At 44.5% G+C, this 53,991-nt stretch carries 50 protein-coding genes and 1 other annotated feature (1 of these 51 only partly in view); of the genes, 7 read left to right on the top strand and 43 right to left on the bottom strand.

Going from position 1 to position 53,991, the window contains the following annotated elements:
* Positions 1-226 precede the first annotated feature (226 nt).
* From AC58QG_RS24270 to lspA, 3 genes are read right to left on the bottom strand one after another with little or no spacing between them, the layout of a single operon-like run.
* A complete protein-coding gene (locus AC58QG_RS24270) occupies positions 227-1,381 on the bottom strand; it encodes an aminotransferase A (protein ID WP_497364686.1) in 1,155 nt (384 codons plus the stop codon).
* 34 nt (positions 1,382-1,415) lie between these two features.
* Positions 1,416-2,369, bottom strand: coding sequence for an RluA family pseudouridine synthase (locus AC58QG_RS24265; RefSeq protein ID WP_497364671.1), 954 nt, complete (start codon positions 2,367-2,369; stop codon positions 1,416-1,418).
* Positions 2,344-2,862 carry a signal peptidase II gene (gene lspA / locus AC58QG_RS24260; protein WP_497364685.1) on the bottom strand — a complete coding sequence of 173 codons (519 nt, stop codon included), beginning with the start codon at positions 2,860-2,862 and terminating at the stop codon, positions 2,344-2,346. The genes AC58QG_RS24265 and lspA overlap by 26 nt, the downstream gene beginning before the upstream one ends.
* Before the next feature lie 139 nt (positions 2,863-3,001).
* On the opposite strand from lspA, the gene AC58QG_RS24255 reads away from it, so the two are divergent.
* The gene (locus tag AC58QG_RS24255; protein WP_497364670.1) at positions 3,002-3,739 is read left to right on the top strand and encodes a TraR/DksA C4-type zinc finger protein; all 738 of its coding nucleotides are present in this window, start codon (positions 3,002-3,004) and stop codon (positions 3,737-3,739) included.
* Between the two features lie 61 nt (positions 3,740-3,800).
* Here the strand turns inward: AC58QG_RS24255 and ileS are convergent, their stop codons facing one another.
* From ileS to AC58QG_RS24115, 28 genes are all read right to left on the bottom strand, one after another.
* Positions 3,801-6,569, bottom strand: a complete 2,769-nt coding sequence (ileS, locus tag AC58QG_RS24250; RefSeq protein ID WP_497364669.1) for an isoleucine--tRNA ligase — start codon at positions 6,567-6,569, stop codon at positions 3,801-3,803.
* A 57-nt stretch (positions 6,570-6,626) separates the two neighbouring features.
* Positions 6,627-6,875: a binding site (T-box leader), on the bottom strand.
* A 72-nt stretch (positions 6,876-6,947) separates the two neighbouring features.
* Positions 6,948-7,424, bottom strand: a complete 477-nt coding sequence (locus AC58QG_RS24245; RefSeq protein WP_497364668.1) for a DivIVA domain-containing protein — start codon at positions 7,422-7,424, stop codon at positions 6,948-6,950.
* Between the two features lie 151 nt (positions 7,425-7,575).
* Positions 7,576-8,358: a YlmH family RNA-binding protein gene (locus AC58QG_RS24240; RefSeq protein WP_497364667.1), complete on the bottom strand. Its 783-nt coding sequence runs from the start codon at positions 8,356-8,358 to the stop codon at positions 7,576-7,578.
* A 2-nt stretch (positions 8,359-8,360) separates the two neighbouring features.
* A complete protein-coding gene (locus AC58QG_RS24235; RefSeq protein ID WP_157256863.1) occupies positions 8,361-8,633 on the bottom strand; it encodes a YggT family protein in 273 nt (90 codons plus the stop codon).
* Positions 8,634-8,673: 40 nt separating this feature from the next.
* Positions 8,674-9,096, bottom strand: a complete 423-nt coding sequence (locus tag AC58QG_RS24230) for a cell division protein SepF (protein ID WP_056612633.1) — start codon at positions 9,094-9,096, stop codon at positions 8,674-8,676.
* Between the two features lie 48 nt (positions 9,097-9,144).
* Entirely contained in the window at positions 9,145-9,831 is a 687-nt protein-coding gene (locus AC58QG_RS24225) for a YggS family pyridoxal phosphate-dependent enzyme (protein ID WP_497364666.1), read from the bottom strand.
* Positions 9,832-9,873: 42 nt separating this feature from the next.
* Positions 9,874-10,737, bottom strand: a complete 864-nt coding sequence (gene pgeF / locus AC58QG_RS24220; protein ID WP_497364665.1) for a peptidoglycan editing factor PgeF — start codon at positions 10,735-10,737, stop codon at positions 9,874-9,876.
* A 111-nt stretch (positions 10,738-10,848) separates the two neighbouring features.
* Positions 10,849-11,148, bottom strand: a complete 300-nt coding sequence (locus AC58QG_RS24215; protein WP_497364664.1) for a YlmC/YmxH family sporulation protein — start codon at positions 11,146-11,148, stop codon at positions 10,849-10,851.
* Between the two features lie 143 nt (positions 11,149-11,291).
* Complete coding sequence (sigG, locus tag AC58QG_RS24210; RefSeq protein WP_056612640.1) at positions 11,292-12,074, bottom strand: RNA polymerase sporulation sigma factor SigG; 783 nt, start codon at positions 12,072-12,074, stop codon at positions 11,292-11,294.
* A gap of 160 nt (positions 12,075-12,234) precedes the next feature.
* Entirely contained in the window at positions 12,235-12,957 is a 723-nt protein-coding gene (sigE, locus tag AC58QG_RS24205) for an RNA polymerase sporulation sigma factor SigE (protein WP_028558083.1), read from the bottom strand.
* Between the two features lie 139 nt (positions 12,958-13,096).
* Positions 13,097-14,020, bottom strand: a complete 924-nt coding sequence (spoIIGA, locus tag AC58QG_RS24200) for a sigma-E processing peptidase SpoIIGA (protein WP_497364663.1) — start codon at positions 14,018-14,020, stop codon at positions 13,097-13,099.
* A 233-nt stretch (positions 14,021-14,253) separates the two neighbouring features.
* Entirely contained in the window at positions 14,254-15,378 is a 1,125-nt protein-coding gene (gene ftsZ / locus AC58QG_RS24195) for a cell division protein FtsZ (RefSeq protein ID WP_497364662.1), read from the bottom strand.
* 30 nt (positions 15,379-15,408) lie between these two features.
* Positions 15,409-16,653: a cell division protein FtsA gene (ftsA, locus tag AC58QG_RS24190; protein WP_497364661.1), complete on the bottom strand. Its 1,245-nt coding sequence runs from the start codon at positions 16,651-16,653 to the stop codon at positions 15,409-15,411.
* Positions 16,654-16,951: 298 nt separating this feature from the next.
* Positions 16,952-17,788, bottom strand: coding sequence for a cell division protein FtsQ/DivIB (locus AC58QG_RS24185; RefSeq protein ID WP_497364660.1), 837 nt, complete (start codon positions 17,786-17,788; stop codon positions 16,952-16,954).
* A 95-nt stretch (positions 17,789-17,883) separates the two neighbouring features.
* Complete coding sequence (gene murA / locus AC58QG_RS24180; RefSeq protein ID WP_497364659.1) at positions 17,884-19,152, bottom strand: UDP-N-acetylglucosamine 1-carboxyvinyltransferase; 1,269 nt, start codon at positions 19,150-19,152, stop codon at positions 17,884-17,886.
* A 15-nt stretch (positions 19,153-19,167) separates the two neighbouring features.
* Entirely contained in the window at positions 19,168-20,073 is a 906-nt protein-coding gene (murB, locus tag AC58QG_RS24175; RefSeq protein WP_497364658.1) for a UDP-N-acetylmuramate dehydrogenase, read from the bottom strand.
* 203 nt (positions 20,074-20,276) lie between these two features.
* Positions 20,277-21,347 (bottom strand): undecaprenyldiphospho-muramoylpentapeptide beta-N-acetylglucosaminyltransferase, encoded by a 1,071-nt coding sequence (gene murG / locus AC58QG_RS24170; RefSeq protein WP_497364657.1) that lies wholly within the window; start codon positions 21,345-21,347, stop codon positions 20,277-20,279.
* 7 nt (positions 21,348-21,354) lie between these two features.
* Positions 21,355-22,452 (bottom strand): stage V sporulation protein E, encoded by a 1,098-nt coding sequence (spoVE, locus tag AC58QG_RS24165; protein ID WP_497364656.1) that lies wholly within the window; start codon positions 22,450-22,452, stop codon positions 21,355-21,357.
* Positions 22,453-22,551: 99 nt separating this feature from the next.
* The gene (murD, locus tag AC58QG_RS24160) at positions 22,552-23,946 is read right to left on the bottom strand and encodes a UDP-N-acetylmuramoyl-L-alanine--D-glutamate ligase (protein WP_497364655.1); all 1,395 of its coding nucleotides are present in this window, start codon (positions 23,944-23,946) and stop codon (positions 22,552-22,554) included.
* Between the two features lie 3 nt (positions 23,947-23,949).
* The gene (mraY, locus tag AC58QG_RS24155; protein ID WP_497364684.1) at positions 23,950-24,885 is read right to left on the bottom strand and encodes a phospho-N-acetylmuramoyl-pentapeptide-transferase; all 936 of its coding nucleotides are present in this window, start codon (positions 24,883-24,885) and stop codon (positions 23,950-23,952) included.
* Positions 24,886-24,969: 84 nt separating this feature from the next.
* A complete protein-coding gene (locus AC58QG_RS24150) occupies positions 24,970-26,352 on the bottom strand; it encodes a UDP-N-acetylmuramoyl-tripeptide--D-alanyl-D-alanine ligase (protein WP_497364654.1) in 1,383 nt (460 codons plus the stop codon).
* Positions 26,349-27,839, bottom strand: a complete 1,491-nt coding sequence (locus AC58QG_RS24145; protein ID WP_497364653.1) for a UDP-N-acetylmuramoyl-L-alanyl-D-glutamate--2,6-diaminopimelate ligase — start codon at positions 27,837-27,839, stop codon at positions 26,349-26,351. The genes AC58QG_RS24150 and AC58QG_RS24145 overlap by 4 nt, the downstream gene beginning before the upstream one ends.
* A gap of 109 nt (positions 27,840-27,948) precedes the next feature.
* A complete protein-coding gene (locus tag AC58QG_RS24140) occupies positions 27,949-29,877 on the bottom strand; it encodes a stage V sporulation protein D (RefSeq protein WP_497364652.1) in 1,929 nt (642 codons plus the stop codon).
* Between the two features lie 86 nt (positions 29,878-29,963).
* Positions 29,964-32,267 (bottom strand): penicillin-binding transpeptidase domain-containing protein, encoded by a 2,304-nt coding sequence (locus tag AC58QG_RS24135; RefSeq protein ID WP_497364651.1) that lies wholly within the window; start codon positions 32,265-32,267, stop codon positions 29,964-29,966.
* Positions 32,268-32,282: 15 nt separating this feature from the next.
* Positions 32,283-32,738 carry a cell division protein FtsL gene (ftsL, locus tag AC58QG_RS24130; RefSeq protein WP_497364650.1) on the bottom strand — a complete coding sequence of 152 codons (456 nt, stop codon included), beginning with the start codon at positions 32,736-32,738 and terminating at the stop codon, positions 32,283-32,285.
* Positions 32,739-32,756: 18 nt separating this feature from the next.
* Positions 32,757-33,707, bottom strand: coding sequence for a 16S rRNA (cytosine(1402)-N(4))-methyltransferase RsmH (rsmH, locus tag AC58QG_RS24125; RefSeq protein WP_497364649.1), 951 nt, complete (start codon positions 33,705-33,707; stop codon positions 32,757-32,759).
* Positions 33,708-33,796: 89 nt separating this feature from the next.
* Positions 33,797-34,234 (bottom strand): division/cell wall cluster transcriptional repressor MraZ, encoded by a 438-nt coding sequence (mraZ, locus tag AC58QG_RS24120; protein ID WP_056612672.1) that lies wholly within the window; start codon positions 34,232-34,234, stop codon positions 33,797-33,799.
* A gap of 125 nt (positions 34,235-34,359) precedes the next feature.
* Positions 34,360-35,457: a DUF4349 domain-containing protein gene (locus AC58QG_RS24115; RefSeq protein ID WP_497364648.1), complete on the bottom strand. Its 1,098-nt coding sequence runs from the start codon at positions 35,455-35,457 to the stop codon at positions 34,360-34,362.
* A gap of 247 nt (positions 35,458-35,704) precedes the next feature.
* On the opposite strand from AC58QG_RS24115, the gene AC58QG_RS24110 reads away from it, so the two are divergent.
* Entirely contained in the window at positions 35,705-35,923 is a 219-nt protein-coding gene (locus AC58QG_RS24110) for a hypothetical protein (protein WP_497364647.1), read from the top strand.
* A 233-nt stretch (positions 35,924-36,156) separates the two neighbouring features.
* Here AC58QG_RS24110 and AC58QG_RS24105 read toward each other — a convergent pair whose 3' ends face one another.
* From AC58QG_RS24105 to AC58QG_RS24060, 10 genes are all read right to left on the bottom strand, one after another.
* Complete coding sequence (locus tag AC58QG_RS24105; protein ID WP_497364646.1) at positions 36,157-37,419, bottom strand: adenosylhomocysteinase; 1,263 nt, start codon at positions 37,417-37,419, stop codon at positions 36,157-36,159.
* 11 nt (positions 37,420-37,430) lie between these two features.
* Positions 37,431-39,065 carry a bacillithiol biosynthesis cysteine-adding enzyme BshC gene (bshC, locus tag AC58QG_RS24100; RefSeq protein ID WP_497364645.1) on the bottom strand — a complete coding sequence of 545 codons (1,635 nt, stop codon included), beginning with the start codon at positions 39,063-39,065 and terminating at the stop codon, positions 37,431-37,433.
* A 158-nt stretch (positions 39,066-39,223) separates the two neighbouring features.
* Positions 39,224-40,198: an ABC transporter ATP-binding protein gene (locus AC58QG_RS24095; RefSeq protein WP_497364644.1), complete on the bottom strand. Its 975-nt coding sequence runs from the start codon at positions 40,196-40,198 to the stop codon at positions 39,224-39,226.
* Complete coding sequence (locus tag AC58QG_RS24090) at positions 40,191-41,228, bottom strand: ABC transporter ATP-binding protein (protein ID WP_497364643.1); 1,038 nt, start codon at positions 41,226-41,228, stop codon at positions 40,191-40,193. The genes AC58QG_RS24095 and AC58QG_RS24090 overlap by 8 nt, the downstream gene beginning before the upstream one ends.
* A 13-nt stretch (positions 41,229-41,241) precedes the next feature.
* Positions 41,242-42,174, bottom strand: coding sequence for an ABC transporter permease (locus AC58QG_RS24085; protein WP_497364642.1), 933 nt, complete (start codon positions 42,172-42,174; stop codon positions 41,242-41,244).
* 3 nt (positions 42,175-42,177) lie between these two features.
* Positions 42,178-43,110 carry an ABC transporter permease gene (locus tag AC58QG_RS24080; protein WP_497364641.1) on the bottom strand — a complete coding sequence of 311 codons (933 nt, stop codon included), beginning with the start codon at positions 43,108-43,110 and terminating at the stop codon, positions 42,178-42,180.
* Positions 43,111-43,206: 96 nt separating this feature from the next.
* The gene (locus AC58QG_RS24075) at positions 43,207-44,892 is read right to left on the bottom strand and encodes a peptide ABC transporter substrate-binding protein (RefSeq protein ID WP_497364640.1); all 1,686 of its coding nucleotides are present in this window, start codon (positions 44,890-44,892) and stop codon (positions 43,207-43,209) included.
* Positions 44,893-45,281: 389 nt separating this feature from the next.
* Entirely contained in the window at positions 45,282-45,683 is a 402-nt protein-coding gene (locus AC58QG_RS24070; RefSeq protein WP_497364639.1) for a DUF3397 domain-containing protein, read from the bottom strand.
* 13 nt (positions 45,684-45,696) lie between these two features.
* Positions 45,697-46,650 carry a ketopantoate reductase family protein gene (locus tag AC58QG_RS24065; RefSeq protein ID WP_497364638.1) on the bottom strand — a complete coding sequence of 318 codons (954 nt, stop codon included), beginning with the start codon at positions 46,648-46,650 and terminating at the stop codon, positions 45,697-45,699.
* A 109-nt stretch (positions 46,651-46,759) separates the two neighbouring features.
* Positions 46,760-47,413, bottom strand: a complete 654-nt coding sequence (locus AC58QG_RS24060) for an RsfA family transcriptional regulator (RefSeq protein WP_310226983.1) — start codon at positions 47,411-47,413, stop codon at positions 46,760-46,762.
* A gap of 388 nt (positions 47,414-47,801) precedes the next feature.
* On the opposite strand from AC58QG_RS24060, the gene AC58QG_RS24055 reads away from it, so the two are divergent.
* Entirely contained in the window at positions 47,802-48,032 is a 231-nt protein-coding gene (locus tag AC58QG_RS24055) for a DUF2626 domain-containing protein (protein ID WP_028558057.1), read from the top strand.
* Between the two features lie 32 nt (positions 48,033-48,064).
* Here AC58QG_RS24055 and AC58QG_RS24050 read toward each other — a convergent pair whose 3' ends face one another.
* Positions 48,065-49,195: a class I SAM-dependent methyltransferase gene (locus tag AC58QG_RS24050; protein ID WP_497364637.1), complete on the bottom strand. Its 1,131-nt coding sequence runs from the start codon at positions 49,193-49,195 to the stop codon at positions 48,065-48,067.
* Positions 49,196-49,285: 90 nt separating this feature from the next.
* Here AC58QG_RS24050 and AC58QG_RS24045 point away from each other — a divergent pair, with 90 nt between their 5' ends.
* The 3 genes from AC58QG_RS24045 (at position 49,286) to AC58QG_RS24035 (ending at position 51,977) form a co-directional block, all read left to right on the top strand.
* Positions 49,286-50,254: a hypothetical protein gene (locus AC58QG_RS24045; protein WP_497364636.1), complete on the top strand. Its 969-nt coding sequence runs from the start codon at positions 49,286-49,288 to the stop codon at positions 50,252-50,254.
* A gap of 100 nt (positions 50,255-50,354) precedes the next feature.
* Positions 50,355-51,449 carry a hypothetical protein gene (locus tag AC58QG_RS24040; protein WP_497364635.1) on the top strand — a complete coding sequence of 365 codons (1,095 nt, stop codon included), beginning with the start codon at positions 50,355-50,357 and terminating at the stop codon, positions 51,447-51,449.
* A gap of 39 nt (positions 51,450-51,488) precedes the next feature.
* A complete protein-coding gene (locus AC58QG_RS24035) occupies positions 51,489-51,977 on the top strand; it encodes a hypothetical protein (protein ID WP_497364634.1) in 489 nt (162 codons plus the stop codon).
* 43 nt (positions 51,978-52,020) lie between these two features.
* Here the strand turns inward: AC58QG_RS24035 and AC58QG_RS24030 are convergent, their stop codons facing one another.
* Positions 52,021-53,352 (bottom strand): PhoH family protein, encoded by a 1,332-nt coding sequence (locus AC58QG_RS24030; protein WP_056609685.1) that lies wholly within the window; start codon positions 53,350-53,352, stop codon positions 52,021-52,023.
* Positions 53,353-53,465: 113 nt separating this feature from the next.
* Between AC58QG_RS24030 and AC58QG_RS24025 the strand changes: the two genes are divergently transcribed.
* Positions 53,466-53,991, top strand: partial view of a YhcN/YlaJ family sporulation lipoprotein gene (locus AC58QG_RS24025; RefSeq protein ID WP_497364633.1) — the 5' portion only. Its footprint extends 23 nt past the window's final position; only the first 526 of its 549 coding nucleotides appear in the window; its start codon is at positions 53,466-53,468; its stop codon lies off the right edge, out of view.

The raw sequence follows: 53,991 nt of genomic DNA, 5'->3' as shown, positions 1-53,991 counted from the left end.
GTTCGGGTTCGGGTTCGGGTTCGGGTTCGGGTTCGGGTTCGGGTTCGGGTTCGGGTTCGGGTTCGGGTTCGGGTTCGGGTTCGGGTTCGGGTTCGGGTTCGGGTTCGGGTTGCTGGTGCGAGTGCGGGTGCCGATGCCGGGCGGTTTGTGGTTGTTCAGAGAGCATTGTCCTCCAATTTCCAGAAAAAAGAGACCATCGCTAATACCAGCGATGGTCCCTATTCCTTTAAAGCTTGCCTACAAACCGCTGAAGACGATCCAAGGATTGCTCCAGCACTTCCTGTGCATAGGCATATGAAATTCGTATATAGCCTTCGCCATAGGAAGTAAAGGCATCTCCCGGCACGACCGCGACATGCTCTTCCTGCAGCAGCCTCATCGCGAACTCTTGCGAGGATAAGCCGAACTTCGCGATGGATGGGAACAGGTAGAATGCGCCATCCGGCTTTTCTAGTTCAATACCCATTGCGATTAAGCGATCATAGACATAATCCCTACGGGCTACATAAGCTTCACGCATCGGAAGCGCATCATCAATGCCTGCCGTCAACGCTTCCAATGCCGCATATTGGCTTACTGAGCTCGCGCAGGTCACATTATACTGGTGAACCTTCACCATGTGCGCTGTGAGGTACGCAGGAGCCATCGTAAAGCCAATACGCCAACCTGTCATTGCATGGGATTTGGACAAGCCGTTAATGACGATTGTATTTTCTCTCAACTTGCCAACTGTAGCAATCGAATGATGACGAACCCCATAAACCAACTCACTATAGATTTCATCGGATAAAATAAATAACTCCCGGTCTGCCAATAATTCAGCCAAATCAGCAATTTCCTGCTCCGTAAGCACCTGACCTGTCGGATTCGAAGGGTAGCATAGAATCACGCAGCGCGTCTTTTCGGTTAGGTACGGCGCCAACAACTCAGCTGTCAGTTTCAATCCGTTTTCTCTCGTGTCCACATAGACAGGAACACCACCAGCTAGGCGAATTAATGGCTCATATCCAGGATAAATCGGAGCAGGAATGATGACCTCAGCGCCTGGCGTCAAGATCGTTCGCAGTGTGATATCCACAGCTTGACTAGCACCAGCTGTGACGATAATTTCATCCGCTGCGCGATAATCCTGGCCATACTTGACCTTCACGAAGTTAGAAACAGCTTCTCTAAGCTCTATTAAACCAGGGTTTTGCGTATAAACAGTTTTGTTCTGATCCAAAGCCCTTTGTCCTGCCTCGATAATATGCCGCGGCGTCGGGAAGTCAGGCTGCCCAATCGTTAATGTCAACGCACCAGGAATCGTGCTGACAAGGTTCGAAATTTTGCGAATACCGGAAATTTGAATGTCTTTTACTTGCGGGTTAATCAAATGCTCCAACATAAGTAGCTCTCCCCTCTCCATTGAACAAGAACTATGTTGTCCGTATCGTTGATATCAGGTTTTCCATATCAGGTGGAATCGGCGCCTCAAACTGCATCCATTCTCCTGTTCGTGGATGCTTAAAGCCTAGAATCGCTGCATGCAATGCCTGACCGTCCATTAACATGCCTTTGCTTTTGCCATACATCGGATCTCCAACTAGCGGATGCCCGATGAACTTCATGTGCACGCGGATTTGATGCGTGCGGCCCGTTTCCAGCTTTAACTCGACCAATGTAAAGTCACCAAACCGTTCGATAACGACGAAATGCGTTACCGCGGTCTTGCTATTTTTCTCCGTAACGGTGTACATCTTACGATCATGAGAGTCACGACCAATTGGCGCATCAATCGTCCCTTGATCATGTTGAATATGACCGTGTACCAAAGCAATATACTTACGGTTTACGGTATGCGCCTTCAGTTGCTCGGCAAGGCTTGCGTGTGCCTTATCATTTTTGGCTGACATAATGAGGCCTGACGTGTCCTTGTCAATTCGATGCACAATACCAGGGCGAAGCTCGCCATTAATTCCGGATAAGTCTTTGCAGTGGTACATCAACGCATTCACCAAAGTGCCCGAGTAATGCCCAGGTGCAGGATGAACAACGAGTCCTCGTTTCTTGTTAATGACGATCACATCGCTGTCCTCATACACGACATTCAATGGAATGTTTTCAGCCAGCAGTTCCACTCCTTGAGGCTCTGGAATCACTAACGCAATCACATCTTGAACCGATAACTTATAATTGGGCTTTACCGCTTTCCCATTCACCTTAACGTGACCGTCTTTGACCCATTGTTGGACAAGTGTTCGCGAAATATCTTCTTCCAACGCTTCAGTAATAAATTTATCGATCCGTTCGTTAGCAAATTGATTTTCAACTGTCCATTCAATCGGTTCTTGGGACACGGACTCCTCAGGTGAGGTCTGGTTTGTGTTCATGTGTTGCTCCTTTTTTCTCTTTTCGTGATGCAAGCAGCGACTCGATAAATATAAGGATAACCCCGACAACAATACAGGAATCCGCTACATTGAAAATTGGGAATATATAATCGACTTCCTTGCCGAAAAAGTTAAAATCAAATGTAAATTGAAAGAAATCGACAACCTCTGCGAATAAGGCACGATCAACGAAATTACCAAGTGCTCCTCCAAAAAGCAAACATAAAGCGAAGGGTAACAGCACCTTACCTTCACGAATCGTGCGCTGCATGTACCAAATAATTCCGCAAAGCACGATAAGCGTAACGACAATGAAAAACCAACGTTGGTTTTGCAAAATGCCGAAGGCCGCTCCTCGATTACGATGCGATGTAATCATGAAAAAATCCCCAATAACGGGGCGTTCTTCGCCAAGTGGAACTCTTTTCACAATAATCCATTTCGTAACTTGATCTAGAATGAATGCAAGAAGCGCATACAAGTAATATTTCAAATATTTCATCTAAGTGTACCTCCTACAGTGTGAAAAGCTTGTACATTCCTTATTTTCAAGGAATTACCTCACTAAAAAAAGCGGTCTATCGGCATCCTAAACGGTATGAATGAGCTGTTAGAAGGGAGCTATATGACCTATGAGCCATTTAACCGAGGAGCAATTAAACACATTATACGTACAACTATTGGAGGAAAAGGTTGCACTTGAAAAGCATTTTGCCAGTAATGATCAATTTGGACTCGCTAATTCATTCTCTGATTCCATAGGCGAGCTCTCCATGTATGATAATCATCCCGGTGATATCGGTTCCGAAGTATTTGAACGAGCGAAAGATATTTCCCTCAATGAACACGCAGAGATGCATTTGCAGCAAGTCAACGAAGCTTTAGCACGTATGGAAAGTGGAGAATATGGCATCTGTGTTTTTAGCCACCAACCCATTCCATATGAACGTCTGCAAGCCATTCCCACAACGTTATACAGCATAGAACATGTGCCTGATCCAGATCAATCCTTTCGCCGGCCTGTTGAAGAGCAAGTATTATACCCACCATTTGGACGCACGAGCTTCGATGAAAAAAACAACGAAACGGAATTCGATGGCGAGGATGCTTGGCAAATCGTTGAAAGCTGGGGAACCTCAAACACGCCAGCTTTCGCTGAAAGCAACCAAGTAGAAAGCTACGACGACATGTACATCGAAGCTGATGAGCTAGTAGGCTATGTAGAGTCTTTCGAAAGCTTTGTGGCCACTGATCTCTATGGTGAACATGTTACCATTGTACGAAGTAAAGCTTACGACGAGTATATGCACAGTGATGAAGGAGATCCTTTTCTTGAACCCGAAAGATCTGTCGACTTAGATGATAAGTAAATACCCTGATTAAAAACAGGACAAACGAGCTTCGCATTTAGCGTAAGCTCGTTTGGTTCCTCTACTCGTGATAATGAGCAGTCACAACATCATTACATCTGACACAGAGTGTTGGATGCTCTTTACTGTGCCCAACTTCTGGTGTCACTATCCAGCAACGTTCACATTTCTCACCGTCTGCAACAGCGATTGAGATTGCAACATCTTTGGACTGAAGAGCACCTTCTGGTACGGGAGTACCTACTGGGTGTAGGTTAACAGCGGACACGATGAACAACTGATCCAATTGCTCGAATTGTGTTAACAAAGCAAACATCGCTTCATTTGGATACAAATTCACTGCTGCCCCTAAGGAATTACCAATGACTTTTTCCTTACGCGCTTCTTCTAAAGCCTTAAGTACGTCATCTCGCACTTCCAAGAAGGAATTCCATTTATTTTCCAATTCCTCGTTATATACATTTGTATCTACTTCTGGCAACTCCGCAAGCTGAACACTACTTAGCTCAACTCCTGGAATGTACTTCCAAACTTCATCCGCTGTATGTGGAAGAATCGGTGAGATCAGTTTCGTAATTGCCGTTAATGCAGCGTAAAGCACAGTTTGTGACGCTTTACGAGCTGGGTCCTCGGCTGCATTTGCATAAAGACGATCTTTGATGATATCCAAATAGAAGGAGCTCATCTCTACAGCACAGAAATGATGAATCGTTTGATACACAACATGGAACTCATACGCTTCATAAGCTTTGATAACCTTCTCAACCATACGGTTCAAACGAATCAACGCATATCGATCAAGTTCAGATAAACTCGTATAAGCAACACGATCAGTAGCTGGATTAAACTGACTCAAATTCCCAAGTAGGAAGCGCATGGTGTTACGAATTTTACGATATACCTCAGTCGTTTGGTTCAAAATATTATCCGAAATCCGGTGATCCGATTGGTAATCAACCGAAGATACCCAAAGACGAAGAATGTCAGCGCCTAATTTACCGCAAACCACATTCGGGTCAATCGTGTTACCGATGGATTTGGACATTTTGCGCCCTTCACCATCTAGTGTAAAGCCATGACTCAGAATACCTTTATACGGTGATTTCTCTCTCGTTGCCACACCCGTGATCAAGGAAGAGTTGAACCAACCACGGTACTGGTCAGAACCTTCTAGATACAGATCAGCTGGCCACTGAAGCTCTGGACGAGATTCAAGCACAGCCACATGACTGGAACCGGAATCAAACCATACATCCATAATGTCCGTTTCTTTACGGAATTCACCGTGACCACATTTCGTACAGCTAGTTCCATGTGGAAGCAGATCCTTCTCTTCTTTGATGAACCAAGCATTAGAGCCTTCTTGCTCAAATAATTGAGCAACATGTTCGATTGTTTGTTCATTTACAAGCGGCTCATTACAGCTGCGGCAATAGAAAATCGGGATCGGTACGCCCCATGCCCGCTGCCTAGAAATACACCAATCTCCGCGATCAGCGATCATGTTGTGAAGGCGAACTTCGCCCCACTCTGGCGTCCATTTCACTTGCTTGATTTCATCAAGCATCTCTTGTCTGAACTTATCGATCGACGCGAACCATTGCTCCGTAGCACGATAGATGACAGGTTTCTTTGTACGCCAATCGTGCGCGTATTGATGCTGAATATCCGCAGCTTTGAGTAAAAGACCGGACTCTTGCAGTTTTTCAATGATCAGCTTGCCGCCTTTTTCGTAGAACAAACCTTCGTAGCCAGGCGCTTCAGCCGTAAAATGTCCTTGGTCGTCCACAGGACACAACACGCCAAGGTTATAACGTTGACCGATTGCGAAGTCGTCTTCCCCATGTCCAGGAGCTGTGTGAACACACCCAGTACCCGCCTCTAATGTCACGTGCTCGCCAACCATAACGAGGGATTCGCGATCGTAGAAAGGATGTTGGCAGGTAACATACTCCAACTCACTGCCTTTTACCGTTGATAATACTTCGTATTCGCTCCAGCCGATTTCTTTAGCCGCTGTTGCAAGAAGTCCTTGTGCAAGCACATATTTCTTCCCATTTGCTTGAACAACCGCATACTCAAATTCAGGGTGTAAGGAAATACCCAAGTTCGCAGGTAAGGTCCAAGCTGTCGTTGTCCAAATGACGATGGCAGCATCTTCTGGAAGCTTACCTATGCCATCCTTCACAGGGAAAGCCACGTAGATGGACGTTGATGTTTTTTCTTTGTACTCAATCTCCGCTTCAGCCAAGGCACTTTCTGAAGATGGGGACCAGTAGACCGGCTTTAATCCTTTATACACAAGGCCCTTATGAACCATTGAACCAAAAACACGAATTTGCTGTGCTTCGTAACCAGGCTGTAGTGTGATATACGGGTTTTTCCAATCTCCGCGAATACCTAGGCGTTGGAATTGACTCTTCTGCTTCTCAACGGATTGCAGTGCATACTCCTTGCAATATTCACGGAACTCAGGGACAGTCATCTTCTTACGATCGACTTTTCCGCTGTTCGTAATCACTTGCTCGATCGGTAAGCCATGCGTATCCCAACCAGGTACGTAAGGCGCATCGAAGCCTTGCAGTGTTTTGAAACGCACGATAATATCCTTCAGCACTTTGTTTAGTGCATGACCGATATGAATATCTCCATTCGCATAGGGCGGCCCATCATGTAAAATGAACTTCGTTCTGCCCTTACGGCTTTCTTGTACTTTGAGATAAATGTCTTCTGCTTCCCAATGTTCTTGCATTTTCGGTTCCGCTTGAGGCAAATTACCTCTCATCGGAAATTCTGTTTGTAATAGATTTAATGTTTTGCCATAATCCATCCTTACCACTCCATCCCTACTTCAATCTGAAAAAACAAAAAAAGCCTCTCATCCCCAAAAAGGGACGAGAAACTCAACTCGCGGTACCACCCTCGTTAAAAAGCAACATGAACCAACCACCTAAAGGTGAGTCGATCAGCGCTTCTTCACTCGATCATGTGTAACGGCATGACCCGTTTCTCCCTACTTCATTCAAGAGACGCTCCTGGGGGATATTCGGTACGCTGCAGAGATTAGGCTCACACCAAAACCCTAATTCGCTGACACTGCTCATAACGTCCTACTCGTTCCAGTCATAGCTTTATTGCGATACATTTAACAGGAGTATAACCAATCTGGCAGTCATAGTCAATATGAGAACTGCCTATTGCCCTCGGTCTATTCTTCCTTATGTTCAAACTGCATACTTTGCCAGCCTTCTGTGTTCAATAATTCAAGTTGAGCTTCAAGCAACGTCCGGAAGCGTGTGCGATAAATGGAAGCTTGTTTCTTGAGTTCTTCAATCTCAAGTGCCACTTTACGAGAGCGCGTCAACGATTCGTTAATAATCCGATCCGCATTTTTCTCCGCTTCTTTCAGGATTAACTGAGCTTCCTTCTTCGAATTGCTTCTGACTTCATCTGCAGCTTCTTGCGCCACGATGATGGTCTTACTCAGCGATTCCTCGATATGCGTGAAATGATCCAAACGCTCTTGTAAGGCCAGCGTTTGATTCTGCATATCCTTATTTTCACGAATGAGCGCTTCATAATCCTTGATGACTTGATCTAGGAATTCATTGACTTGATCTTCATCATAACCACGAAACGAACGTGAAAACTCCTTATTATGTATATCTAGCGGTGTTAATGGCATCAGTGCCCCTCCTTAGCGTTTTGCGCAGCAAAACTGACTTCGTAAGTATAAGCTGAGCTTGTCTGAAAGCTAGCCTACACCCATGTCTATACAGTTCAGTTCGACAGAAAATTAGCAATTCCTGCATAGTTCGTGGATAATTTATCCACGATCATGCAAACTTGCCAATCTTCACACGAATTCGACCTTTTTTCGATACGCCTTCCACTTCAAGCACTTTAAATCTACCAAACCCCTGCAAGGAGATCATATCCCCTTCTTTCAGTGGCTTACTTGGATCTTCTTCCAGCTTCCAATTCACGCGGCAACGGCCAGCTTGGATTGGTACTAACACCTTCGCCCGGCTAAGCCGAAATACATCGCTTACAATACCGTCCATTCGCATGGAGGCAACAGACAGATGAAGCTCATCCAGTTGCACTTGCGCTAGCTCTAGCTTATCTAAAGAGAGCAATTCCGTTTGCACATGCACTCTATGTACTTGGGATAAATTCAAATGCAAATAGTCAGCTGCATCCTGGGTTACCAAGCAATGGCAGCCGCCCTCTATAACATGAATATCGCCAACCTTGTCCCGCTTCATGCCGAGTCCAAGAATGGCGCCCATGTAATCTCCATGTTCTAATGTAAGAAACTTGCCGTCACCTGAGGATACGGCTAACACGGCCATAGCCATGTCTTCACTATCCAAGCTTCGATAGTCAGGCGCAATGACAGCTCGTCTACGTTCTGCTGCTTCATAGCCGCCATCCAGTCGGCAATGCACATCCGGATGTCGGTTGACGAGTGAATTCAAGATGAAAGCTTGTCTGGGATCGAGGAAATCGGTTAACTTGACGGCATGCTGCTCTGCAGCTCGCTCCACCCAATCCCAGGCTTTATCGACAAAATGATGTTCGTCGGGGTGAAAATGGCCATAAATATCTTTCGCCAAGACTAGAAAATCCCCACGATGAAATCAAGAACTGCAAAGATACCCATGACGACGAATTTCAATGCAATCAACGCCACGATTGGCGAGAGGTCAATGAAACCGATGCTTGGGATGATTTTGCGGAATGGAGCCAAATACGGTTCTACCAGCTTCGAGAGCAGTCCACCGACAAAACTGCCTCGCGCATTTGGAAACCAAGATAAGATCAAATAACCAATAATCATAAAATAATAAATTTCTGTCAATACGCTTAAAAAAGAGTAAACGTTATCCACGTAGTTTTCCACCTCTGTCTATGTGTTTGGGGATTTGCGTCTATTCCTCGCCCATCATCTCAGAGATGTGGCCATGAATATCTACTGAATCTGGTGTACAGAGAAAGATATTCGGTCCAAGCTTAGAGATAGACCCATTCAATGCGTAAACCGTACCACTCAAGAAATCCACGATTCGGATGGCTTGATCGCCACGAACACGTTGCAAATTAACAACAACGGCTCTACGAGCACGTAGATGGTCCGCAATGTCCTGTGTTTCCTCATAAGTGCGAGGTTCACTGAGGACAACGCGTGAATTTTTCTGTGAATGTATGCTAACGACATTCGCCTTATTTTTATTACGTAATTCATAAGGATTGGTTTCAGGTTCTTCAGTTGCTTCTACAATCCGTTCACGCTCTACAATTTCTTCCTCTTCTTGGAGTCCCAGAAAATTCATAAATCGGTTATACACACCCATTGTGGTTCCCTCCTGACGAATCATAAATCGGAATCAAGTCCCTACTGTCTAGCCCTCTTTGCCTACCAAAACTGTTCCTAATCGCACCCAAGTTGCGCCCTCTTCAATCGCCACATCATAGTCGCCTGACATGCCCATCGATAACTCTGTCACGTCATAAGGGAACGTATTCCGTTCATTCAGCTGATCCCTCAACACACGTAAGCCTCGAAAAACAGGTCTTGTTTCTTCAGACTCTAATTCATAAGGTGCCATGGTCATCAGTCCGCAAACACGAATATGTGAAAGCTTACTTACTTCCTCAGCAAATTGGAAGAAATCTTGGGGTGAAACGCCATACTTGGTTTCTTCACCTGAAATATTTACTTGCAAGAAACAATTGACATCGATCCCTAATGCGGCAGCCTGCTTGTCCAGCTCCTTGGCAAGTGACATCCGATCCAGGGAGTGAATATAAGCGAATTTGCCGATGACATCTTTCACCTTATTGGTTTGCAGATGGCCTAGAAAATGCCATGTTCCACGTTCATGCAGGGCTTCCCACTTCGGCTTCACATCTTGCCAACGATTTTCACCAATATGCAGCAGACCTGTGTTCAAAACTTGTTCAGTCGTTTCTAAAGATACATATTTGGTTACTGCGATGATCTTAATTTCATTTTCTTGACGGCCTGACTGCCGACATACCTCAGCTATACGAGCTTCAACTTCCAGTTTGCGTTCTAGTACGCTCATTTTTCTCTACACCTCAATTCAACAACACCTTGCCAGTTCCTATTAACGAAGACCGATCCAAGCGATCATTCGGCCAGTGGAACCCCCTTCTTTTCGATGAGAAAAGAAAAGATCTGTGCGGCAACTCGTACATAACTGAGTTACTTCGATATGGGACGACAAAATTCCTGCTTGCTCGATTAATTTTCGATTCAATTGTTGCAGATTCAACATATACTTATCATTGCCCTTATCGGTCATTATGGCATCTTGTTTCTCATGCGATAGTTGCGTTTCCTCAAAAACGTGCCTTACGCGTGTTGCAACCGTTGCATCAACCTCATAACAACAAGCACCAATCGAAGGACCGATCGCTGCATAAATTTCAGAGGGCTGACTACCAAAAGTATGTGTCATTAAGGATATTGTAGCCATGGAAATGTTTAACACAGTTCCTTTCCATCCGGCATGCGCAAGACCTACCACACGGTGTACAGGATCATAGAAATACAGCGGTACACAATCCGCAAATTGCGCGCAGAGAACAATTCCCTTCTCCTTCGTAATAAAACCATCCTTCGCTTGCAGGGCTGTTTCTCGGCTATCTCGCCCCTTACCTTGCTCGTCTAGACTGACGATAGCGATGTCTTTCCCGTGTACCTGCTCTGCATATGTGAATGACGTAAATGACTGCCCTAGGGCGACAGCAATGCGTTCACGATTACATACGACATCATCTTGGTTATCATTAACATGTAAGCCGAGATTTAGTGTAGAAAAGGGGGCCCGACTGACTCCCCCTAAGCGAGAGCTGAAGCCAGCTGTAATCTCAGGAAACGATGACATCCAAGGTGCTATAGGTAAAAGGACCGGCTGATCCTCATTTGAATTTAGTGATGGTTGTACGACAAATGGTTCCAATGCCATTCTCCTCCATTCTGTCTTATATATCTCTACTTTAGCACACAAAATAAAAAGACACACGATGGATGCTTAGCCGCTATTAATGCTGAGCAGCTTCCCCTCGTGTGCCTGCCGTCAATTACGGAACTGACGATTAAACTCATATACCCCTTCGGTGTCTTCCGTTTGACGATATGGCCGAACATCTTCTAGCTTCACGAGCACAACGTCAGCACCAATTTTCACGATATGCTTCCAAGGAATGATAACATCGGTCCCTGATCCGAACAGTCCAAAGAATCGGCTCTGATTCGGAACCACGATAGATTCGATTCGTCCTTGGCGCAGGTCCAGCTCCAAATCACTGATTTGTCCAAGCTTTTTACCGTCCACAATGTTAATTACGTCCTTCGTCTGGAAATCAGATATTTTCATGAGGCCTATCACCACATATCTCATTAGAATTTGTACTGATTTTTTTATTAGTATATGTGCCTACTGGGCAAAATGTCCTGATACACGAAAAAAGACCTTCACGGCTTGTCTACCAAGGCCGTTCCAGTCTTTATTAATTGCTCTTAGGATTTCACATGTTTCTGCATCTGACAAATAGCTGATTTCTCTAACCTTGAAACCTGCGCTTGAGAAATGCCAATCTCATCCGCCACTTCCATCTGGGTCTTCCCTTCAAAGAAACGCATCGAAAGGATCATCTTCTCTCTGGCATTCAACTTATGCATCGCTTCACGCAATGCAATTCCCTCGATCCATGACATGTCCTTATTGCGCTCATCACTTATTTGATCCATGACATAAATGGGATCGCCCCCATCATGATAAATGGGCTCAAATAAGGATACGGGATCTTGAATCGCATCAAGCGCGAACACAACATCTTCTTTAGGTACATTCAAGGCTTCAGAAATTTCATAAATAGATGGTTCGCGTGAGTTTTGATTCGTTAGACTGTCTCTAACTTGTAATGCTTTGTAAGCAATATCTCTCAAGGAACGAGAAACGCGAATCGGGTTATTATCTCGTAAGTAGCGGCGTATCTCACCTATAATCATCGGTACAGCATAGGTCGAGAATTTGACATTTTGACTTAAATCAAAGTTATCAATGGCTTTCATCAAACCAATACAGCCAACTTGGAAGAGATCGTCCACATACTCTCCACGATTGTTGAACCGTTGAATCACACTCAGTACCAACCTTAAGTTGCCATTGACCAATTTCTCTCTTGCAGTTCGTTCTTGTTTAGTTTGCAGGTCAGTGAACAACTCACGCATCTCTGCATTGGTCAGCACAGGCAGTTTGGCGGTGTCAACTCCACATATCTCAACTTTATTTCGGGTCACCGTGATTACCTCCCAAGGAGAAACATTACTGTTAATTATCCCCGTGAGCGGTCGATTTATTCCTACCCTATCCCCTACTCAGCCACTTGACAAAAGGGTACTGACTCGCTCCCTCCCGTGACTCCTGAACAATTTCGACATTTACTGCCAAAAAAAAATTTTAGACCATCTTGTTAAACTCTTTGCGAAGCCGCTTAATAATCCGTTTTTCCAATCTAGAGATATAAGATTGCGAAATGCCGAGCAGATCTGCAACGTCTTTTTGCGTCTTTTCTTCGCCATCCTGTAACCCAAAACGAAGCTCCATAATAATTCGCTCACGTTCACTTAGCTTATCGAGAGCTTTATGCAGCAATTTCCGATCGACTTGCTCTTCAATGTTCCGGTAAATCGTATCATTCTCTGTACCTAGCACATCAGACAGAAGAAGTTCATTACCGTCCCAATCAATATTCAACGGTTCATCAAACGAAACTTCCGTTCGAATTTTGCTATTCCTGCGCAAGTACATCAGAATTTCATTCTCGATACAACGTGATGCGTAGGTAGCCAGTTTAATTTTCTTCTCAGGATCAAATGTATTGACTGCTTTAATGAGACCGATAGCGCCAATCGAAACCAGATCCTCGATGTTAATGCCCGTGTTTTCGAATTTCCTCGCTATATAGACAACCAATCTCAGGTTGCGCTCAATCAACATAGCTCGAATAGCCGCATCCCCGGATGGTAATTTTTCCAATAAGTATTCTTCTTCTTCTCGAGTAAGCGGCGGTGGCAATGCTTCACTACCACCTATGTAATAGATTTCCTCACCTTTGAGTCCTAGCAGCATCAAAATGCGATAGTACGTTAGTTGAAAAAGCAGTTTCCACTTCAAGAACATGTTAGTTTCCTCCTAAGAGTTTTGCCATGGCAAAACTTTCATCGTAAGCTAAGCTGCGTTTTCCATTGGAAAACTGACTTTGTAAATATGAGCTATGTTTTGCCGTCGAAGCTCTCTTGGGTCATTGAACGATCTAACATTAACCAGCTTGAATCAAAGCAGGGTGAATTATGGCTTGATAGGAACCATCGCTGCACAACTTTCCTCCGTCGAGCCCGATAAGTACCTTCGTAGCCTCCAATTGCGAATCATTATGAATGATCACCACCTTATCAGGTTTAATCGCCAGCATGAATTGGGTATTGCGGTTGACTCCACGGTAAGGTACGAGTCGCAATCGATCCTGCCAGATAAACTCCTCTACCCCTAAACCGCTAATAATTTGATCTACGTCTGAAGAGCGTATCCTTTGCAGCCACTGGGCAGGCAGTACGTCTCCCCATTCTGAAACTTCCATAACCATAACTGGGGTACGCGTTAGTGGGTCATACAGTTGATTACCTGTATCGATCAGGCCTTTGCATGTAGCTCTGAAATCCCCCACATATATGGTGACCTCAGCCAAATACGTAGTCATAACCTCACGTTGCTTACTACTTTGGAACACAGTCCGGAACCACCAAATGAGAGGAAGCAGCAAGAGGATCACAAACAGGATACTGCCGATTTGAAATTGAAAGACCGCCACGCCTGATTGAGTAAAGACGATTCCCTTCATCACATCGGAGGAAGAAGCGAGTACATAATGGATGCCGAACATCCCTCCGGCAACAGCGAAATTGACAAGTAAGAATGTCCCCATATTCCGCAATAAATTTTGTAAGGAACCGTAACCAAAAGCGGTCATAATCATACCTGTACAAAACATACATTTCACAGAAAATGTAAAAAATAAGGTTGGCACTGGTAAAAACATCATGACGACATACGAAGCCCCTAATGCTGCAGAAAGTGCAATTCTCCACCATTTGAACGCTAATTTCCGCGTTTTCGCCGTCACCAAGAGTAAGGCCGCATCCACCACAAAGTTCAGTAGGAAGATGAGATCCGCATAGACGACCATGCCATGCCTCACCTCCATGAAGGACACTATCTAGCAATTTCATGACGAAACTTTAAGGTTCTAAATCAGTATATTGGATTCCAAGTTCAAAGTCTGTCTAAACATGCTAGTAGGAACCTACTTTTTTTGTCAGTTAACGCGGTCTCGTCCATAGGAGAAAAGCCTACAGAACAACAAAAAACCGAAGCTTCTACATCAAGTAGGGCTTCGGTCTCTAGACAATTATTATGTAATTATTTGTCAGTATTGCGTCCGCGGTTGCGCAAGAAAGTCGGAATATCTAATTGATCATTCGAGGGTTGAGCCCCAAATGGTTTGAGATTATTTAAACGACTATCAGGAGCTGACGTCTCTGGCTGACTAGTTGAGACAGGGCGTTTGATAGACTGATGTATTGGCGCCGCTTTATGCTCGAATCCAGTTGCAATTACCGTAACTAGAATCTCATCTTTCAGCTTCTCGTCAATAACAGCACCGAAAATCATATTTACCTCAATGTCGGAAGCAGACGCCACGATATCAGCAGCTTCATTCACTTCGTACAAGCTAAGGTTCATACCGCCTGTGATATTCATCAAAACACCACGTGCGCCTTCGATTGAAGTTTCTAGCAAAGGACTTGAGATCGCTTTTTTCGCTGCTTCAGCTGCACGATTCTCACCTGTCGCTACGCCGATCCCCATAAGGGCCGAACCACGCTCAGTCATAATCGTTTTAACATCTGCAAAGTCCAAATTGATAAGCCCTGGTACTGCGATCAAATCGGAAATCCCTTGAACACCTTGACGAAGAACATTATCCGCTTCGCGGAACGCTTCCAGCATCGGAGTCTTTTTGTCAACGATCTCAAGTAGACGGTCGTTCGGGATAATAATAAGCGTATCCACTTTCTCTTTCAATGCGGCAATCCCTTGTTCAGCTTGTAAGGAACGCTTGCGTCCTTCGAAAGTAAACGGTCGTGTTACTACGCCAACCGTAAGTGCACCTACTTCTTTCGCGATTTCCGCAATAACTGGCGCAGCGCCTGTACCTGTACCGCCGCCCATACCTGCTGTTACGAAAACCATATCTGCGCCGCGAAGTGTATTCAGAATCGTCTCCCTTGACTCTTCTGCTGCTTTCTTCCCGACTTCAGGATTCGCACCTGCACCCAGACCACGGGTCAATTTATCCCCAATTTGCAATTTATGAACGGACTTGGCCAAGTGAAGCGCCTGCGCATCCGTATTCACGGTAATAAATTCAACACCTTTAACACCGTTTTCAATCATGCGATTAACTGCATTGCTACCGCCGCCACCAACACCAATGACTTTAATTTGAGCCAATTGGTCTAAATCCATATCAAATTCAAACATATGAGCCATATCCCCCTAACTTAACGTTCACTAAATGAATTCACTGAAGAAATTTTTAACTCGTTCAACTAAACCTGGCTTTTGACTATCGGAGGATTTTTTGGTAGTCTTGGTCACCAGTTTTTTGGCTGGACCTGAAATACGATTCTTCATGTATTTGGAGACGAATTGAATAATACCAACACCACTTGTGTAGGAAGGATCACGTACCCCAATGAAATCAGGCACTGCAATACGAACAGATGTAGCCAGTTCGGATTGTGCAATCGCCAGCATGCCTGGCATACAAACCGTGCCGCCAGTGAGTACATAGCCACCTGCAAGATTACCATATCCCAAACGATGAACTTCGGCTCGAATTAATTGGAAAATCTCTTCGACACGAGGCTCAACGATATTCGCAAGGTCAACTTGAGAGAACTCTTTTTCAACATTGCTGCCCATTCTCGTCACTTTAAACACTTGATCAGGCGCGGAATCTTCAACGGATGCACAGCCATACTTCAGCTTAATCTTCTCAGCAATTTCTAGCTGTGTATGCAATCCAATCGAAACATCATTGCTGATAAATTCTCCGCCAATTTGAATCGTTGACGTTGCAACTAAATTACCTTCATCGAAGACAGCAATTGTCGTTGCACCAGCACCGATATCAACTAACACGGTTCCAACGGCCTTCTCATCTTTGGAAAGTGCCAAATTACCAGATGCGAGTGACATTAAAATAAGCCCTGCAACCTTCAGTTCGGATTTTTCCACAACACGGATTAAATTATGTATGCCCGTCTTCGCTCCAGTAATAATCGTCGCTTCTACTTCCAAACGAACTCCGATCATACCGCGTGGATCATTAATACCTTCTTGACCATCTACTAAATATTGCTTAGGTACAACTCCAACTATTTCACGTTCGGGAGGTAATGCGATGACCCTTGCCGCTTGAATGACGCGATCAATATCTTCTTCTCCGATTTCCCGGTCTTCATTTGATACTGCAACAACACCGTGACTCGATTGAAGAGAAATATGATTTCCTGAAATTCCAACGTAAACCTCGGAAATTTGTATACCCACCATTCGTTCCGCATGATCAATGGCACTGCGAATAGAATGCACAGTTTGATCAATGTCAACGATTGCGCCTTTACGAATACCCTCTGACTCGGCAGATCCCACTCCTATTATATTAATGGTTCCGTTAACAACTTCCCCAATAATAGCTCGAACTTTGGATGTACCGATGTCTAAACTAACAATGATATCATTGTTGCTCAAGCCCCTGGCACCTCCTGTAAATTAGGTAAAATTGCAAAATCTTCACAAATACTTTTATACGTATTCCACACAACCGCCATATTCCCTCTTTTTTCTACATTTTTTTTGCATTTAAAAACCAGCTTTAATTTTTCATCTAATTGTTGTGAAATGCAAACGTTCTCGTCTAGTAAGTACAAGAAAAAATAGAGTAAGCAGATAGATCCTATTTAACCATAAAACTAATTTTAACATTTTTTTCAGAGATTGAGTAGTCTCTGCTGTGATTTTTTGTGAGAAACCCGCACGGTTACAGTTGTTATGGTTTTGGCGTTGGTTTCGGTGTAGCCTTTGGATCAATTTTGGTCTCAGTTTTGGAATCCGTCTTGGAATCTGACTTGGAATCCCCACTTGTTGCAAAAGGTGTGTGATACTCTGCCTCAAGCATCGTGATGACTCCATTTGTAATGTGGTCCTCAGCTAAACCAGCAACATAACCCGGTAAGTTATCAATTTTGTCTGGCAAATAGGCAATCGTTGTGTGGACTTCGAACTGGGAGCGTGTATAAATCTTAATCTTATCTGGGTAAGATTCCGAAGGATCTGGCTTAATTTCAGAAACGTCGGACAACGCACTCTGCGGGATTTCTCCAAGCACTTTACAAAGCGCAGCCTTATTCGGATCATTATCGGCCCACCCTGTTAAGATTGGCATATCGAGCGGAACACCGCTGCCAACCGGCAGCGCAATGACATTGCCATCTGCAAGCACAGCTTGCTTCTTTCCATCAGGAGCAATTTGAAAAGCCACTTTAGGGAACTCTTCAACCTGAATGTGAATCACACCAGGAAACATCTTCTTCACGGAGGCACTCTTGATCATCGGAACCTTAGAAATACGTTGTCCAATTGTTCTCGAGCTCACTGCAAAAAAACGATCGCCAATAACAACTTGGCTAGCTTGTCCAATTACATCCGAAGATAATAAGACATTTCCCTCTACCTCAATACGACTAATGCGGCTAAGTGAGGATTGGAAAAACAAAATAATCAGCACAGTTATGAAAAAAATGATCAAAAATGAGAGCAGTTTCCGATTCGTACGTGTACGCGGCTTAGGTACCGGCAGCGTTGGTACTTTGTTATCTTCGGACAAGAGGGGCACCACCTAATTATATTGATGACGAAATAATTGAAAATCGTGAATCCCCTCCTGCTTGCAGGAAGGGATACGCGATGGGACGCAAGATATTACTCACTGGGAACCGGAGCTTGTCGGAGCACAGAAGCCCCAAGTCTGACTAGCATATGTTCAATCCTATCATAGCCTCTATCAATGTGATGAATTTGTTCAACTATCGTTGTGCCATGCGCAGCTAGACCGGCGATTACAAGAGCAGCACCAGCTCGCAAATCAGTGGCTTCAACCGTAGCCCCATACAACCTCGGAACGCCTCGGATGAAGGCTGAACTCATATCTACGCGAATATCCGCTCCCATCCGGGACAGTTCATCCACGTGCTTAAATCTACCTTCAAATATCGTTTCTTTCATCACACTTAGTCCATCTGCTAGAGATAACAGGACCATGACTTGTGATTGCAAATCCGTCGGGAAAGATGGATGAGGCGACGTCACGATACGTTCAACTGCCTTAGGTCTTGCTTTGCAGCTTACATGTATTATATCACCGTCAGCGATGATTTGAACACCTGCACGCTTAAGCACATGGATAACCGAGGTTAAATGAGCAGGGTTCACTCTTTCCAAGGTAATGTTCCCTCTAGTTGCCGCTGCAGCAACAAGAAAAGTACCTGCAACAATTCGATCAGGAATAATCCGATACGTGCAAGGAGATAGCGCAGTAACGCCGCGAATTGTGATCGTATCCGATCCGGCTCCAATAATGTCAGCGCCCATCGCATTCAAGAAATTTTGCAAATCCTGTATCTCTGGCTCACGCGCAGCATTATAAATCGTAGTCGTGCCTTCCGCTTTCACGGCTGCCATCATAATATTCTCGGTCGCCCCTACACTTGGGAAGTCCAGAAAGATTTCATTACCTTGCAATGATTCAGCTGTACAAACGATTTTATTGGAGAATTCTTCAATTTCGGCTCCAAGAGCCTGCAAACCTTTGAGGTGCAAATCGATTTTACGTTCGCCAATCGCACAGCCACCAGGTTGATATACGGTGACACTGCCGAATCTAGCGAGTAGTGGACCCATGAGAAAGATGGAAGAGCGCATCTGCCCCATCAATTCTTCGGGGATGTGGGAGGAATGAACTGTGGACGTTGTAATGGTTACCGTATCTCCTTGCTGCTCGGCTCGACAACCTAGCGAACGAAGAATACGCAGCATGGTGTCGATATCGAGCAGATTAGGAACATTGTGTAAAGTGTGCGTGCCACTAGCAAGTAAGCACGCAGCTAATATGGGTAATGCGGCGTTTTTAGCGCCGTGTATCTGGATGGCTCCCGTAAGAGGTCTTCCACCTTCGATAACGAGCTTCTCCAAAATTCCACCTCCGATTTACCTCTCACCCATTACCAGAACCTCAGGTACTAGCTTAATCCCGTACACTTGCTCTACGATCTGCTGTACTTCGCTGATAAGAGTGAGAACGTCCTCGGCTGTAGCTTCTCCTGTGTTAACAATGAAATTGGCGTGAAGCATAGAGATCTCTGCTCCACCGACACGTTTGCCTTTCAGACCTGCTTCTTCGATGAGCTTCGCTGCAAAGCCCCCTTCGGGGTTGCGGAACACACTTCCTGCGCAAGCTAATTGCAGAGGTTGCGTGCGCAGTCGCCGATCTCGGTAAGCGGCCATGGCCCCTGCGATTTCGTTGCGGTCTCCAACCTGTAATTCAAAGACAGCTTCTGTTACAATGCCAGGCAATGTGTGCAAAATAGAATGTCGATAAGCATATTGTAAATCTTCTGCCTGCATGACGACCAATTCCCCTGTATCCAGGATGACTTCAGCCTGCTTGAGTATGCGTGACACATCGGACCCGTGAGCCCCTGCATTCATGTAGACGGCGCCTCCCACAGAACCGGGGATCCCTGAAGCAAACTCCAGTCCGGTTAAACCTTCTCTGGCTGCGAGTACAGACAATTTAATAAACGAATAGGAACCTCCAGCGTAGACCATCGCGCCATCAAAGCGAAGGGTATCCAACGCCTGACCTAGTTTAATTACGACGCCACGAATTCCTTTATCTCGAACTAGCAAGTTGGAACCCCGCCCAATCACAGTCCAGGGTTCGCCACGCTCATGAAGAAACTTGATGGCAGCAGCAACCTGCTCTTTGGAATGGGGAATAATCAAGCAATCAGCCGGACCGCCGATTTTCCAAGTGGTGTAAGGAGCCAGTCGTTCATTCGTTCTTATCTCGCCAATATTTGATGCCTTTAAGTCGGCTATTAACTTCTGCATGGGAAAACCTCCTTCACAGAACGTAGGGCGAAATGTAAGATCTTCAACATAGAAATCCAACATTTCATTCATAAAGAGCTTTACGAAGTTGGCCGGTCTTCGTTCCTTTCTCACTTATGAAGCCTTAGGTGTCTGTCACGGTTATAGTGTAGTTTATGTAAAATCGGATAGAGTGTGACAATCGCCTATACGCTTTAACAAATTCAAAATGATTTGCTATGCGTTTCAATCAATTTCACGATGGCTGCAACGGCATCACTCTCATTACGTGATTGCATCGCTGCTTTATACGTCTCACGGTTCTTGTAAAGCGCCTCTACATGCGAGGCAAGTCCATCAGCAGTTAGATCCTCCTCTTGAATCACATCGGCATAACCTGCCTTCTGGAAGGATGCTGCGTTCAGAATCTGGTCTCCACGACTTGCTTGACGGGAAAGCGGTATTAAGAGCATTGGCTTTTCCAAGCCCAGAAATTCAAAAATAGATGTTGCCCCTGCACGAGAGATGACAAGGTCCGTCATTGCCAGCACATCGGGAAGTTCCTCGTTTAAATACTCAAATTGCTTGTAACCACGGGTCGAAAGAAGCTCTGTAGATACATTGCCTTTACCGCACAGGTGCACAATTTGAAATTGTTGGAGTAATCGACCTAAGTTATCGCGTACAGCCTGATTCAGTACTTGCGATCCTAAGCTTCCTCCCATGACTAGTATCACAGGCTTCTGAGAATGGAAATCACATAACTGAAGCGCTCGCGACGCTTTACCACTGCCAATATGTTCACGGATCGGCAAGCCAGTAAGTACTGACTTCCCACCCTTTATATGCGAAAGGGATTCAGGAAAAGTAACACAGACCTTCGTTGCAAATGGGATCGAAATTTTATTCGCCAAACCTGGCGTCATATCGGATTCATGGATAATAACAGGGATGTTGTTCATACGACTCCCAAGAACGACTGGAACGGAAACGAACCCGCCTTTTGAAAAGACAATGGCGGGCTTCAAGCGTTTGAGCAACCGATATGATTCATAAACACCTTTCATGACTTTGAAAGGGTCTTTCATGTTTTTGAGATCAAAATACCGACGCAATTTCCCTGATGAGATCGGGTAGAAAGGAACCCCTTCTCGATCAATAATGTCTTTTTCTATACCTGTAGCTGAACCTATGTACTTGATCTCCCAACCTAATTGCTTCAGCTTATGCATCAGCGCTAAGTTAGGGGTAACATGCCCAGCGGAGCCTCCTCCGGTAAATACGATCGTCTTCATTCCCCTGTCACCTCGAATAGCGGGATATATTAAGCAGGATGCCGACAGATGTCAGCATGAGTGTCAGTGAAGACCCCCCTGCACTTATGAAAGGCAGTGTAATACCCGTTACTGGAAACATTCCAATAACAACACCGATGTTAATAATGACTTGTACGGCGACCATGCCGATAATTCCAACTGCAATTAAGCTGGCAAACGTGTCCGGTGCCGTAATGGCTGCGCGCATCCCCCGCCATACTAAGATGGTGAAGAGTAGCAGGACTAAGGTACCTCCAATAAAACCAAGTTCTTCTGCGATAATGGAAAAAATAAAATCAGTTTGCGGCTCAGGTAAGTAACTATACTTCTGCCGGCTCATCCCGAGTCCAAGCCCCACAAGCCCGCCTGGTCCAATCGCATACAAAGATTGAATAGATTGATAGCCAGCGCCAAGCGGGTCCTGCCAAGGGTCTAGAAAAGCTGTTATCCGTTTAAGTCGATAGGGAGCGGCAATAACAAGTCCGACAAAACCCGCAACCCCTATCATACCTAGATATGAGAGATGAAGCAATCTCGCACCAGCAGTGTAGATGATTAATAGGGAAGCACCAACAAGTACAACGCCTGTTCCTAAGTCAGGCTGCAGCATGATGAGACCGAACGCCAATCCCATAATACCTAGAGGCGGCATTAACCCTTTGGTCAGTGTTGTGATCTTGGATTGATTTTCGGACAGCATTTTAGAAAGAAAGAGGATCATCCCTATTTTCATAAATTCAGAAGGTTGAATTCCGAATGCTCCAATCCCTAGCCAGCTTCTAGCACCACCACGAATGACCCCGATACCGGGAATCAATACAATCACGAGCATACCAAAACAAATAAACAACGCCAATTTAGCAAATCGTTTCCATACCAAATAATCAACATTCATGGTGAAGAACATCGCTACAATTCCCAGTACAGCGAAGATGAGTTGTCTTTTTAAATAATAAAAAGAATCTCCAAACTCACGAAATGCAAGTACACTACTAGCGCTGTAGACCATAATAACGCCGATTGTCAAAAGCAGCAAGGTTGGAATAATAATCCAAATATCAGGAGTGGAGCGTGCTTTACCCATTACAGACACCTCTTTGTCAGTTGTGGGCTCCCTTTTATGGGCTAGTTAACAGACATATGCCCGTTCAAGTACTAGTCCATTCGAGTGGATAAGCCCTACTTAAAGGTTATGCACGGACTCCTTAAACATGCGTCCCCTGTCCTCAAAGGATGGAAACATATCCCAACTCGCACAAGCTGGTGATAGGAGAACAACGTCCCCTTGCTCACTCATTTGCCAGGCAAGCTGAACGGCTTGTGAAACCGCGTCCGCTGCATCCTTAGCAGTATCGACGGTTTGAACCTTGCTAATCCCTGCCAATTCGGCAATATGCCTAATTTTCTCTCTTGTTTGCCCTAAAGTTACAATTCCTTTGATGCGTTCGCGGAAGGTTGGCAACAATTCCATATAATCCGATCCACGATCCAATCCACCGGCAATCAAAACGATAGGTTGATTGAAGGCTTCAATTGACTTCACGGAAGCAGCTGAATTCGTTGCTTTCGAGTTATTATAGAAAGTAACTCCATCTAGTTTCCTAACGAGCTCTAGACGATGCTCAACGCCTTGGAAGCTTCTAAGCACACTAGCGATTGTCGATAGGTCAACACCAGCTGTAATGGCCGCTGCAGCAGCTGCTAACGCATTCTCAACGTTGAAGCTGCCTGGTATGCCCATTTCGGACGCCGGCATGATAGTTTGAATGGATGCCTGACCGTTCGCATACACAAGACAATCCGTCTCCGCATCCAAATAGACGCCTGTTTCCAATTTTTCTTTCATCGAAAAATGGAATTGTTTGGCCTTCAGACTTGGCATTAGACGCTGACACACAGCATCATCCCAATTTAAAATCGCTGTATCCGTCTCCGTCTGATTAACAAAAAGTTTGGCTTTAGAAGCGATATAGTCATCCATTGAGCCATGGTAGTCCAAATGGGTTTCATATAAATTTAACAGCAAGCCAATTGTTGGACGGAACGCTGTGGTCCCCTTTAATTGAAAGGAGCTTAATTCCACAACCATCCAGTTCTCAGCTGTCACCTCAGGTGTCGCTTCCGTAAGCGCACGACCTATGTTACCTGCGACAACAGGCTGTAAGCCAGCAGCATCCAACATCAAGCCAATCAGCGTTGTTGTCGTCGTTTTCCCATTGGAGCCTGTAATTCCAATGATTGGCGCTTCACAAAATTGATAAGCAACCTCAACCTCCGTCACAACCTCAATGCCCAGCTCTTCTGCTTTACGAATCGGTTCTACGGAATAAGGGATCCCAGGGTTTTTGACAACTAACGCAACCCCTTCATGCACGAGGGACTCCGGATGAAACCCACATACAACAGAAATACCCAGAGCCTCCAATTCGTCGGCTTCAGGGCATGCACTACGTTCCTTTTTGTCATTGACAGTGACGATTGCTCCCTTTTGATGAAAAAGCTTAGCTGCAGCGACACCGCTGCGAGCCAAGCCAAGTACGACCACTTCAAGTCCACGATAATCCCGCGGATGCTTCATGTTCTACAACACCTCATTCATATATAATCCGAGCACGGCAAGTACGAGACCTACAACCCAGAAAGTAATAACAACTCGCCATTCGGACCAACCAACCAATTCAAAGTGATGATGAATCGGACTCATCTTGAATACGCGTTTTTTTCTTGTTTTGAAAGAAACGACTTGGATCACAACGGATAAGATTTCGATCAAGAATACACCGCCAATAATCGCAAGAAGAAGTTCTGCTTTCGTTAAGATCGCTACAGCGACAAGTCCACCACCGATACCTAGTGAACCCGTGTCTCCCATGAAGACCTTGGCCGGGTGAGCATTGAAGACGAGAAATCCGAGTACCGCGCCAACCATAGCTGCTGAGAAGATGGCTGCTTCAGGCTGTGTATTATTCATGGCTATGATGGTATAGGCACCAAATGCAATTGCACTTGTCCCCGCTAACAAGCCGTCCAAGCCATCTGTAAAGTTAACCGCATTCGAAGCGCCTAGCATCAGGATAGCCATTAATGGGAAATACAACCAACCTGCATTCATATGATAAGAAACGAATGGTATATAAATATCTGTGCTGTGTCCCTGCATAATAAGTAAATAGCAGACAATGGCTGAAATCAATAATTGACCGAAAAGCTTTTGTTTGGCTGTTAGTCCCAATGAACGCTTAAAAATAATTTTGATATAGTCGTCGAGGAAGCCAACAAGTCCATATCCTAATGAGGCCAATAAAAGAATGAGTAAATCTGTATTTTTATCCGCAAAACGAAGCGTTGCCAAGGAAAGCGCAAGCAAAATGATGACGCCGCCCATCGTTGGTGTACCTTGTTTTTTGAGATGCCCTTGAGGGCCATCCTCACGAATTTGTTGCCCAAATTTCATTCGTCGTAAAATAGGTATACATAATGGCCCCATGATTAGCGCAAGCACAAATGCCACACCCATTGTTAATAATACCGCGTTTTCCACGTTGGTTCCCCCTGCTCATTTCCGTCACTCTAGTTCATATCTTTAACTCTATCACGATTATTAGGCTAGTAAGCTTTGGACAACCTGCTCAAGCCGCATGCCACGCGAGCCCTTCACGAGCACGAGATCCTCGGCGCGTGCGAGCGCAGCGAGTTCCTCCGCGAGCTGCGCCTTGTCGTCGTAGGCGCGCACCTGCGCCTCCGGGAAGTGCTGAGTCGCTTCATCCGCGATGAAGCGGCCGAGACGACCGAACGTGAAGACGTAGTCTACACGTTCCGGAGACAGCATCGCGCCAATGCCGCGATGGAACTGCTCTTCGTGCTCGCCAAGCTCCAGCATGTCGCCGAGCACGAGGAACTTCCGACCGAAGCCGCTCAGCTGCTCGGTCAAGGCAATCGCCGCCCGCATGGAGGCGGGGCTGGCGTTGTACGCATCGTTAAGCACGGTCAGCCCAGAGGCTGCCGTGAGCTTCTCGATGCGCATGCTTGTCATCTGCAGCGCGCGAAGCCCCGCTGCAATTCCTTCGGGCGAGACACCGAAGGTCTCGCCGACGGCAATGGCCGCGAGTGCGTTCACGACGTTATGCGTGCCGAGCAACGGAATGAACAATTCCGGGTAGCCCGGTGAATTGATCGTGAAATAGGCCCCTTCCGCATCCATACGGATATCCGTTGGGTAACGATCATTGCCTTGCTCCTGGCCGAAACGAATGCGACGCAGACCTGACGGCAGATCTAGCTCACCCAGTGCTTGTTCAATTAACGGCTCATCTCCGTTATAGATGATCAAACTATCACTCGGCATGCCAGTAACAATCTCCGCTTTCGCCCGAGCAATCTCATCCCTGGAGCCCAACTGAAGCATATGAGACTCACCGATCATTGTAATGATGGCAGCTTCGGGCTCAGCTAGTTCAGACAGCAAAGCGATTTCGCCGCGTCCACTCATACCCATTTCGACGACAGCAAATTGCGTCGTTTCATCAAGAAGCAGAAGCGTAAGCGGTAAACCGATATGGTTATTCAGGTTTCCCTTCGTTTTATGAACCTCATAAGTACTGCCCAGCACAGCTGCTACCAAATCTTTGGTAGTCGTCTTCCCGTTACTTCCCGTAATCCCGATGATGCGTACAGAAAGCTCTTTGCGGTAGGTTTTTGCCAAGTTCTGAAGTGCCGTAAGCGTATCTTCGACAAGGATATGGGGAATGCCGTTAGGCACCACACCGTGATCCTCTTGCCAGAGAATGGCCGCAGCCCCTTTTTGAAAAGCATCTTCCGCATAATCGTGACCATCAAAATTTTCTCCGATAAGCGGGATAAACAGACTGCCAGCCTGAATCGAACGCGTATCTGTAGAAACTCCTGTAATCGAAATTCCACCTTGAACACCGGGCACTTCGCTGCGGAGCATCGTTGCTATTTGATCTAATGTACGTTGAATCACTGTGTTCTCCCCCTAATCGCAGCCTTAGCCACCAAACGATCGTCGAAATCATGCTTAACGCCCATGATATCCTGATACGTTTCGTGGCCTTTTCCCGCTATCAATATTACATCTTTAGGGCCTGCCCCTTCAATAGCCTTTTGTATCGCTTTTTTGCGATCTGCCAGTAAAATATACTGATTGTCTGGGTAATTAACATCCTTCAACCCCGGTACAATATCCGCAAGAATCGCTTCAGGATCTTCCGTACGAGGGTTATCCGACGTCACAAACACAAAGTCACTATAATTCGCAGCAACTTTCCCCATGATGGGACGCTTTGTTCTGTCGCGATCACCGCCGCAGCCAAATACGGTAATAATCCTGCCTTCAGCAAACTCACTTACCGTTGAGAGGGCATTCTCTAAACCATCTGGGGTATGTGCATAATCAACGAGCACCAGAAAATCCTGTCCCTCATTCACAACTTCCATTCTGCCTTCTACAAGTGCAATACGTTCTAGACTATCACGAATAGCTTCTAATTTGAACCCTTCTGCCAATGCAGCCGCAATGGCCCCAAGTGCGTTATAAACATTGAATTTACCGACTAATTGCATGCGGATAAACGTATCACCAGCAAAGGATTTCAATAGAAATTCCGTACCTTTTGCCGACATACGAATATCTGTAGCTCTCACATCGCTTTCATTGTCAATGCCGTAAGTAATGACTTGTGCAGCAGTTAGTTTATTCAACATATGTGATGTTTCATCATCCACATTGAGAATCGCATATTGCTTGGAATCTGGATCTGCAGAGAAGCCATTTCCAAGTCTGGAAAATAACAACCCTTTCGCAGCAGCATACGCTTCCATTGTTTTATGTTCATTCAAATGATCTTGCGTAAGATTCGTAAAAATGCTCGAACGGAAATGGACTCCCTTCACCCTTCCCATATCTAAGCCACTTGAAGTAACCTCCATAACACAATATTGCACACCTTGATCCGCCATTTTGCGCAGTATTCGTTGAAGCTCAATCGATTCCTGTGTATTCGTCGCTTTATTTTCTATGTAGTTATCACCAATTTTGATATGGATATTGCCCATTAATCCTGTCACATAGCCTTGATCCGCGATGATTTTCTCAAGTAAATACGTAGAGGTTGTTTTACCATTCGTCCCAGTAATACCGATCATTTTGATCTCTTTACTAGGATAGCCGAAAAAATGAGCAGAAAGGGCCGCCATCGCATAGCGGGCATCTTTCACAACAAGCTGTGGGACAGGAACGTCCAGCACTCGTTCCGTTACAAGCGCAGAAGCCCCTAGCGCAATCGCTTTAGGGGCGTAGTCGTGACCGTCAAGCTGTAAGCCAGGGATACAGAAAAACAAATCCCCAGGTTTTATTTTACGAGAGTCTGCCTCAATTCCCGTAATCTCCGTATTATTATCGCCATGTATATGGGTAATGAGCAGTGCGGAAGCAAGCTCCTGCAGTTTCATAAACAACCCTCTCTTCCTTGATATCCCTATCTATTATGGACAATTTTATGCGAGTAGAAAAGCCAAACATGTCTTCTTTGTAAATCTTTTTTTATTTCTGCCGTGATCCCTACTTCTCAGGATCAACATCTGACAAGAAAATACGAATGGTTGAGCCTTGATCTACCCGTGACCCTGCTTTAGGTGCTTGCGAGATGACATATTTCCCATTCCCTGACTTGGCCAGCTTAAAATTCATGTTCAGGTCTTCTAATATATCATCAACTGACGCTCCAACCAAGTCCGGAACTTCAACAACAGGAATTTCGCCATAGCGGTACTCTTTGTCAAGTTGATTTTTGTCTGGCTCTACCTTCATATAACGCAAAGCATCTGCCATGATATCTCTTACTAATGGCGCTGCAATCAGACCCCCGAATTGAATCCCTTTCGGATCGTCCACAGCTGCATAGACAACAATTTTGGGATTATCCGCTGGCGCAAAACCAATGAATGACACGATATGCTCATCTGGTGAATAACGTCCATTGATAACCTTCTGTGCAGTTCCTGTTTTCCCGCCAACACGATAGCCGTCAATAAACGCGTTGCGGCCCGTCCCTTTCGCTACAACGCTCTCCAGCGCTTCACGAACTTGTCTGGACGTATCCTCAGAGATGACATTTCGCACTAACTCTGGCTCCACAACATCAACTACTTCACCCGTTTCTGGATTGGAGAAGGATTTGGCAACATAGGGTTTAAACAGCTTGCCACCGTTGATTGCAGCGGAAACAGCCGTAATTTGTTGAATAGGTGTAACGGAAACCCCTTGACCGAAAGCTGTCGTCGCTAGCTCAACAGGACCTACCTGCGATGGTTTGAACATAATCCCGTTCTCTTCTCCGCCAAGATCAATACCTGTCTTTTTACCAAAACCAAATCGGGAAATATAGTCAAACAATTTCTCTTTCCCTAATCGCTGTCCCATCACGACGAAACCCGGGTTACATGAGTTTTGAACAACCTGCAGCATCGTTTCACTGCCGTGTCCACCACGTTTCCAACATCGCAACCGGGCGCCCCCCACTTCAATGGAACCTGGATCATAGAACTGTTCATTCTTTAGATCTACTTTCTTTTCTTCAAGCGCTGCGGCAAGAGTAATAATCTTGAATGTAGAACCAGGCTCATACGTTTTCCAAATAGGTAAATTCCGATTATAGGTTTCTGCTGGTGACTCCATATATTTGCTAGGGTCATAGGTCGGACGACTACCCATTGACAGGATTTCGCCAGTATTCGGATCCATCATGATGGCAATGACATTCTGCGCTTGATATTGCACCATCGCTTGATCTAATGAACGTTCCATTACCGATTGCAAATGGCTGTCGATAGTCAGCTTCACGTTCAGCCCATCTTTGGGCGGTGTATACACATCTGTAGTACCTATTAATTTACGACCTGCAGCATCCGTCATATAGGAAATACTGCCTGCAAGCCCTGTTAATTGCGAATTATATTTCGACTCAATGCCAGTCAAGCCTTTGTCGATCCCCGCAAAGCCAAGGATATGTGCCGCAAGAGAACCATACGGATAATATCTTTTATTGTCTTCCGCTACAACGATACCTGGCAGTTCCAATTTTCTAACCTCTTGCGCTTTCTCAATTGAAATTTTACGACCAGAAGGTCTTATATTGTTTTGCGAGGTTTTTTTAGTAATTTGCTTGTAAATATCTTCTTCATTGCCTTCCAGCACTTCTGCAAGCTTAGCAGCTGTACCACGGGCGTCTTGAATTTGCACGGGAATGGCAATAATCGTTGGTGTACTCATACTATACGTCAGAGTCAGCCCGTTACGGTCCTGAATTTCCCCCCGTTTAGGTGCGAATGCGATCTCTCTTCGCCAGCTTTCCTCCGCCATCTTCGCGAGGTCTTGTCCAATCCAAAGTTGAACATAGGCTAAACGAATGATAAGTGCTGTAAAGATGACAGTTCCAATGATTAACGCCGTAAACAATCTGCGACGAACGGTAACGTTAGAAGCCCGCATGAACGTTCAGTCTCCCTTCCCACTATTGTCATGTTCATTCCTAACATGACTATTCGGGACAAACAGGGGTTAGAACAAGCTGTTCACTATCGCTGCTTATTTGACGTTGTGCGTTGTGTCTCCGTTTTGACGTTTGGCGATGGTGTAGGCTGCGGTGAACCGGAAGGTGTTGCAACAGGCGTAGATCCTGCCCCTGTTCCTGACGTTTCTGATTTATCCCCTAGCGGCTTAAGTTGAAGGGTAACCCCTCGACTTTCACCAGCAGCAGATTGCTCAGACACATAACCTTCACCGGAAGTTTGACAATCAATCTTGAAGAAGGAACACGTCTCTACAGCATCTCTCAGCGATCTGCCTACTAGATTTGGTAGAGGCATCTCCTCTACAGGCTGCATGGCAACATAAATGTGCTGTGTAGACAATATTTGAGTACCAGCCTTCGGGAATTGATCAACCACTTTCTCCCCTTTACCAAACACTTCAAGTGATAGTCCAATATCCTTGGCAGTTCCTTTTGCATTCGTCGAAGTAACATCCATAAAGTTCGGTACACTCAATCGATTTGCTTCTTTCGTTACGGTTTTCGGCTTTTTACTCGATGGCACACCCATATACTGCAAAGACTCGCCTACGATTTCCTTGAACGCAGGTGCGAGGACTTGCCCGCCTAAATGATAGTTTCCACCAAGATCAGGCTGATCCGCGATCAGTGTAATTAAAATGCGTGGATCTTCTACAGGCGCATAGCCAATAAACGAGATAACCCATGTATCGGATGAATACGTTTTTTCACCTGGAAGTACGATATTCGCTGTCCCTGTTTTACCTGCAATTCGATAATCTTCCATAAAAGCGAGTTTACCAGTCCCGACTTCTTGGTCCGAGACGACTTGCTCTAAGTAGCCACTCACTGTGGCAGCTGTTTGCGGGCTTACAACTTGTCTGATCACTTGGGGTTCAAACGCTGTTACCACTTTGCCTGTTTTCGGATCAACGATGTCCTTCACAATATGCGGCCACATCAATTTACCGCCATTGGCGATTGCTGCGTAAGCTGCAGTTTGTTGAATGGCGGTAACAACGACTTTCCCTTGTCCATAGGTTGCTGTTGCGTACTCAGATGGATATTTCATATCAATAAGACCCGAAACTTCACCTGGCATATCAATGTTTGTTTTCTGCTCAAAGCCAAACTTCTCAATATATTCGCTAAGTTTAGTCTGTGTCAGTTTCTCAATCCCCAGCTTCACAAAGGCAACGTTACTGGACCGTTTAAGTCCTTCTAAAAACGAGATCTTCCCCCACCCGACGAGATTATGGTCATGGAGCACGCGGTCTGACACTTTAATCGCACCCGATTGATAGGTTTCCGTCGGATTGAAAACCCCTTCTTCTACAGCACCTGCTAGGGTTACTAACTTAAATGTAGAACCTGGCTCATATCGGGAAGAAATGGCACCGTTTCTAAAATCTTTCTGTGGATCATAGTTCCAGTATGTATTCGGATTAAAGGTTGGTGTATTGGCCATTCCTAGAATTTCCATCGTTTTGGGATCAACCGCTATGGCCGTTAGGCTTTTCGGGTGCCACTTGTCATTCACTTTAGCTAAAGCGCTCTCTAAGTAAAATTGAATGTTTTTATCAATCGTAAGTCTCACATTATTTCCGTCTTCTGCGGGCTTAAAATTCACTTTCGCATCGGGAAGCTCTACGCCTTTGCCATCCTTCTCATAGCTTAGCATACCGGGAACACCCTTCAGCGTATCGTTTAATCTCAGCTCCATCCCCAGTGCTGCTTCGCCTTCCTTATTCGTATACCCGAGGATATGAGATGCCAAAGTTTCACCTGGATAGTATCGCTTCTTATCCTCTAGAATTGAAATCCCTACTAATGCTTTAGAGCCCAGTTTGAGCTTGGTTTGAAGATCAGCGATGAGTACACGGACTTGATCCGCTTTCTCTTTATCAATCTTCCAGCCTTCATTCCTCACTTCTACGTTAGCAGCAAAGTCCGTGCCATCCAAGTTCTTCTTCGTTGCGCTCTTTCGAATCTTATTTACTAGATCTGCACGCAGAGCCTCGGATTCCTTCAAAATATCGGCTAACCCTTGGGTCACATCCTCCGCAATGTGCAACGCATCGATTACCTTCGGATTTAGGGCTATCGTATAGGCCGTTGCCTCTACGGCAAGCACCTTATCATTGCGGTCCAAAATAGAACCGCGGACTGGAGCTAGCACCTTATCCGTTTCCCATCTCTTCTCGGCCCTCTCTAGCAACCAGGAAGCTTCTACGACTTGGATCCAATAGACTTTAACCATGAGGACAACAAAAAGAAGGGTGAAAAACCCTCCGATTAGCAAAGAACGCAGCTTAATTTTTTTAGTCATATGAGTACCTGCCTGTTACGGTTTAGAAGCTGATTTCGTACTTTTGCCACTCGTTGTAGCAGTTGTTGTACTAGTTTTCGATTTCGTAGTCGTTTGAGCTACTACATTACCTTGCTTCTCATCTTGTAAATTAAACCCGAGGCGCACAGCTTCCTCTTTTAAACGATCAGGACTTTGCAGTTTCTCTACTTCTTGCTTAAGTGCGCTGTTCTGCGCTTGAATTTCACGGATCTCACCTTGCATTTTCAAAATATTCGCATTCATCTGATAGATAGCAGCAAACCGCCAAATGATAACTCCGGCAACAATGACACAAAGGACGACCGTGAATAGATAGAGCATTTTTTCTTGTGCAGGCAATGAGGAATTGCGGTAAACAACCTTGGTTGTTTCTTTTATCTTTACACGCTGTTGTGGATTCGGTTTGCGTTTCGGATCAAGTGCCAAATTACCTTGAATATAGGATGACATCGCTTTTTCCTCCCTTGGTCAAAGCTTTTCTGCAATACGCAGCTTCGCCGATCTAGCTCGCTGATTCACTTCCAGTTCCTGTTCACTAGGTAAAATAGGTTTGCGGGTAACCAGTTTTAAATCTCCAGCCTTCTCGCAAACACACATTGGAAAAGCAGGCGGACAGGTACATTTCTCTACATTTTTCACGAAAAATTGTTTACAGATGCGATCCTCCAAAGAGTGGAACGTGATGACCGCAATGCGTCCCTGAGGCGCCAAACAGTTAAGTGATTGCTGCAGCGCATCTTCAAACGCTCCCAGTTCGTCATTCACAGCGATTCGCAACGCTTGGAAGCTACGTTTAGCCGGGTGACCGCCAGTCCGTCTAGCGGCAGCTGGAATCCCCTCTTTGATCAATTCAACTAGCTCCCCAGTTGTTTCAATTGCTTTCTTAGCACGTGCTTCGACAATTACACCTGCGATTCGTCTTGAGAACTTCTCTTCACCATATTCGAATAACACTTTGGCAATTTGATCAGCAGGCCACTCATTCACAATTGTTTTGGCGGTTAATGATGTATCCCGATCCATTCTCATGTCGAGTTCTGCATCATGATTGTAGCTAAAACCGCGATCACCATCATCCAGTTGCGGAGAGGATACTCCCAGATCGAACAAAATGCCATCAACCTGCGGCTTTCCATCCCGCATTGCTTTGGGTACTCCACGTAAGACTAGCTCGATATCTCTGAAGTTACTTTTGATAATCGCTACACGGTCCAGATAAGGAGCCAGCACGGTTTGCGCGTTTGCCAGAGCAACATCATCTTGATCAAGGGCAATCAACAATCCTTCTGGACCTAGTTTGGATGCAATTAACGAGCTATGCCCAGCACCTCCCATTGTACAATCCACGTAAACGCCGTCAGGTTTTATATGTAAACCTTCTACAGATTCTTCTTTAAGTACAGTCACATGATGAAACACTCGTTGTCCTCCTAAAAGTTTTGCCTTGGCAAAACTGACTTCGTAAGCATAATCTTAGTTTTGCTTCAGCAAAACTCCACGCTATATTTCTATAAATCAAAATTAAAATCGACCAGCTTCTCTGCTATTTCATTGAATGATTGTTCAGACTCATTGGCATAGCTTTCCCAAACTTGCTTACTCCAAATCTCCACACGATTAGAAACTCCGATTACGACACAATCTTTCTCTAACTTGGCATGGTCGACGAGATTGCTTGGAATGTTGGCTCTCCCTTGCTTATCAAGCTCACACTCTGTTGCACCGGAGAAGAAAAACCGGGTAAAGGCACGTGCATCTGACTTCATTAATGGCAATGCTTTCAGCTTCTGTTCGAGAATTAACCATTCGGATTGCGGGTAAACGAATAAGCATTGATCTAAACCACGGGTGATGACAAAAGCTTCGCCAAGGGCTTCACGAAATTTAGCCGGAATAATCATTCGGCCTTTCTCGTCAATGCTATGTTGATATTCACCCATAAACATAGCATCTTGCCCCCTTTCCCTCCACTTTGTACCACTTTCCACCACATTTGAATCAATATTCGCTAAAAATAAAAGAAATCCTGCTTAGTTAGCAGGATTAATTAAATTTATTTCATTTTTTGGGTCTATTCTGTGCCTTTTGTTCCTTGTTCCGTACCATCAAGTGCGTTTTCAGATGCATTTTGCTCTTTCAACTGCAAACGCAATTCCTTCAACTGTGAGATCCTCTTGCGTCTGTATACCCATATTGGGACAACAATGACGAGTAAAAGCACCAAAACCGGTACCGCGGCTGCTAGAAAAACGAGGACTCCTTGCAAAACAGCGACCAATACATTCAGACTAGAGCCCCATGCCTTCTCAACGCGTTCCGCTAAAGTTAGTTCATTCGGGTCAGAAAGCAGCGGCTTTTTACCTGTTTGTTGATACATGCGCAACTCAATCGTGGAATACGAAACATTTTGATCCAAGTATCGCATTCTTCCTTTGATTTGCTCAATAGTCTCTTGCACCTTTGCTAGCTCGTTCGAAAAGGCAAGGAGGTCGTCGGTCTTCGAAGCCTTCTCCATAAAGCTAAGCAGTCTAGTCTCGACAAGCTGTTTGGCTGTTAAACGAGAGCTAAGATCCACGTACTCTTCCGTCACGTCTTGCCCTTGCACATTTCTTTGAAGCGAAGGGCTCAGCTTCTCTAGGCCGTCCAGCATGGATACAAAGCCATTCGCCGCTACTTTTATCGTGTAGGTTCCGCCCTTTTCACCCGTATTGGCATTCTCGGAGAACTGTAGAATGTAGGCGCCGCTTAGTGCAACCAGATCTCGCAATGCGGTTTGGGCTTTCGCGTAATCCTCCACAGGCATCACAAGATTAGCTCGATAAATAAGCTTGCGGTTAAAGCCAGCTTCTTGGTCGTTCCCACTCACAGACATAACTACATTGGGCGCGGCTGTCTTCCCATCTGATGCAGCAGCTTTGATATTGGCTTCCTTGGCTTGGGCCGCAGGAGCCGCATTGCTCGTGTTCATATCTTTGGCGCTTGCGGCTTGATCCGCTGTCGCGCCGGAAGATTGAACTTGCAGCATGCCCTCTTTTGAAACAGCCAAAGATGATTCTTGTTTGCTCTGCGAAGAGGAACTGCAACCAGCAAGGACACCAGACACCAACATACAAAATACAATTAACCCTGTTAAACTTGTTCTGTACTTAGTTCTATGCTTACCCCCCATGTTAACCACGCCTCCCATTTCCATATTTAGGTTATACACCCTTCAAACGGAATGCCATTCTTGAAAGTTGCATAAAAACAACACACGACAAAAATAAAGGATTTAGCTAGAGACAACTTGGAGAGTAGGATGGAAAAGTTCATGTATCGGATATATCGTGACTCTGGAGGGGGGGGGGTGCCAAGCCACACGGTAGGTGTGTAGGTGCTACTTGAGGTACTGGGAGTGCTAGAGGTGCTACCTATAGGTGTGTAGGTGCTACTGGAGAGGTACTGGAGGTACTGGAGGTACTGGAGGTACTGGAGGTACTGGAGGTACTGGAGGTACTGGAGGTACTGGAGGTACTGGAGGTACTGGAGGTGCTGGAGGTGCTGCTGGAGGGGCTGAAAGTCCAGTGACAGAAGCACAATCCAAAATTAACAGGAAAAAGTACAGCTATTTCAGAAAAATACCTCCGAATTTTTAATCTAAATGGAAAATATGTTGTTAATTCTTGCTCCATTGCTCCTAATGACGAAAATCTCTAAAATTACCTGTAGGAAATCCAGTTATTCATTTAAATTGGGGCAATTGGTCTGAATTAGCTGTACAAAATCCATTTAGTTGCTTCTGGAACCGGAACAGCTGAAAGGTTTTTTCCCGCAAATGAAAAATGCCCTCCAGTCCACACGTGTGAACCGAAGGGCATTCATTTACATTCTAGTGCTCATCCCAGCTGTCTAGGTAAGCTTTTTGCTCATCAGATAGGGCATCAACGCTAGTACCTAGTGACTCTAGTTTGAAGCGAGCAACTTGCTCATCAAGCACATAAGGAACATTTACAACGGTATTGCCTAAAGTTTGGTACGTGTCATTGACATGCTTCAAAGACATCGCTTGAAGCGCAAATGTCATGTCCATGATTTCAGCCGGGTGACCATCACCAGCAGCTAGGTTAACTAAGCGGCCTTCAGCGAGGATATACACTTTACGACCATCGTTCAGTAGGTATTCTTCGATATTACGACGAACCGTACGTTTGGAGGAAGACATCGCTTCTAGCTCAGGTTTGTTTACTTCAACATCAAAGTGACCAGCGTTAGAAAGAATCGCGCCATCCTTCATCACTTTGTAGTGTTCACCACGGATTACATCGCGGTTACCTGTAACGGTTACGAAGAAATCGCCTAATTTAGCTGCTTCAATCATCGGCATCACTGCGAAACCATCCATATATGCCTCTACGCCTTTGATCGCATCGATTTCAGTCACGATTACATTAGCGCCTAAGCCCTTAGCACGCATAGCCACACCCTTACCACACCAGCCATAGCCTACTACAACGACTGTTTTACCTGCAACAACCAAGTTCGTCGTACGGTTAATGCCATCCCAAACAGATTGGCCTGTTCCGTAACGGTTGTCGAACAAGTATTTGCAGTACGCATCATTAACGGCAACCATTGGGAAACCGAGTTTCCCGTCTTTTTCCATCGCTTTCAAGCGAAGAATACCCGTAGTCGTTTCTTCTGCGCCACCGCGTACGTTAACTGCCAAGTCTTTGCGCTCTGAGTGCAAGAGTGAAACTAAATCTCCACCATCATCAATGATTAAATCCGGCTTGGATTCCAATGATTTAATTAGAAGTTCTTTGTACTCTTCAGGGCTTGGGTTGTACTTAGCAAATACAGTAATCCCATCTTCGACAAGCGCCGCGCAAACATCATCTTGTGTGGAAAGCGGGTTGCTTCCTGTGATCGTAACTTCCGCGCCTCCAGCTTGAACTACTTTAGCTAAGTAAGCTGTTTTGGCTTCCAAGTGCAAGGAAATCGTAACTTTCAAGCCTTTGAAAGGTTGTTCTTTCTCAAATTGCTCACGAATCCGATTCAAAACAGGCATATGCGCCTGAACCCAATCAATTTTCAAATGACCATCCGGCGCTAACGCCATGTCAGTTACAATACTGTTTGTTACAGTTGTCATGTTCGTTCCTCCTACAAATAATAGATACGGTGCAAGCCATCTACGGGGATCGGCGTCTGTATTAATGTATGTAGCCAAGCATTCCCATAACGATTCAGATAAGCACACCCATTATACACTCTTTCCTGGGGCTTGGCTAACGGAAATATCGTAAGTCGAACACGGTCCAGCTGTCGGATCGCCGCATCGAATTGCGTGTGCGAGGCTTCGCTTGCTTTGTGATGCAAATAATCGATTTGTTCCACGATCTTAGCTAGATTTGTATCTCCAAGCTTCTTGACGCCAGGATTAATGCCACTAAGAGACTCAACAAGCGGAGCGTAAGTGCTAAGGAAGGATTCCTTTACCGCTTCAAATCGTTCATTAAGCTTAAGAGTGTCTTGCGCATCTAACCAGGCTTGCTTCTTCTCATCAAAGCGCTCTAGGACGTCTGTCAACGTGAGCTCATATTTGTCCATCTGCTTCTTGATAGTGCCTTCGATTAAGGTAAACTCCATTCGCGGCAAAACGATCGGCATGCGCAAGTGGAAATGCTCAAATGCTTGCTTCGTCAACGCCCAGTATGCAATTTCTCCAGGACCTAACACGGTTGCCAAGACCGGAAATAAATATTCTTGCATGAGAGGCCGAGTCATCACGTTGTTACTCAATTGTTCTGGCGTCGTTATCGCTTTATCACGAAGTTCTGACTTCGTGAAGGTTACCGTATTTTTCTTATCTGTAAATTGTTCACCCTCACGGTGTAGCAGTAATCGCGAACCCTCAGCAAAAACAAACAAGTTCGCAGCTTGTTCATGAACCTCCGCTTGAATCCCATAGCCTGCTTCACTAACCTCAGCTTGACTACGCATCAAGGAATCTGCCAACTGAGCATTCCGCTCAATGATCCTTTCGAACATTGCTGATTCTAGAGCCCGTAGAGCAGGCTCATCGGAATCAATCAGCACAAGCCCATACTCGCCAAACAGCATCGCCATCCAACGTGCAAAAGCATCTGAAAGCGTCGCTCCATCTTCTACAGCTGAACGCATCTTATCTAACAAGGACGCTTTGAATTCCGTATCCATTAAAGACTGATCCAACTTATTCAAAGCCTCTTCCCACGCTTCAGAAGACAGGGGTAGGCGACTCACGGACGTCCTTACTCCAGTTGGATGCTCCACCTTCAGCTTCTCAATCTGCTGCGTGTTGGAGAGAACATGAACGTGATTAACTTCGTCGAAATCGTGATCTTCACCAGCTATCCAGAAAATAGGCACGACAGGACGATTCAATCTCGCACGCCATTCCCGAGCTGCTTGAATAATAGTGATTGCCTTATAAAGAATCATGAGTTGGCCGCCAAACAACCCTGCTTGTTGGCCACCAACAATTGCTAGCGTTTGCTGATCTCCTAAAGCTGTTATATGCTCGAAAGCTTTTTCTGTATTCCCTACACGTCTATTATAGGCTTCCAGCACCTCTACAAGGCGCTCACGCTGGACATGTGGGGCATCAGTGGCTCCGTCCAGCCAATTGACACGAGCTTGCCAATCTTCCTCGTTTCCAAAATGATACGGATACAACGATTTTGCCTTGCCTTTACCTGTTATATAATCTTCCGCTAATGTCTGATTTTTCTTCCAATGAAAAGTTTCCATTTGCATATGCGACTAGTGTCTCCTCTTCATAACAAATAAAACAACTATCCTTTGATTGTACACGGTAGCCCTGAAATCGTCAAAACTGTATTTTATATAATTACAATTATGTAGCGAATCAGTGAAATGGCGAAAAGCCGCCCCAATCGGGACGGCTAAGCGAATTAATATAAATGACAAGCAACAAAGTGATTGGGTTCCACTTCTTTGCTAGGCGGCATCGAATCTGCACACTTCGCCATTGCTTGCGGACAACGCGTACGGAACGGACAACCACTAGGCGGGTTGAGCGGACTAGGCACATCACCTTGAAGAATGATACGCTCGCGTGTACGTTCAATTTCCGGATCCGGAATCGGAATCGCAGAAAGCAAAGATTGTGTATACGGATGTAACGGCTTTGCGTAAAGCGCGTCGGACGTAGTTACCTCAACGAGGCTTCCTAGGTACATTACCCCAATACGGTCAGATATGTGCTTAACCATCGCCAAATCATGTGCGATAAACAAGTAAGTTAAGCCCATTTCCTTTTGTAATCTTTTGAAAAGGTTAACGACTTGTGCTTGTACGGAAACGTCCAATGCGGAGATTGGCTCATCGGCGATAATGAATTTCGGTTCAATCGCAAGCGCACGGGCAATCCCAATACGTTGACGTTGACCACCGGAGAACTCATGTGGGAAACGGCTAGCATGCTCATCGTTCAAGCCTACAGCACGAAGCAGTTCCATAACGCGTTCTTTACGTTTCGCACCTTTATATAACCCGTGAATATCAATACCTTCTGCAATGATATTCCCTACAGTCATACGCGGATTCAGGGATGCGTAAGGATCTTGGAATACCATTTGCATATTCCGGTTAAAATCCTTCAGCTTTTTCCCAGTCATCTTATGAACATCTTCACCATCGAAAATGACTTCGCCTTCTGTTGCATCATAAAGCTTAATAATAGTTCTTCCCGCTGTGGATTTCCCACAACCGGACTCGCCTACTAGACCAAACGTTTCACCACGTTTAATTTCTATAGAGAAATTGTCAACGGCCTTCAAAATCTTGCCGTTTCCAAGATTGAAATGCTTCTTCATGTTGCGAATTTGCAAAATCGGTTGATCAGACTTAGCCAAAGACTTAGACATGTTGTTTACCTCCCACTCCTACAGGACGTTCAACCTTCGGTGCATCTGGATGAAGCAGCCAGCAAGCTGCTGAATGCGTTTCAGACAGCACAGAATGAGCTGGATCTTCTTCCAGACAGTGATTCATCGCATACGGACATCTAGCTGCGAAGGCACACCCTTTCGGCGGAGCGAACAAATCTGGCGGCGTACCCGGGATCGGTACAAGCTCTTCATTCGTTTTCGTATCCAACCGCGGCACTGAACGAAGTAATCCCCATGTATATGGATGCTGTGGCTCATAGAATATTTCATCTACGGTGCCTTGTTCAATAATTTTTCCTGCATACATAACCACAACACGTTGTGCCATATCAGCTACAACACCTAGATCATGCGTAATTAAGATAATGGAAGAGTCCGTTTTCACCGAAATCGTCTTCATTAAATCAATAATTTGTGCTTGGATCGTAACATCTAGCGCCGTTGTAGGCTCATCAGCAATAAGAAGCTTAGGCGAACAAGCTAACGCGATAGCGATCATAACACGTTGACGCATACCACCGGATAGTTCATGTGGATATTGATGAATACGCCCTTCAGGCGAGTTGATACCAACGAGCTTGAGAATTTCAATAGCTCTTTCTCTTGCTGCGCTCTTACTCAAACCTTCGTGTTTGATCAAACCTTCCGTGATTTGATCACCGATTTTCATCGTTGGATTCAATGAAGTCATTGGATCCTGGAAAATCATACCCATTTCTGAGCCACGAATTTTCTCCATCTGTCTATTGGAAAGTTTGGTAATGTCCACTTTTCCGTCAAACATGATAGAACCGCTTTTTATATAACTAGGCGGAGTAGGAATTAAACGCATGAGCGTTTGTGCCGTTACGGATTTACCGCAGCCGGATTCACCTACAATCGCCAACACTTCACCTTTTTTCAAAGAAAAAGATACGCCGCGCACAGCTTGAACTTCACCCGCATAAGTCTGGAATGAAACTCTCAAATCTTTAACTTCTAGTAAATTGTCTTTGGTGCTCATCATTATTCACCCCTTCTTACTTGCGCATTTTTGGATCTAGCGCATCACGAAGCCCATCGCCGAGAAGATTGAAGCTCAATAAGATCAAGCTGAAAATAATCGTCGGGAAAATAAGGCGATGCGGATATAACCGAATATAGTTAGCACCATCTGACAGCAAGTTACCTAGCGATGCCAGTGGCGGCTTTACACCTAGACCAATGAAACTTAAGAATGCTTCAGTAAAGATCGCAGATGGCACAACGAATGTGATCTGTACGATAATTATACCAAGTGCATTAGGGATCAAGCTACGCATAATTATTCTCATGGGAGAAGCTCCCAATGTACGCGAAGCTAGAACGAATTCTTGCTCTTTGAGTGTCAGCATTTGTCCGCGAACAAGCCGCGCCATCGGCACCCACCCTGTAATACTGTAGGCGATAATAATGGACGATACCCCCGAACCGATAACCATGATCAATAGAATGGCAATCAACAAGAAAGGGATCGCATAGACAATCTCAATGGAGCGTTGCATAACTTCGTCGACTTTTCCGCCGTAATAAGCAGAAATACCGCCGTAAATAACACCAACAACTAAGTCAATTAAAGCAGCTGTAATACCAATAAATAGGGAGATTCGAGTACCCCACCATACACGCGTCCAAACATCACGACCGAAGTCATCTGTTCCAAAGAAGTGCGAACCGCTTGGTACCGCATTTTTAAGCTTTAAGTTTTGCGTCTGATAATCGTAGCTTGAAACAAATGGAACGATAATCGAAAGTACGATTAAAGTTACCAATATAATTAAGCCAGCCATAGCCAGTCTATTTTTCTTAAGTCGTCTCCATGCGTCCTGCCAATAATTAAGTGAAGGTCTTACAATAACTTCACCAGTTAGAGATTTATTTGAAACGGGAGCAAACTTGTAGTTAGTCTCTGTTGATTCATTTGGAGTTTGCATGAATTATTTCCCGCCTTTCCCAAGACGAATTCTAGGGTCTACTAAGCCATACACAACGTCTGTAATAAAGATAACGACGATCAATATACTTGAGTAAAAAATAGTTAATCCCGATATCATTGTATAGTCATTAGAATACACGGATGATACAAAATGTTTACCCAAACCTGGTACACTAAAAATTTGTTCAACAACTAACGTACCTGTGATGACGTTTACAAATATTGGGCCGATAATCGTAATAACCGGCAATATCGCATTACGAATTGTATGCTTAACTACAACAGTCATAGTTGACAAACCTTTTGATTTCGCTGTTTTAATATAATCTTGATTCAATACATCTAACATGGACGTACGCATTAAACGCGCCAAAATCGCAATCGTACCAAAGGACAAAGCAATTGCTGGCAATACCTTGTATTCTGGACCTTTCCATAGACCAGCAGGAAGAATGCCCCACTTTACACCAACATAATAAGAAAGCATTGGCCCAAGCACAAAGGATGGGATGGATACACCTAGTATCGCAATGAACATAGCTGTGTAATCGCCAACTTTATTATGTTTCAAGGCTGCAATAATCCCTAAAGTCAAACCAACAACAATTGCGATAACAATTGAAATTAATCCAAGTTCTAAGGACGAAGGGAAAGCTTGTTTGATAATATCAGTTACTTTGTGAGCAGGGAATTGAAAGGAAGCTCCTAGATCGCCATGGATGATATTGTTCATGAATGTCAAATACTGTTGCCACAATGGCTTATCTAGACCGTATTGCTTCATCAACATATCTCTCGTAGCTTTCGGAATCTTCTCAGCGCCTTCTCCTAGTGGATTACCTGGCAAATTTTTCATCAAGACGAAAGTAAATGTTGCAATTAGCCATAACGTAATAAGCGCATATAGGAAACGGCGAAGAATGAACTTAATCATATTGCTCCTCCTTTATTAAAATATAAAACAAGAAAGTTAGAAGAGGCCGCTCCCACGAGGTGCGAACGGCCCCTTCTGCTAACAACTGCTTTAGAATTACTTAATTGTGGTCCATTTCAATTCCCACTCTTGACCGAATGAAGGAAGAATCAAACCGTTAACTGATGGCTTTTTCAAGTAAGCACGAGTACGGAAGTACAATGGCGCTACACCTTGATCGTCCATAAGGATTTTCTCAGCTTCAACCAATGATTTAGCACGTTTTGTAACGTCTGTTTCTGTTTGAGCGGATTTTACAAGCTTATCGTACTCAGGGTTGCTGTAATCACCTTCATCAAACTCGCCGCCAGTTACCCACATATCCAAGAACGTCATTGGATCGTTGTAATCTGCGCCCCATAGGGAAAGAACGATGTCGAAATCTTTTTTGGAGGAAAGCTCGATACGCAATGCGTGAGGAACTGGGTTCGCTTCAGCTACGTAACCAAGATTTTGTTTCCATTGTGCAAGGATAAACTCAAGTGATTTTTTCGCAGTTTCAGTATCATCCGCGTTCACTTTCATTTTTGGAAGAGCAGTTAGACCAAGCTCTTTCAAACCTTCAGCAAGCAAAGTTTTTGCTTTAGCAGCATCGAACTTCGGTTGTGTTTCGCCAGCTGTTTTACGGAATTCGCCGCCAGCACCGTCAGAAGTACCACCTGGTACTAAACCAGTGGAAGCTACGGAACCGTTAGCAAGAACTGTATCTACATAAGCTTGACGATCGATTGCCATACCAAGCGCTTGACGGATTTTTTTGTTTGCAAGAGCTGGTTGTTTTTTCACTTGATACATAAGGTAGGAGTTCGTCAACTCTGGTTTAGGAAGGTTGTCTGGTTTACCTTTGTACAAAGTCAATTGGTCACGGTTGATTTCAGTCAAATCAGCCGCTTCTGTTTCATATAGGTTAAGGCCTGTATTTGTATCTTTAACGATATTGACAGTTGCTTTTGTTAATTTCACATTAGCAGCATCCCAATATTTTTCGTTTTTAACAAGTTCAAGTGTTTGGCCATGATCCCATTTGCTCAAGATGAATGGACCTGCACCGATAACTTTGTCAGCTTCTGCGCCGTATTTGTCGCCAGCTTTTGTTACGAAATCTTCACGTTGTGGCAAGAAAGTTCCGAATGCAAGCATTTGTGTAAAGAATGCGATCGGTTTTTCAAGTGTAATTTGAAGTTGCTTGTCGCTAAGAACTTTAACGCCTAGAGCGTCTTGTGCTTTTTTCACATCTTCAGGAGTTTTAGCTTTAGTTACAGCTTCTCCACCTTTAATCCAAGCTACTACAAAGCTATATTGCCCTTTTGTTGCTGGATCCAATGTACGTTTGAAGGAATAAGCAAAGTCTTGAGCTTTTACAGGCGTACCATCTGACCAATTCGCGTTATCACGAATGTCGATTGTGTACGTAAGACCATCTGTGGAAATTTTAGGGAAATCTTTTGCAAGACCAGGAGTTGCTTTGCCATCTTTATCTGTACGATATAGACCTTCGTTAAATGCGCTAATGAAAGTAAAAGCAGCATTTGCTGTTGCTTTGGAGCTATCCATAACAGGTGGCTCTGCTGAGAAATTGATTTTAATTTCTTGCGGCTTGTTGGAAGCAGGAGCTGTTGTTCCTGTTGCTCCACCAGTTGGAGATGTTGTTGGTGTTGTTTCCTCGTTTTTACCACAACCAACTGCTACGCTACCCATGAGCGTTAGTGCTACTGCTGTAGAAACCCATTTTGTCGTTTTCATAAAACTCCTCCTTTAAAATATGTATGTCTAGACATCTATGGCTAGGTGTTTTGTCAGCTTTATTTACATAAACCTTACACCCTTAACCCGGAGATCAATGAAACCGCTTCTTTAATGTCATGTTACATTACTTAGATCTCTGGTAAAAAAAATTACTAGAGTCTACGCAAGGAATTATAACATATACAATGAGTTTGTCCACAATTAATTTACCTGCGACTAAATAACTAGTAAAAAAATTTACTCTCACGGTTTTTAATTATACAACCAACGGTCAATAAAATCTAGACGATTTTGTTTGTTATTTTCTACAAATCTCAAAGAAATATTACAAAGAAACATTAATTTATTGCCCAAAACACCCAATAATAGGTAAAACCAATTCCATTCTATGTCGAAAAAAGGTAGTTTTTGCCGATATGCACGAAAAACAACAAGATGTAAAGGGCCGATAATCCTACAAAGCTAAGGCGCCATACTAGCCTGCCTACTTTGATTAAATTAGTCTCCCCTTTCAAATGATTTTGATAACCTCCAATAATCCCAAAGGCAATTAACAAGATGAGAACAATTAACCAGAAACCAAAATGCGTATGAAAAAGCTTGTTCCACATTAAGGACACAGATCCTAGTAGAAACAAGGTTGTAATATCCATAGTAAACCTCGTGGTCATTTTCTTATCCTTTAGAATTAGAAAGATGATAAACCAGAACAAAGCAAACGTTAGAAATGGCGCTACAGCCAGCATTGCATATAAGGTAGATAATAGACTAACGAATCCATTCAGCAAGAAGAGTCACCTCTTAATTTTCTATCGCTTTAACCATTCTATACACCATGTCATGCGTGGGGAGCTTGTGACCCATCTCTTCGGCCATCTTTACTAAACTACCATTTAAATAATCAATTTCCGTTTGACGCGCAGCCTCAATGTCCTGCAGCATGGACGAATGATTCGTTTTTGTTGCTTCACATACCATTAGAATCGTGTCCCACAGGTCATCTGGGAGCGCAATCCTCTTGACCTTCGCAAAGCTAAGAACTTCCTCGTATAAATCCTGCATTAGTGATCGACTCCATGTCGAACGAAGCAGTTCGCCATTGGGTACACGTAGAATCGCAGTGAGCGGGTTGATAACGACATTGATGACTAACTTGCTCCAGATTCTGACTTCCATGTTGTTCGACAATTCCGCACGAAATCCTGCTAACTTCAACATCTGCACGAAAAAAATATGTTGGTTATTTGGAGTAAGCTGCTTATTTGATTCCAAATCCCCAAAATAGGTGATTCCGTGCCCTGTATGACTGACTGACGTAGGACCAATTCGCTTAGCCCCTTCTGTTGTAACGGCAAATAATAGCTTATCCTGTCCGATGGCTTGGCTTAATTTCAATTCATGACCAACCCCATTTTGAAAGCAAACGAGGTAAGTATGATTCGTCATTTGACCTCTAATATAGTTGATAAGCGCTGCAGTGATAGCGGTTTGTTTCACCATAAGGAAGATATAATCGACTTGCCGCGCTTGCCGATCTACTTCTTCTCTCGTTTCCTCGGAATAACTGCTGAATGCGATTGGTTTCGCAAACTCCGTCGCTTGAACCGATATCCCATCTAACTGAATCCCGTGCTCAGCCAATTCACTAGCTTGTCCTTCCGCCCTAGTTACCACTGTTAACTGCGTACAAAACGGTGCAAGCTTAGCGGCAAAAAGAAGCCCAAGAGAGCCGGCACCTACGACCATGATATGCATGTAATAACCACCTTTGATCTGTTTATCCACTATCCACTATTATACAGCAAAAAAGCCACAGACCAAGGCTCTCCTTGATCTGTGGCTTTGCAATGCAACCTGATTACGATTACTCTACTCTTTCCAAATTACCATTAGCATCCATTTTGAAGCGCGGCTTCTCTTCTTCCTCTTCTTCAACCAGAAATGCCATTTTCCTAGCACGATCCATAATTTGAATAAGCGCTTTATAATCATCATTCACAACACGGTAATCTGTCTCAACTTCATTTACTTGCTTATTCAACTTATTATTTTCTCTGCCAAGTCTATCGAGTTCGTCCTCTTTGTCCTGCAGCTCTTTTTCCAACGTTTTAATATGACGATTCATATCCTGATAGGTACTGCGCCATTGCCGTAAGAAACGAATGACTGCATCTATAGAGAGAGTTTCTTCTGTAAATACTTCATTCTTACCCGTCGATACTTCTGGACTATCAAGTAAACCAATCGAAGAAGAGCCTGAAATCGAAACAGGTGCGTGCTTTTTCATCTGTGTTCGCTTCTGACGCTGTGCTTTGGCGATTTGGATCGCCGCTTCATATTTTTTCCTAACAAAGCTGTTCCAACGAAACCCGCATGCGGCCGCTGTTCGTCCAATGCGCTCGCCAACTTCTTCAAACGCAGATAATTGTGTACTTCCTTCTCGGATATGACGCAATGTCAACTCCGCTAAAATTAAGTCGTCTTCATCGCTCCAAGCATCTTGTCTAATTGCCGACATAAGGCCAAACCTCCTAACAAATTATAGGGATCTTTGGTCGGAGAGCAAAGTCTCTCCTTTTGGGGAGCTTCGATTCCTGATCAAATTCTCTCCTATTGCGGATGCATCATAAAAAAGAATCAATTAGTCAGACAGGTATCAATTGATTCGTTGCCATTATTACTATTTCTATGCCCGTACTAGAGTTCATAGAATCTATTTGATACTAAATGGTATTGCCAAATTTTTTGACACTCATACATGGGATTCGTATAAAAAGACATACTACGTCTATATGATGAAATGTTTTCAATTTCGTCACCGTTTGACGGTTTACACCACTTGGATCAAACGGTATAATGTGTTGTAGTTAAAGTGCAACGTGGTACGAGAGGGGGATGTAACGAGAATGGATCGCATGTTTCGGGTTCTAGGTTTTTGGACACTTGTTATCGCACTAATGAGCTTAGCTGGCGATATGATACCTATGTCTCTGATTTTCTTTTTTCAAACTGCCGTATTCGTCATTCTAGGCTATATGCGCTTGTCAGAACGTACTTACATATTGTTGTTCTGGGGATATATGATTATCTCCTTCAGCGGATTTACGTATTGGTCATTTTTCAAAATGTCCATCTAAGACAGACGACGAACAAAAAGGTGAATCGGCATTTATGCCGATTCACCTTTTTTAATTGCAATAAATACTTTAAACAATTCGCTCATACCGTCACTTAACAGCAATTGTCGAATTGAACGATTCCTTTTGGAAACTTCGCTAAATGGATTCGGATCGAAATGACTTTGCAGCTTATCTAAGATGCCCTGCTCCACTAAGAACTGACGCTGTGTCTGCAGCAGATAAGGCTCAAACCCACTGGAAACCGCGGCGGCTTGACACAGACTAAAATTAACATGAGCGGTTATGTCCTGTTCACCTGGGTCGATAAAGGGGTTATCATGCGCTTCGTGCTTACGGTAGCACATTAATGTCCCCCGATGCCGATGAGAAGCGTACAACTCCTCTTCTACATCTCCATAATCGATTGCAATAACGCACCCGTTATGGATCCGCTCCGAGAGTCGGACATACCAATCTACTGCTTCTAGATTCACTTCACTTATCTGTCCCTCTTGCCATTGAACTTCTAACGCGTTTAGATAGTCTAATATGCGTCCTGGTTGAAGAGACAGCCAGATTTCTTGGAGATGAGGTTCTTCTTCCTTCCAAATGACATACGATTCTTGAAATGTTCGATCCTTATATCGAATACGATGAATCGGAAAGGCATCCAGCAGTTCATTGGCCAAGACATAGACAGATTCTTCAGGTGGCTCACTTAACCAAGCCGTTTCATCCATGAAGCGAATTCGCTCAACATGTTCAACGAGTATCTCTTTTTGCAGTTGGCGATGGTAGGCGCTCGATTCAATTAGTGTATACCTTACTCGTTCATAGACATCGTGGGCAGCCCGTCTCAATTCATCCAGCAGATGGAGCGCCATGCGCCCGTTCCCTCCCCCCCATTCAACTACTTCAATGGAAGCTGGCAGACTGAATTCAGATTGAAGTCGTTTGTGAATGAAGGAGGCTACCATTTCCCCCATTACGGTTCCTATGGAAGAGCTCGTATAGAAATCCCCTTGCTTCCCAATCTTTATTTGATCCTTGCGGTAATAGCCACCTGGATCTTGGTATAGGCAAATCTCCATATAATCTCGAAAGGAAATCCTTTGATTGTCCGCGGTACTAATACGTTCTTTCAATGCACCTAGAACGCCTGTGTGCCCTAGTTGATTCACGATCGCAAAACCCCCAGTTCTTTACTTACAGACAAATGAATATGAAACCCTTATAATGATAAAGGATTATGGAAGGAGAGACAGCCCAGCATGACTAAGAAGTGGATTACCCTAACAGCGATAACGGCAATTGGCCTAGTCTCGTTGACAGCCTGTACAGACAACACGCAAGTTAAAGAAGCATTTCAACAATCCGTAAACAAACAATCAGACATGAAGTCGTATACGTTTGATGGAAGCACGACTCTCGCAATTCATGATGGATTAATGAAATCAGCGAACCCTCTTACCAACGGTTTGTTATCTTTGATTAGAGAGAGTACGATTACGTGGAAGGGTATTAGCCATCTAGATCCCCTCCAATATCAAACAGACTTACGCATAACGCCTAAGGGATCAACATCCCCCATCGATATTCCAATTCTCATTAAAGATAGCAAATTGTATTTTAATATGCCAGCCTTAAATAAGACAGCTGATGAGTTTTACGCGATTGATTTACAAAAAATGAAAGGCACCACGGCCAGTCCACTTACGGCTGACACGTTGAAGAATACACCTCAAGTTTCGACTGCACTTACGAAGTTGATCTTTGAAGGCATCGATGCCAAATGGTTCAAACAAGCCAAAGACCCGATCAAACTAGCTGACGGCTCTTCAGCGAAATCAATTCAAGTCGATGTGACAACGAAGAATTTAAAAGATATCAACACACAACTCCAAGCCAAATTACCAGAGTTCATTGGAACCTTGCAAACAAATGGCCTATTAACAGCTGACAAAGCAGATGCACTTAAGAAAAATGGTGCTTCTACTGTTGCACTTAAAACACCAAGCAGCATGAAGATTGCCATTGATGATCAAGGCTTTATTCGCGATCAAACTTTGGATATCACGTTCACGGTGACGATGGATGGTAAAGCTCTCGACAATCATATTGAACTCCATCAAACCTTTGATGCTATTAATCAAAGTGCACCTCTGACCAAGGAAATTCCTTCAAAGGTGAAGAGTTTTGATGACATTCTCAAGCTGTTAACACCTTCAGCCAAAAAATAGGAACAAGGTCTAATACTTACCTTTCCCCAAAGGTAAGTATTTTTTTGTGCTTCATTTAATAGAAATATGATAATCTATTCATAGGGGGAGAATACCATCAATGAATGCTAATAAACTCGCAGCTTGGCTGTTGTCCATTGTTTTGCTCGCGCAACTCACATTGCCTTACGGAGGCGCTTTGGCCGAAGGAACCCAATCAACTCAAGACGAAGCCAAAGAGCTGCTCCAAAAAGGGCTTACTATTTTCGAAATCGATAAAGAAGTCGCTCGTCTCAATGAGCAGGATGCCAAAATTGGCGACCAAATTAAACAGAATGAAAAAGATATCGTGAAGCAAAGCGGTAACGTTGACGCGACTCGCAAACATGCAGGTAAAGTATTAAGAGCTTACTACACCGGAGATCGTGACTCGATCTGGATGCTTCTCTTTGCAGCCAACTCCTTCACCGATGTCCTGCGCATGTTCGAATACTTACAGATGATCATCACGAATGACCATCGCTCACTAGCATTGTTCACGGATTCCTTTCAGAAGCTCACAAAGTTACAAACGGAACTAGCAAATTCTCGAACTGAGCTGCAAGTGACCAAAGATAAATTTCTACAGCAGCGCGAGAGACTCGTTAAGCTCCAAGAAGAGTTGGACAAACAATTGGCTGTCAGTGCCCAAGCACAAGTTATTGCATCCCAAATCAAAAGCTTAAATGATCAATGGAAACAAGAAGGTTTACCTTTGGCGAGGAATTATTTGGACGATTTATCCATGGCATTCCGTGATCTGCCACAATTCCTGATGAAAGACAGCAAGTATATTAACTTCACTTCCAAAACACCCGTCATTAGCCTTACGGACGTAGATTTTAATGCTTATCTGCATTCGAAAAGCGAGCTGCTACAAACGTTGAATTTTGTGTTCAATGATGGATCTATGGTGGCAACAGGCAAAAAAGATGGTTTGCAGATTACGATCACTGGAAACTTCAACCTATTAACAACTGACGGAATGAATGAAGTCCGATTCGTCGTTGATAATTTAGAATTTAATGAATTTAAGCTGCCGGATACCACCATCGAAGACTTTACGAAGGAATTCCAGCTAGGCTTTATCCCGAAAAAAGTGGCAAGTTACCTCGATGTGCTTAGTGTCGAGACCAAAAAAGGCGTGGCAGTTGTGAAACTCAAATTATCTCTGTAAACTAGTAGGGATAATGAATGTAAAGTGAGGATAACAACCATGGAATTCAAAATAGGTCTAATGATGGATCTACCGGACGGAAAAATACCTGGCTTCTATGCCCAAATCGTTAAAGCACTTGCCGGTAAAGTCGAGTTATTCGATCGCGATAAAGAAATGCTGATTGTCAGTAACGAAGAGCAGCAACGTGCCGCTCTTGAAGTGATGGCGCATTTTAATATTGAAACAACGTTGATGGACCTTCGCCTGCTCAATGAGGAAGCAGAATTGACAGACTTGTTCACTGATTACGGCTTTACTAGCCGCGCTGAACATAACTATCTGTATGATAAAATCGTGATCCCTTTCCGTTTCACAGCCACTAGTCCAGCTGTCGAGGTCGATCAAGCTGCACTTCAAGTTGAAGAGCATCTCATCGCACAATATAAGGACGGAGATCACGATGTATATGTGGTTGATCGACAGCTCGAAGAGCTCATGCACGGTATTGCCAAAGCCTATCGCTGCAGCATTGAAATATTGCGCTAATGCAGCAAAAAGCCCACATCGACTGATGTGGGCTTTTCTCTATTTAGAGCAAATCAGCTGCTAATTGAGCCAGATGCGAGCGTTCGCCGCGCTCTAGTGTGATATGTCCGCTGATACCTTCCTGTTTAAAGCGCTCTACCACATACGTAAGCCCATTGCTTGAAGCGTCTAGGTATGGATGGTCGATTTGATCCGGATCCCCTAAGAGAACGATTTTACTGCCCTCACCTACGCGAGATACGATGGTTTTCACTTCGTGCTTGGAAAGGTTCTGAGCTTCATCAATGATAATAAATTGCCCAGGAATGGACCGCCCGCGAATATAAGTTAACGCCTCCACTTGAATACTACCTAGACCGGCGAGTATTTTTTCAATATCACCTGGTTTTTTGGTATCGAACAAGTATTCCAAATTATCGTAGATCGGCTGCATCCAAGGGCGCAGCTTTTCATCTTTTTCACCAGGCAGGTAACCGATATCCTTGCCCATCGGGACGACCGGACGAGCAATCAGCAACTTCTTATATTTACGATCATCCTCAATTTTCATGAGCCCCGCAGCTAATGTAAGCAGCGTTTTACCTGTACCCGCTTTCCCAGTTAGGGTGACGAGCGGGATATCGTCATTGAGCAGAAGCTCAAGTGCCATTCGCTGCTGCGCATTTCGCGCCGCAATTCCCCAGATGGGATCATTACTCATGTAAAGCGGCTCAAGCTTTTTGGCATCTGGTGTAACTTTGAGCAATGCGGACTTGGAAGAGCCGAGCTCATCACGCAAGATCACGAATTCGTGAGGATGCAGCATGTAGCTCAAGTTAAGTGAAGTAACGGTTAAGAAGCGATACGAATAAAATTCATCAATTATGGAAGGATGAACAAAGAGTGTGATATAGCCGGTATACATATCGGTTTGAGCCACAATCCGATCTGTTAGGTAATCCTGTGCAGGTATACCAAGTACATCCGCTTTAATTCGAACCAACGTATCCTTACTTACGATAACGACAGGTCGAGCCACATCATTTTCTTGTTCTTCCAGATGATAGTTTAGTGCAACTGCTAGAATGCGATTGTCGTTCGTTAATTCAGCAAACGTATCTTGCAGCTTCGCAAAGCTGCGATGATTGAGCTCCACTTTAATACTGCCGCCATGCCCAAGTGTTATACCATCAGATAAATTGCCTTTGGCTCTTAATCCGTCTAGCAATCTCGAGACATGTCTGGCGTTGCGACCGATTTCATCCGCATTTCGTTTCTTAGAATCGATTTCTTCCAACACCACGGCGGGTATGACCACTTCATTATCTTCAAATGCGAATAAAGCATTAGGGTCCTGAAGCAGTACATTGGTATCTAACACGTAAATTTTTTTCATTGGTGTGTCCCCTCCCAGATTTGGCGTTAGATCATTGGTTATATTCATACATACAACCTAACCGTACAGGACAAACTAAACGCGAGATTCAAGGAAAGAAGGGAACGATTCTGGTGAGACTAATATACGTATGCGGACTGATATTGATCCTCGCGGTAGGCTGCAGTCAAGCGCCGAAAAGTGGTGCCCCCTCTCAAGATACGAATCAAAGACAAGTAAAAGTTCAACAAATTGCTCCGCAAAAGCTTGAAATCAAAGATTCTAAGGCAGTTGCAGCGCATTTGGAAAACCTAGCATTGAGTATCCCTCAAGTTGAGAGCGCACATTGCGTGGTCTTCGGCAATACAGCCGTCGTCGGCATTAACATTAAGAAGGAGCTTGATCGCGCCAAAGTCGGAACCGTCAAATATTCGGTTGCTGAGGCCCTGAAGAAGGATCCTTATGGTGTGAATGCGATCGTCACAGCTGATATGGATCTAGATCAACGCTTGCGCAACATCCGGGATAACATTCAAGCAGGAAGACCGATCACAGGCTTTGCAGAACAGATGGCTGACATCGTTGGTCGCGTTATGCCACAACTGCCCCGAGATATTCGCAATGATCCAGATATCGATAATGCAGGTCCTAATGGGAATA

The sequence above is a fragment of the Paenibacillus sp. J22P169 genome (assembly GCF_059691995.1).
Note: the sequence above shows the minus strand (reverse complement) of the source record. Positions and strands in the feature narration are given on the sequence as shown.

Coding starts and splice junctions, on each gene's coding strand:
- AC58QG_RS24265 (WP_497364671.1), bottom strand. CDS start 2,369: ATGAACACAAACCAGACCTCACCTGAGGAGTCCGTGTCCCAAGAACCG.
- AC58QG_RS24255 (WP_497364670.1), top strand. CDS start 3,002: ATGAGCCATTTAACCGAGGAGCAATTAAACACATTATACGTACAACTA.
- ileS (WP_497364669.1), bottom strand. CDS start 6,569: ATGGATTATGGCAAAACATTAAATCTATTACAAACAGAATTTCCGATG.
- AC58QG_RS24245 (WP_497364668.1), bottom strand. CDS start 7,424: ATGCCATTAACACCGCTAGATATACATAATAAGGAGTTTTCACGTTCG.
- AC58QG_RS24230 (WP_056612633.1), bottom strand. CDS start 9,096: ATGGGTGTGTATAACCGATTTATGAATTTTCTGGGACTCCAAGAAGAG.
- AC58QG_RS24225 (WP_497364666.1), bottom strand. CDS start 9,831: ATGAGCGTACTAGAACGCAAACTGGAAGTTGAAGCTCGTATAGCTGAG.
- pgeF (WP_497364665.1), bottom strand. CDS start 10,737: ATGGCATTGGAACCATTTGTCGTACAACCATCACTAAATTCAAATGAG.
- AC58QG_RS24215 (WP_497364664.1), bottom strand. CDS start 11,148: ATGAAAATATCTGATTTCCAGACGAAGGACGTAATTAACATTGTGGAC.
- sigE (WP_028558083.1), bottom strand. CDS start 12,957: ATGTTCTTGAAGTGGAAACTGCTTTTTCAACTAACGTACTATCGCATT.
- spoIIGA (WP_497364663.1), bottom strand. CDS start 14,020: ATGGTCGTCTATGCGGATCTCATCTTCCTACTGAACTTTGTGGTGGAT.
- ftsZ (WP_497364662.1), bottom strand. CDS start 15,378: ATGTTTGAATTTGATATGGATTTAGACCAATTGGCTCAAATTAAAGTC.
- murB (WP_497364658.1), bottom strand. CDS start 20,073: ATGCAGAAGTTAATAGCCGACTTAAAGGCATCAAATATTGGCGAGATA.
- murG (WP_497364657.1), bottom strand. CDS start 21,347: ATGAAGACGATCGTATTTACCGGAGGAGGCTCCGCTGGGCATGTTACC.
- spoVE (WP_497364656.1), bottom strand. CDS start 22,452: ATGGGTAAAGCACGCTCCACTCCTGATATTTGGATTATTATTCCAACC.
- murD (WP_497364655.1), bottom strand. CDS start 23,946: ATGAAGCATCCGCGGGATTATCGTGGACTTGAAGTGGTCGTACTTGGC.
- mraY (WP_497364684.1), bottom strand. CDS start 24,885: ATGGGTGTGGCATTTGTGCTTGCGCTAATCATGGGGCCATTATGTATA.
- AC58QG_RS24145 (WP_497364653.1), bottom strand. CDS start 27,839: ATGAAACTGCAGGAGCTTGCTTCCGCACTGCTCATTACCCATATACAT.
- AC58QG_RS24140 (WP_497364652.1), bottom strand. CDS start 29,877: ATGCGGGCTTCTAACGTTACCGTTCGTCGCAGATTGTTTACGGCGTTA.
- AC58QG_RS24135 (WP_497364651.1), bottom strand. CDS start 32,267: ATGACTAAAAAAATTAAGCTGCGTTCTTTGCTAATCGGAGGGTTTTTC.
- ftsL (WP_497364650.1), bottom strand. CDS start 32,738: ATGTCATCCTATATTCAAGGTAATTTGGCACTTGATCCGAAACGCAAA.
- mraZ (WP_056612672.1), bottom strand. CDS start 34,234: ATGTTTATGGGTGAATATCAACATAGCATTGACGAGAAAGGCCGAATG.
- AC58QG_RS24115 (WP_497364648.1), bottom strand. CDS start 35,457: ATGGGGGGTAAGCATAGAACTAAGTACAGAACAAGTTTAACAGGGTTA.
- AC58QG_RS24105 (WP_497364646.1), bottom strand. CDS start 37,419: ATGACAACTGTAACAAACAGTATTGTAACTGACATGGCGTTAGCGCCG.
- bshC (WP_497364645.1), bottom strand. CDS start 39,065: ATGCAAATGGAAACTTTTCATTGGAAGAAAAATCAGACATTAGCGGAA.
- AC58QG_RS24095 (WP_497364644.1), bottom strand. CDS start 40,198: ATGTCTAAGTCTTTGGCTAAGTCTGATCAACCGATTTTGCAAATTCGC.
- AC58QG_RS24090 (WP_497364643.1), bottom strand. CDS start 41,228: ATGATGAGCACCAAAGACAATTTACTAGAAGTTAAAGATTTGAGAGTT.
- AC58QG_RS24085 (WP_497364642.1), bottom strand. CDS start 42,174: ATGCAAACTCCAAATGAATCAACAGAGACTAACTACAAGTTTGCTCCC.
- AC58QG_RS24080 (WP_497364641.1), bottom strand. CDS start 43,110: ATGATTAAGTTCATTCTTCGCCGTTTCCTATATGCGCTTATTACGTTA.
- AC58QG_RS24075 (WP_497364640.1), bottom strand. CDS start 44,892: ATGAAAACGACAAAATGGGTTTCTACAGCAGTAGCACTAACGCTCATG.
- AC58QG_RS24065 (WP_497364638.1), bottom strand. CDS start 46,650: ATGCATATCATGGTCGTAGGTGCCGGCTCTCTTGGGCTTCTTTTTGCC.
- AC58QG_RS24060 (WP_310226983.1), bottom strand. CDS start 47,413: ATGTCGGCAATTAGACAAGATGCTTGGAGCGATGAAGACGACTTAATT.
- AC58QG_RS24055 (WP_028558057.1), top strand. CDS start 47,802: ATGGATCGCATGTTTCGGGTTCTAGGTTTTTGGACACTTGTTATCGCA.
- AC58QG_RS24045 (WP_497364636.1), top strand. CDS start 49,286: ATGACTAAGAAGTGGATTACCCTAACAGCGATAACGGCAATTGGCCTA.
- AC58QG_RS24040 (WP_497364635.1), top strand. CDS start 50,355: ATGAATGCTAATAAACTCGCAGCTTGGCTGTTGTCCATTGTTTTGCTC.
- AC58QG_RS24035 (WP_497364634.1), top strand. CDS start 51,489: ATGGAATTCAAAATAGGTCTAATGATGGATCTACCGGACGGAAAAATA.
- AC58QG_RS24030 (WP_056609685.1), bottom strand. CDS start 53,352: ATGAAAAAAATTTACGTGTTAGATACCAATGTACTGCTTCAGGACCCT.